At 44.2% G+C, this 56,487-nt stretch carries 55 protein-coding genes, 4 tRNA genes and 1 pseudogene (1 of these 60 only partly in view); 22 read left to right on the top strand and 38 right to left on the bottom strand.

Annotated features, from left to right (window positions below; all coding sequences use genetic code 11):
• Window positions 1-274 carry the 5' portion of a hypothetical protein gene (locus tag ACTQ16_RS05345; protein ID WP_295346215.1) on the bottom strand. Its footprint begins 251 nt before the window's first position, so the window shows 274 of its 525 coding nt (coding positions 1-274); the start codon lies at window positions 272-274; its stop codon lies off the left edge, out of view.
• A 339-nt stretch (window positions 275-613) separates the two neighbouring features.
• Between ACTQ16_RS05345 and ACTQ16_RS05340 the strand changes: the two genes are divergently transcribed.
• From ACTQ16_RS05340 to ACTQ16_RS05330, 3 genes are all read left to right on the top strand, one after another.
• Complete coding sequence (locus tag ACTQ16_RS05340) at window positions 614-1,687, top strand: metallophosphoesterase (protein WP_441936497.1); 1,074 nt, start codon at window positions 614-616, stop codon at window positions 1,685-1,687.
• Window positions 1,688-1,829: 142 nt separating this feature from the next.
• Window positions 1,830-4,661 carry a TonB-dependent receptor domain-containing protein gene (locus ACTQ16_RS05335; protein WP_441936495.1) on the top strand — a complete coding sequence of 944 codons (2,832 nt, stop codon included), beginning with the start codon at window positions 1,830-1,832 and terminating at the stop codon, window positions 4,659-4,661.
• Window positions 4,662-4,776: 115 nt separating this feature from the next.
• Complete coding sequence (locus ACTQ16_RS05330) at window positions 4,777-6,171, top strand: right-handed parallel beta-helix repeat-containing protein (RefSeq protein ID WP_441936493.1); 1,395 nt, start codon at window positions 4,777-4,779, stop codon at window positions 6,169-6,171.
• Window positions 6,172-6,473: 302 nt separating this feature from the next.
• Here the strand turns inward: ACTQ16_RS05330 and ACTQ16_RS05325 are convergent, their stop codons facing one another.
• Window positions 6,474-7,325, bottom strand: coding sequence for an SDR family NAD(P)-dependent oxidoreductase (locus ACTQ16_RS05325; protein ID WP_441936491.1), 852 nt, complete (start codon window positions 7,323-7,325; stop codon window positions 6,474-6,476).
• Between the two features lie 99 nt (window positions 7,326-7,424).
• The gene (locus ACTQ16_RS05320; protein ID WP_441936490.1) at window positions 7,425-7,646 is read right to left on the bottom strand and encodes a hypothetical protein; all 222 of its coding nucleotides are present in this window, start codon (window positions 7,644-7,646) and stop codon (window positions 7,425-7,427) included.
• Between ACTQ16_RS05320 and ACTQ16_RS05315 the strand changes: the two genes are divergently transcribed.
• Window positions 7,645-8,340 (top strand): hypothetical protein, encoded by a 696-nt coding sequence (locus ACTQ16_RS05315; protein WP_441936594.1) that lies wholly within the window; start codon window positions 7,645-7,647, stop codon window positions 8,338-8,340. The two genes, ACTQ16_RS05320 and ACTQ16_RS05315, sit on opposite strands and share 2 nt — an antisense overlap.
• Window positions 8,243-8,470: a helix-turn-helix domain-containing protein gene (locus ACTQ16_RS05310; RefSeq protein WP_441936587.1), complete on the top strand. Its 228-nt coding sequence runs from the start codon at window positions 8,243-8,245 to the stop codon at window positions 8,468-8,470. The genes ACTQ16_RS05315 and ACTQ16_RS05310 overlap by 98 nt, the downstream gene beginning before the upstream one ends.
• Before the next feature lie 15 nt (window positions 8,471-8,485).
• Here ACTQ16_RS05310 and ACTQ16_RS05305 read toward each other — a convergent pair whose 3' ends face one another.
• From ACTQ16_RS05305 to ACTQ16_RS05295, 3 genes are all read right to left on the bottom strand, one after another.
• A complete protein-coding gene (locus ACTQ16_RS05305; protein WP_441936488.1) occupies window positions 8,486-10,816 on the bottom strand; it encodes an ATP-binding response regulator in 2,331 nt (776 codons plus the stop codon).
• A gap of 261 nt (window positions 10,817-11,077) precedes the next feature.
• Complete coding sequence (locus ACTQ16_RS05300; RefSeq protein WP_441936486.1) at window positions 11,078-11,293, bottom strand: hypothetical protein; 216 nt, start codon at window positions 11,291-11,293, stop codon at window positions 11,078-11,080.
• A gap of 232 nt (window positions 11,294-11,525) precedes the next feature.
• A complete protein-coding gene (locus tag ACTQ16_RS05295; protein WP_441936484.1) occupies window positions 11,526-12,923 on the bottom strand; it encodes a sigma-54-dependent transcriptional regulator in 1,398 nt (465 codons plus the stop codon).
• Between the two features lie 375 nt (window positions 12,924-13,298).
• On the opposite strand from ACTQ16_RS05295, the gene ACTQ16_RS05290 reads away from it, so the two are divergent.
• Window positions 13,299-13,877, top strand: coding sequence for a GNAT family N-acetyltransferase (locus ACTQ16_RS05290; RefSeq protein WP_441936482.1), 579 nt, complete (start codon window positions 13,299-13,301; stop codon window positions 13,875-13,877).
• A gap of 242 nt (window positions 13,878-14,119) precedes the next feature.
• Here the strand turns inward: ACTQ16_RS05290 and ACTQ16_RS05285 are convergent, their stop codons facing one another.
• The 3 genes from ACTQ16_RS05285 to ACTQ16_RS05275 form a co-directional block, all read right to left on the bottom strand.
• Window positions 14,120-15,502: an alanine/glycine:cation symporter family protein gene (locus tag ACTQ16_RS05285; protein ID WP_441936480.1), complete on the bottom strand. Its 1,383-nt coding sequence runs from the start codon at window positions 15,500-15,502 to the stop codon at window positions 14,120-14,122.
• Between the two features lie 128 nt (window positions 15,503-15,630).
• A complete protein-coding gene (locus tag ACTQ16_RS05280) occupies window positions 15,631-16,209 on the bottom strand; it encodes a DUF4230 domain-containing protein (protein ID WP_441936479.1) in 579 nt (192 codons plus the stop codon).
• A gap of 3 nt (window positions 16,210-16,212) precedes the next feature.
• Window positions 16,213-16,935 carry a DUF4230 domain-containing protein gene (locus ACTQ16_RS05275; RefSeq protein WP_294970215.1) on the bottom strand — a complete coding sequence of 241 codons (723 nt, stop codon included), beginning with the start codon at window positions 16,933-16,935 and terminating at the stop codon, window positions 16,213-16,215.
• 371 nt (window positions 16,936-17,306) lie between these two features.
• On the opposite strand from ACTQ16_RS05275, the gene ACTQ16_RS05270 reads away from it, so the two are divergent.
• Window positions 17,307-17,903, top strand: a complete 597-nt coding sequence (locus tag ACTQ16_RS05270; protein WP_441936477.1) for a DUF4738 domain-containing protein — start codon at window positions 17,307-17,309, stop codon at window positions 17,901-17,903.
• A 63-nt stretch (window positions 17,904-17,966) separates the two neighbouring features.
• On the opposite strand, the gene ACTQ16_RS05265 is transcribed toward ACTQ16_RS05270, so the two are convergent.
• From ACTQ16_RS05265 to ACTQ16_RS05255, 3 genes are read right to left on the bottom strand one after another with little or no spacing between them, the layout of a single operon-like run.
• Entirely contained in the window at window positions 17,967-18,347 is a 381-nt protein-coding gene (locus ACTQ16_RS05265) for a hypothetical protein (protein ID WP_441936475.1), read from the bottom strand.
• Window positions 18,348-18,400: 53 nt separating this feature from the next.
• Window positions 18,401-18,877 carry a 6,7-dimethyl-8-ribityllumazine synthase gene (gene ribH / locus ACTQ16_RS05260; RefSeq protein ID WP_153122646.1) on the bottom strand — a complete coding sequence of 159 codons (477 nt, stop codon included), beginning with the start codon at window positions 18,875-18,877 and terminating at the stop codon, window positions 18,401-18,403.
• A gap of 45 nt (window positions 18,878-18,922) precedes the next feature.
• On the bottom strand, window positions 18,923-19,618 hold the full coding sequence (locus tag ACTQ16_RS05255; RefSeq protein WP_441936473.1) for a tetratricopeptide repeat protein: 696 nt from the start codon (window positions 19,616-19,618) through the stop codon (window positions 18,923-18,925).
• A gap of 147 nt (window positions 19,619-19,765) precedes the next feature.
• Here ACTQ16_RS05255 and recF point away from each other — a divergent pair, with 147 nt between their 5' ends.
• Together recF and ACTQ16_RS05245 are read left to right on the top strand one after the other, a co-directional pair.
• Window positions 19,766-20,869: a DNA replication/repair protein RecF gene (recF, locus tag ACTQ16_RS05250; protein ID WP_153122650.1), complete on the top strand. Its 1,104-nt coding sequence runs from the start codon at window positions 19,766-19,768 to the stop codon at window positions 20,867-20,869.
• A 67-nt stretch (window positions 20,870-20,936) separates the two neighbouring features.
• Window positions 20,937-21,227 (top strand): DUF721 domain-containing protein, encoded by a 291-nt coding sequence (locus tag ACTQ16_RS05245; RefSeq protein WP_153122652.1) that lies wholly within the window; start codon window positions 20,937-20,939, stop codon window positions 21,225-21,227.
• Between the two features lie 28 nt (window positions 21,228-21,255).
• Here the strand turns inward: ACTQ16_RS05245 and ACTQ16_RS05240 are convergent, their stop codons facing one another.
• The 19 genes from ACTQ16_RS05240 to ACTQ16_RS05150 all read right to left on the bottom strand — a co-directional run bounded on the left by ACTQ16_RS05240 (window position 21,256) and on the right by ACTQ16_RS05150 (window position 39,035).
• Window positions 21,256-21,792: a 5-formyltetrahydrofolate cyclo-ligase gene (locus tag ACTQ16_RS05240; protein WP_441936471.1), complete on the bottom strand. Its 537-nt coding sequence runs from the start codon at window positions 21,790-21,792 to the stop codon at window positions 21,256-21,258.
• A 1-nt stretch (window position 21,793) separates the two neighbouring features.
• Window positions 21,794-23,527, bottom strand: coding sequence for a S41 family peptidase (locus ACTQ16_RS05235; protein WP_441936469.1), 1,734 nt, complete (start codon window positions 23,525-23,527; stop codon window positions 21,794-21,796).
• 27 nt (window positions 23,528-23,554) lie between these two features.
• Window positions 23,555-24,001 carry a deoxycytidylate deaminase gene (locus ACTQ16_RS05230; RefSeq protein ID WP_153122659.1) on the bottom strand — a complete coding sequence of 149 codons (447 nt, stop codon included), beginning with the start codon at window positions 23,999-24,001 and terminating at the stop codon, window positions 23,555-23,557.
• 47 nt (window positions 24,002-24,048) lie between these two features.
• A complete protein-coding gene (locus ACTQ16_RS05225) occupies window positions 24,049-26,148 on the bottom strand; it encodes a M3 family metallopeptidase (protein WP_441936467.1) in 2,100 nt (699 codons plus the stop codon).
• Between the two features lie 47 nt (window positions 26,149-26,195).
• Window positions 26,196-26,873, bottom strand: coding sequence for a Crp/Fnr family transcriptional regulator (locus ACTQ16_RS05220; RefSeq protein ID WP_264950582.1), 678 nt, complete (start codon window positions 26,871-26,873; stop codon window positions 26,196-26,198).
• Window position 26,874: 1 nt separating this feature from the next.
• The gene (locus ACTQ16_RS05215; protein WP_441936465.1) at window positions 26,875-27,891 is read right to left on the bottom strand and encodes an FAD:protein FMN transferase; all 1,017 of its coding nucleotides are present in this window, start codon (window positions 27,889-27,891) and stop codon (window positions 26,875-26,877) included.
• A 3-nt stretch (window positions 27,892-27,894) separates the two neighbouring features.
• Window positions 27,895-28,614 carry a DUF6048 family protein gene (locus ACTQ16_RS05210; protein ID WP_441936463.1) on the bottom strand — a complete coding sequence of 240 codons (720 nt, stop codon included), beginning with the start codon at window positions 28,612-28,614 and terminating at the stop codon, window positions 27,895-27,897.
• The gene (locus ACTQ16_RS05205) at window positions 28,565-29,047 is read right to left on the bottom strand and encodes a DUF6452 family protein (protein WP_441936462.1); all 483 of its coding nucleotides are present in this window, start codon (window positions 29,045-29,047) and stop codon (window positions 28,565-28,567) included. Before ACTQ16_RS05205 ends, ACTQ16_RS05210 begins: the two co-directional genes overlap by 50 nt.
• The gene (locus tag ACTQ16_RS05200) at window positions 29,035-30,006 is read right to left on the bottom strand and encodes a glycosyltransferase (protein ID WP_441936460.1); all 972 of its coding nucleotides are present in this window, start codon (window positions 30,004-30,006) and stop codon (window positions 29,035-29,037) included. The genes ACTQ16_RS05205 and ACTQ16_RS05200 overlap by 13 nt, the downstream gene beginning before the upstream one ends.
• Window positions 30,007-30,045: 39 nt before the next feature.
• Complete coding sequence (locus ACTQ16_RS05195; RefSeq protein WP_441936458.1) at window positions 30,046-30,651, bottom strand: DUF4199 domain-containing protein; 606 nt, start codon at window positions 30,649-30,651, stop codon at window positions 30,046-30,048.
• A 240-nt stretch (window positions 30,652-30,891) separates the two neighbouring features.
• Window positions 30,892-30,965 (bottom strand) — tRNA-Thr (locus tag ACTQ16_RS05190).
• Between the two features lie 285 nt (window positions 30,966-31,250).
• Window positions 31,251-33,833: an endonuclease MutS2 gene (locus ACTQ16_RS05185; RefSeq protein WP_295347101.1), complete on the bottom strand. Its 2,583-nt coding sequence runs from the start codon at window positions 33,831-33,833 to the stop codon at window positions 31,251-31,253.
• A gap of 29 nt (window positions 33,834-33,862) precedes the next feature.
• Window positions 33,863-34,543, bottom strand: a complete 681-nt coding sequence (locus ACTQ16_RS05180; protein WP_441936456.1) for a thiamine phosphate synthase — start codon at window positions 34,541-34,543, stop codon at window positions 33,863-33,865.
• 16 nt (window positions 34,544-34,559) lie between these two features.
• Complete coding sequence (gene thiD, locus ACTQ16_RS05175; RefSeq protein WP_153122677.1) at window positions 34,560-35,381, bottom strand: bifunctional hydroxymethylpyrimidine kinase/phosphomethylpyrimidine kinase; 822 nt, start codon at window positions 35,379-35,381, stop codon at window positions 34,560-34,562.
• Between the two features lie 69 nt (window positions 35,382-35,450).
• The gene (locus tag ACTQ16_RS05170; RefSeq protein WP_441936454.1) at window positions 35,451-36,404 is read right to left on the bottom strand and encodes a glycoside hydrolase family 5 protein; all 954 of its coding nucleotides are present in this window, start codon (window positions 36,402-36,404) and stop codon (window positions 35,451-35,453) included.
• Between the two features lie 110 nt (window positions 36,405-36,514).
• On the bottom strand, window positions 36,515-37,390 hold the full coding sequence (locus ACTQ16_RS05165) for a radical SAM/SPASM domain-containing protein (protein ID WP_441936452.1): 876 nt from the start codon (window positions 37,388-37,390) through the stop codon (window positions 36,515-36,517).
• 77 nt (window positions 37,391-37,467) lie between these two features.
• Window positions 37,468-37,552, bottom strand: a tRNA-Ser gene (locus ACTQ16_RS05160).
• A 186-nt stretch (window positions 37,553-37,738) separates the two neighbouring features.
• Window positions 37,739-37,823: transfer RNA gene (locus ACTQ16_RS05155), tRNA-Ser, on the bottom strand.
• Window positions 37,824-38,156: 333 nt separating this feature from the next.
• Window positions 38,157-39,035 (bottom strand): FAD-dependent thymidylate synthase, encoded by an 879-nt coding sequence (locus tag ACTQ16_RS05150; protein ID WP_295347235.1) that lies wholly within the window; start codon window positions 39,033-39,035, stop codon window positions 38,157-38,159.
• A 109-nt stretch (window positions 39,036-39,144) separates the two neighbouring features.
• Between ACTQ16_RS05150 and tsaA the strand changes: the two genes are divergently transcribed.
• Complete coding sequence (gene tsaA / locus ACTQ16_RS05145) at window positions 39,145-39,825, top strand: tRNA (N6-threonylcarbamoyladenosine(37)-N6)-methyltransferase TrmO (protein WP_295347237.1); 681 nt, start codon at window positions 39,145-39,147, stop codon at window positions 39,823-39,825.
• Window positions 39,826-39,834: 9 nt separating this feature from the next.
• Here tsaA and ACTQ16_RS05140 read toward each other — a convergent pair whose 3' ends face one another.
• The 6 genes from ACTQ16_RS05140 to sppA form a co-directional block, all read right to left on the bottom strand.
• On the bottom strand, window positions 39,835-41,250 hold the full coding sequence (locus ACTQ16_RS05140; protein WP_441936450.1) for a glycoside hydrolase family 28 protein: 1,416 nt from the start codon (window positions 41,248-41,250) through the stop codon (window positions 39,835-39,837).
• A gap of 109 nt (window positions 41,251-41,359) precedes the next feature.
• Window positions 41,360-41,432: transfer RNA gene (locus ACTQ16_RS05135), tRNA-Phe, on the bottom strand.
• 92 nt (window positions 41,433-41,524) lie between these two features.
• Window positions 41,525-42,634 (bottom strand): thiamine-phosphate kinase, encoded by a 1,110-nt coding sequence (gene thiL, locus ACTQ16_RS05130; protein ID WP_153122689.1) that lies wholly within the window; start codon window positions 42,632-42,634, stop codon window positions 41,525-41,527.
• A 40-nt stretch (window positions 42,635-42,674) separates the two neighbouring features.
• Entirely contained in the window at window positions 42,675-43,484 is an 810-nt protein-coding gene (locus ACTQ16_RS05125) for a purine-nucleoside phosphorylase (protein WP_295347242.1), read from the bottom strand.
• Entirely contained in the window at window positions 43,369-44,592 is a 1,224-nt protein-coding gene (gene lpxK / locus ACTQ16_RS05120; RefSeq protein WP_441936448.1) for a tetraacyldisaccharide 4'-kinase, read from the bottom strand. Before lpxK ends, ACTQ16_RS05125 begins: the two co-directional genes overlap by 116 nt.
• Before the next feature lie 35 nt (window positions 44,593-44,627).
• Window positions 44,628-46,412 carry a signal peptide peptidase SppA gene (gene sppA, locus ACTQ16_RS05115; protein ID WP_441934258.1) on the bottom strand — a complete coding sequence of 595 codons (1,785 nt, stop codon included), beginning with the start codon at window positions 46,410-46,412 and terminating at the stop codon, window positions 44,628-44,630.
• 162 nt (window positions 46,413-46,574) lie between these two features.
• Between sppA and axeA1 the strand changes: the two genes are divergently transcribed.
• The 11 genes and pseudogenes from axeA1 (at window position 46,575) to ACTQ16_RS05060 (ending at window position 55,306) form a co-directional block, all read left to right on the top strand.
• Window positions 46,575-47,984, top strand: coding sequence for an acetylxylan esterase AxeA1 (gene axeA1 / locus ACTQ16_RS05110; protein WP_441936446.1), 1,410 nt, complete (start codon window positions 46,575-46,577; stop codon window positions 47,982-47,984).
• 827 nt (window positions 47,985-48,811) lie between these two features.
• The gene (locus ACTQ16_RS05105) at window positions 48,812-50,389 is read left to right on the top strand and encodes a hypothetical protein (RefSeq protein WP_441936444.1); all 1,578 of its coding nucleotides are present in this window, start codon (window positions 48,812-48,814) and stop codon (window positions 50,387-50,389) included.
• Between the two features lie 685 nt (window positions 50,390-51,074).
• The gene (locus ACTQ16_RS05100) at window positions 51,075-51,314 is read left to right on the top strand and encodes a hypothetical protein (protein ID WP_441934264.1); all 240 of its coding nucleotides are present in this window, start codon (window positions 51,075-51,077) and stop codon (window positions 51,312-51,314) included.
• Between the two features lie 5 nt (window positions 51,315-51,319).
• Window positions 51,320-51,607, top strand: a complete 288-nt coding sequence (locus tag ACTQ16_RS05095; protein WP_441936443.1) for a type II toxin-antitoxin system YafQ family toxin — start codon at window positions 51,320-51,322, stop codon at window positions 51,605-51,607.
• A gap of 399 nt (window positions 51,608-52,006) precedes the next feature.
• Window positions 52,007-52,081, top strand: a pseudogene (locus ACTQ16_RS05090) (ORF6N domain-containing protein); the annotation flags it as partial.
• Window positions 52,082-52,084: 3 nt separating this feature from the next.
• Window positions 52,085-52,210, top strand: a complete 126-nt coding sequence (locus ACTQ16_RS05085) for a hypothetical protein (RefSeq protein ID WP_441936441.1) — start codon at window positions 52,085-52,087, stop codon at window positions 52,208-52,210.
• Window positions 52,211-52,396: 186 nt separating this feature from the next.
• On the top strand, window positions 52,397-52,888 hold the full coding sequence (locus ACTQ16_RS05080; RefSeq protein WP_441936439.1) for a hypothetical protein: 492 nt from the start codon (window positions 52,397-52,399) through the stop codon (window positions 52,886-52,888).
• Entirely contained in the window at window positions 52,851-53,012 is a 162-nt protein-coding gene (locus ACTQ16_RS05075; protein ID WP_441936438.1) for a hypothetical protein, read from the top strand. Before ACTQ16_RS05080 ends, ACTQ16_RS05075 begins: the two co-directional genes overlap by 38 nt.
• A 362-nt stretch (window positions 53,013-53,374) precedes the next feature.
• Window positions 53,375-54,055 carry a hypothetical protein gene (locus ACTQ16_RS05070; protein WP_441936436.1) on the top strand — a complete coding sequence of 227 codons (681 nt, stop codon included), beginning with the start codon at window positions 53,375-53,377 and terminating at the stop codon, window positions 54,053-54,055.
• Between the two features lie 11 nt (window positions 54,056-54,066).
• Window positions 54,067-54,600, top strand: coding sequence for a hypothetical protein (locus ACTQ16_RS05065; protein WP_441936435.1), 534 nt, complete (start codon window positions 54,067-54,069; stop codon window positions 54,598-54,600).
• A complete protein-coding gene (locus ACTQ16_RS05060; RefSeq protein WP_441936434.1) occupies window positions 54,593-55,306 on the top strand; it encodes a hypothetical protein in 714 nt (237 codons plus the stop codon). The genes ACTQ16_RS05065 and ACTQ16_RS05060 overlap by 8 nt, the downstream gene beginning before the upstream one ends.
• Before the next feature lie 117 nt (window positions 55,307-55,423).
• Here ACTQ16_RS05060 and ACTQ16_RS05055 read toward each other — a convergent pair whose 3' ends face one another.
• Window positions 55,424-55,858, bottom strand: coding sequence for an N-acetylmuramoyl-L-alanine amidase (locus ACTQ16_RS05055; protein WP_441936432.1), 435 nt, complete (start codon window positions 55,856-55,858; stop codon window positions 55,424-55,426).
• 103 nt (window positions 55,859-55,961) lie between these two features.
• On the opposite strand from ACTQ16_RS05055, the gene ACTQ16_RS05050 reads away from it, so the two are divergent.
• Window positions 55,962-56,336 (top strand): GxxExxY protein, encoded by a 375-nt coding sequence (locus ACTQ16_RS05050; RefSeq protein ID WP_441936431.1) that lies wholly within the window; start codon window positions 55,962-55,964, stop codon window positions 56,334-56,336.
• The last annotated feature ends 151 nt before the right edge of the window (window positions 56,337-56,487 follow it).

Here is a 56,487-nt window from a genome sequence, read left to right as displayed (position 1 = left end):
ATCTCTTCCATTGTCTGGCGGTCATTATGCGCTTGAGCTGCTTGTTGCGGTAATGCCAGCCGTAGGCATCAATGTCGCGATAGCTTCGGATGCCATTGAGATAATTGAGATTGATGTTCAGGATGCTGTTGCGCTGGGCGCTGCTCAATCCCAGTTCCACCACCATCTTATCTGTGATAAAACGGGCTTCTGCTTGAATATTTGTCAGTCTCTGAGCATTCATAGATGTAATCATCATCCATACTGCTACCAATGTCATAATCATTCTTTTCATAACGATCTTCTCTTTAAAGGGTTATTACTGCATTTCTTTTTGTTTTCTTGATAGAAGAGGCTACTTGGTGCCGCTATCAACTTTTTGATGGTGCAAAGATAGGGAGAATAGCTGAAAACAACAAGGGGAAAACCATAATCTGATGTATGATTTTCCCTAAAAGCATCGGGGAGATTCCTGTAATAAAATTGTAGTATCTTTTATCTGCTAATTCAAATCCTTGTAACCTCATTGACACATAATACCCCTACCTTTGCACCCGAAATTTAACAGATACAACCCCGGAAGGGGAAAGGTATCATCAATATTTAATAATGTATTATAGTCAGATAAAGAAAAATGGAAAAGAAAGTATCGGGTAAGCATAGCAGCATGAATGGCTTTGCTATGATGAAAGGTAGAGTAGCTACTGTAGTTTTGGCTTCGGCTTTATTGTTGGGTGGAGGCTTGACGGCACAGGCTCAAAACGCAGCATTAACCACCTGCTCTCAGAGTGCAGCAACCGCCATTCCGCAGAATCCTAACTGGAAGGCGAATGCTGCCGAATGGCAGAAACTGAAGGGTGAAATCACCCTCTACATGACCAATGATATGGGCCGAAACGGCTACTACGACCAGAAGCCTATCGCCGAACTGATGGGCGAGATGGCGGGCACGGTAGATCCTGAATGCGTACTTGCCGTGGGCGACATCCACCATTTCAATGGCGTGGCTTCTACCCAGGACCCTCTGTGGCTTACCAATTATGAATGGGTTTATTCTCATCCCGACCTGATGCTCAACTGGTTCCCGGTTTGTGGAAACCATGAGTATCGTGGTAATACTCAGGCTTTTATGGACTACGGCAAGGTAAGCCGCCGCTGGATGATGCCTGCCAAATATTACACCAAGGTGTTCAATCACAAGGGAACCACCGTGCGCGTCATCTTCCTCGACACCACGCCCCTCATCGATTCTTACCGCAAGAATCCGGAAATCTATCCTGATGCCTGCAAGCAGGATGCAGAGGCTCAGCTCTCCTGGCTCGATGAAACCCTGAAGAATGCCAAGGAAGACTGGGTCATCGTGGTAGGCCATCATCCGATCTACGCCTACACCACGAAGAAGGAGAATGAGCGCCTCGACATGCAGAAGTGCCTTCTGCCTATCCTCCATAAATATAATAATGTAGCGATTTATGCCTGCGGTCACATCCACAACTTCCAGCACATCCAGAAGAAGGGTGACAACATCGACTACGTAGTCAATTCCTCTTCGTCTCTGGCTCGTCCAGTGAAGCCTATCGATGGCACCGTGTTCTGCAGTCCAGCCGATGGTTTCTCTGTATTTACAGCAGATAAGAAGCAGCTCAGAATGTCGATGATTGACAAGGATGGAAAAATCATCCACACGGTTTTAAAGGTAAAAAAGTAAAAAGGTAAAAAAGTAAAAAAAGCTTTAACTCCTTTGCACCCCCGTTCCCAGCGATTCCATCGCTGGTCTCCAAGCTTTTATATTAAAGGTAAAAGAAGCTTTTTTGCGAAAAGAAACGAATGAAGAATCAATAGCGATATCGATGAAAAGATTTTTACTGAGTGCGGCGCTTCTTGCCGCTGCGACTACCGCCATCCAGACACACACGCTGGATGGTATAGTCAAGGATAACAAAACGGGCGAGCCCCTCATCGGAACCGTAATCCGGGTAAAGGAGCTGCCCAACGTGAGTACCACCACCGGACTTGATGGTACTTTCACCCTGCATGAATTGCCTGATAAAGGCAAGGTGACCATCATCGTTTCCTACATGTCGTACAAGACCAGGGAGATGGTGGTGGATGTGGCTAAAGACTTTTCCAAAGATGGAAAAGTGGGAAAGGATGGACAGTTGACCATCGCCATGGAAGAAGACCTGAAGCAGTTGGGCGAAGTGGTGGTTACCGGCCATCGTGAATACCGTAGCGACCGCAGCGCCATAGAATCCGTGAAGAATGCCGGCAACGTGCTCAACGTGATGAGCCAGCAGAGCATCCAGCTTTCGCCTGACGTCAACGTGGCGAGCGTTCTGCAGCGTGTATCGGGTGTAACCATGGAGCGTGATGCATCGGGCGAGGCTTCCTACGCCATCCTCCGAGGTATGGACAAGCGCTACAACTACACCCTGGTGAACGGCGTGAAGATTCCTAGTCCGGATGATAAAAACCGTTACATCCCATTGAATATCTTCCCTTCAGATCTGATGGACCGCCTCGTGGTTTCCAAGTCTCTTACTGCTGATATGGAAGGTGATGCAGCTGGCGGCGTAGTGGATATGGTGATGAAGGATGCCCCATCCCGCTTCCAGATTCAGGCGAATGCAGCCATCGGAGCAAGTGATTATTTCTGGAAGGATGGCAGAGATTATCTTACCAGCAACCGCTCTGATTATACAAAGAAATCTCCTTACGAGGCTTTCGGAAAAGACTACAAGGCGCAGATGAGCGATTTCAAGAACGGTCCTGTTCAGTTGAAGAGCCATTCTCTTCCTGCTCCTAACTTCATAGGAGGTCTGAGCATCGGCAACCGCTTCTGGAACGACCGCCTGGGCGTGATGCTTGCCGGAAGCGTGCAGAATGTTTTCCGTGGCACCGAGCGCACCTATAATTCCGTAAAGATGGCATCGGGCGAGCAGGCCATGTACATTTCCAATCTGCAGCATCGCTACTACAGCATCCACGACCTTACTGCGGGTGCTCATGCCAAGATAGATTTAACCCTGCCTGGCCACAAGCTGGAATGGTACAACATGTATGTGCGCACCAATTCCAAGGGTACCAGATACAACAATAGCGTCAATACCGAATACATCGGAGCCGACAGCTACACGCAGGACGATGAAGTGCGCTCTCTTTCAACCACCCAGAGCATCTTCGCCACCAACCTGAAGGGTACGCATCATCTTGCCAAGGATTTTACCATAGACTGGTCGGGCGTATTCTCTCAGGCTAAGGAGGAAGATCCGGATAGAACTTACGTTACCCTGACGAATACCGTGAGCAGAAAAGCCGAGAATGGCGGCGATGCCGTTTCGGGTTCCATCTGGGAAGGCGACAAGAACATCACCAAGACCCTGCCTAAGAGTGCCGAACGCCGATTCCAGCACAACAAGGATACCGACTGGGCGGGTTACATCAACCTCTCTTACGATACCCATTTCGCCAACTCTGTGGAGGCACTCTGGAAGGCAGGCGCACAGTATCGCAGAAAGGAGCGCAGCAACAGATATTATTCTTACATCTTCAATCCTGCCGACATCTCGCAGCGATTGGATGGCAACGGAATAGACCAGTTTGCTCACATCGATTGGGTTTGCAAGACTCCTTATTCTCAGGCTTCTCAGCTCAACTACGATTCCAAGGAACACATCGGCGGAGCCTACGCCATGGTAACCCTGAAGAGCGAGGTGGGCGAACTGAATGCCGGTTTCCGTGCTGAGCACACCAACCAGATTTACACCATGCTCCAGCACTTCCGCAACATGGGACAGGTGGGCGAGCAGAGCTACTGGGATTATCTGCCATCGGCATCCATTAAGTGGACGCCAACCAAGAAGATGAACGTGCGTCTCTCTTACTATCGCTCCATTAACCGTCCGGGCTTCTACGAGATAGTGCCTTATCAGATTCTGGGCGAGGAGTATCAGGAAAAAGGTAATCCAAACCTGAAGCGTGCCCGCATCGACAACATCGACCTGCGCTGGGAGTGGTTCCCAAGCAAGACCGAACAAATTCTTGCCGGCGTATTCTATAAGTATCTGAAAGACCCTATAGAACAGGTGTTCGTAACATCGGATGGCAAGATTGGAGCCGGTACCGATGCCTATTACATGCCTGACAACCTGGGTAATGCCAAGAACATGGGCTTCGAAATCGACGTGATCAAGTACATCCGCCACTTCGGAGTGAAGGCGAATTATACTTACACCCATTCTGAAATCACCACTTCGAAGCGTGAGTACCAGGAGGGTAGTGCTGAGTATAAGACGGGCGTAACCCAGACCCGTCCGCTGGTTAACCAAGCTCCTCATACCGCCAACATCTCCTTATTATATAAGGATACGGAGCATGGCTGGAATGCGCAGCTTGCCTCTTCCTTCACGGGCACCAAGCTCGCCCTGGTTTCTCCCTTCAAGGATGCCGATCAGTGGGATAAGGCGATGTTCGGTCTCGACCTGAGTGCCGAGAAGCAATTCAAGAACGGCATCTCCATCTTCTTCAAGGCAAACAATCTGCTCGATGCCAAGCGCGAGAGATACTTGAAGACCGTGAACAAGAGCAACCTGGAGTATGAGGGCCAGAAGAGCGATAAGACCATCGTGGGAACTTATCAGTATGGCAGAACCTTCCTGCTGGGAGTAAGATACAAACTTTAAAAGGTAAAAAAGTAAAAAGGTAAAAGAGCCTTTTCCCCCCTGCGCCCCCGTTCCCAACGATTCCATCGCAGGTTCCCAAGTCTTTATATTAAAGTTAAAAAAGAAAAAAGAAGAAATGAAAAAGATAAGTACTTTTGCTGCTTTGCTGTTGATGGCAGCAGCTGCAATGTTCTCCACATCTTGCGAGAACGATAATATCAATCCATACGATTACGTGAATAACGGCGGTAATGGAAGTGATGGCAATGAGAACCAGGGTTCTAAGGATGTCATCACAACGAAGGTGGCAGAATATCCCGTAGGTTCTGTGGTTTGGACCAAGGATACTACCCTGAGCGAGAGTGTAGAGATTCCTGTAGGAGCATCGCTCTACATCGAGCCGGGCGTAACTGTTACCTGCAAATCAGAGGTTCAGGTGCCGGTAGAAATCGTGGTGTTGGGCAATCTCTATTGTATGGGAACCGCCGAAAAACCGGTAGTCTTTACTTCTGATACCAGGAAGCCTGCTGATTGGGGCGGCATCATCTGCGGATACAATTCTGAGGAGGTGGTACTCAACCACGTGGATGTGGCCTATGCCGGTGCTACTCCTACCGAGAGTTCAGCTTCTTTCCAGAACAAGCTTTTCAAGACCACCATCGATGGCGGTGTGCCAGCCTTTCACTTCTGTAATGTAAACGGCAAGTTTGTGATGACCAACAGTTTCTTCCATGACAACTACAACGACCAGACTTACTTTACCGGTGGTAACGGCGTGATTATCAACAATATCTTTGCCGATAGCGGAAATGCAGCCGATGGTGGCGAGGCCATCAACGTAAAGGCAGGTTGCAAGCTCGATGTAGCCAACAACATCATCTACAACGCCTGCACCAACGCCTTCAAGCTTTCTAATGCCGGAAATAGCGAGGTAATCCCTCTCTCTGAGATGACCGTCTATAACAACACCATCATCAATTGCGGTTGGCGCCGTTCCAAAAACAAGAAGGGTGGTTCTGTCTGGGTAGAGAAGGCAGCGAAGCCAGTCTTCGTAAACAACCTCATCTACGATTCCCGTTTCGGACTGAAGCAGCCAAAGAAGGATGGTGCTGATATGGAGCACAGTCGTCTTACACCAAACTACTACTTTGCATCTACAGAGACAGGCGTAGCGCAGATGGCGAAGGATGCAGAGCTCGGCATCTGGTTTGATACCGATATCAAGAGCAGCGTGGCTGGTCAGCTCAATCCTCTCTTCAAGAGTTTCAAGCAGAGCGAGAAGATGAATATCAATTGCGAGATTGATGATGTAGCCCAAGGTGCTCCATTGGCATTCGACAAGGGTTGGAATTTCGATTATCAGGCAGGCAGTCCTGCCCTCTCAGGAGGTGTAACCGATTTTGTCCGTCTCTTCCCTGAGGGGCTGCCATTCTTCGGCATGAAGCAGGTGAATTTCCTGGATAAGAATAATGACCAGAACTATTACTTCGCCGCCCCATTGCCAAGCGCAAGATTCGGAGCAAGATTGTAAACTGTAATTATAAAAAAGAAAAGCATGCAGGCTATAGAAATGTAGCTTGCACGCTTTTCTTTTCTTCATGTTTCTACTCTCCTTTTAATGTTGATCTTGGGAAAAGTTTAGGTTGTTACAGAAAAAGTATTGATTGTAACAGGAAAAGATTTTCTTTAATCCTTTTGAAATCTTCGTTCATAGACGTTGAATGTCGGTTCAGCGTCCTTGAACGGCGGTTCAATGTCTTTGAACGGACATTCAACGTCTATGAACGGAGATTTTATCTAGGTATAAAATCAAATGCAAGTATAGTTTCTATATTATTTAATGGTAAGTCTTGTCCAAATCCATCTGGGAATCATTCGCCAGAGCGAAACGAGGATGCTGTATTTCCAGTCAATGGTTTTGACTGTTTTTCCCCGTTCTATAGCATTTACAATCTGCTGAGCCACTTCCTGAGGAGTTAATTGCAGGGGATAGTTGCTGCCAGCTATCAGGTCAGTCTTTACGAAACCCGGGCGGATATCTGTGATGGCGATAGGAAGATGGCGCATGTGAGCCTGCTGGGTAAGGCACTCCAGATAATGATTCTGGAAACGCTTGGTGGCAGAATAGGCAGGAGCAGCACCGAGCCCTTTCGTTCCGGCAATAGAGGTAATGCAGGCGATGCGGTAAGTATCATTGCCCTTGCCTTTATCTGATTTTTGCTCTAGTCTTAGCTCTTGCCCTTGACTCTGTTGGGCAAACCAGTTGAAAGCCGTATCCACCATTCTTACAAATCCCAGCCCATTGGTCTCAACGGTCTTCATTTCCTTTTCAAAATCAAGTGAATAGTTTTGCCATCCGATTCCTGAACTATGGAAATATAAATCCATCCCACCGAGTTTTTCGATGAGTTTCTGAAGAAGAGTAGGGGCGTCAGCCGAAGTTACATCTATCTGCTGATAGCAGATGATTTCTCCCCTGGATGCTTTCACGCCTTCTGAAATGTTCCCCTTCTGAGATACTTTTGTTTTCTCAGAAATAATCTGGTTTGTATTTCTTTTTACTTCTTCAAGTCGCTCTACTCTTCTTCCGGCTATTCCCACCTGCCAACCTCTCTGCGCTAAGAGGCTGGCTACTTCCATTCCTATTCCTGAGGTTGCCCCCATCACAATCGCTTTCTTTGCCATAGTTTTTTCTTTGATGTTTTTCCTTATTCCTTTAAAAAAAGGAATATTTCATTTTGTTAAACTAAATGCAAAGATAATGTTTTTCTTTGAATGTGCGCATTATCTGCTTGCTTTTTTCATCTTTCTGCCTACAAAATTCCATGCTGGCATTTTCTTCAGGGTACTTCTTACCGGCTGAACATCCCATAGCAGGAAGATGAGCAATACGGCAAGACCGATGATACAAGTAATGCCATAGAGGTTCCGGATACTGAGCATCAGAAGATTGGTGGCATCGTAAGGCAAGCCGCGCGACATCTTGCCTGCCATCGTCAATTCCATGAAGAGCAGTTATCAGGAAGCAAGCCTTTCCTGCTCTGGTTTGGAGGAATGGCAGGAGGGTCCGCAAGTATTGACTTACGGAGCAATATTGATTTGCCGGAAAGGAAAGGCGAGGCTACAGGTGAATTATAAGGATTGGGAACTTTATGAGGGGGCGGTGATTACGCTGTTCCCGAATGATGTAGTAGAATTGAAGATTGACGGGGATTTCAAATCCCCTCAAACAGAAAATGGGGATTGCAAATCCCCTGAAACTGAAAATGAGGATTGCAAATCCCCTGAAACTGAAAACGGGGATTGCAAATCTCTTCAAACAGCGAACTGCTTCCAAGCCGAAATCCTGAAATATAATCCTTCCTTGCTTCGTGAAGCAAGTCTGCAACTGGAACAGACGGTTTATTCTTCCTTACGGGAAGACAGATGCAGACAGGATATCCCCGTGGTGACAAACATCATCAATGGTATGTTTGCCCTATTAAAAGTTTATTTCGACCAATCGGAGTGTACTTGTATCTCCCAATTGGTATTGTGCCAGTTGAAGGCGTTCTTCATCGGTTTTCATGAGTATCTTCAGCGCAATCCGCAATACCGACCAGATGAATATCTCCTCGAAATATCTCACCAACATCGTGAACCAGGTAACGGGGCATACCCCCAAGACCATCATCGACCAATACGTGATTCTGCAGATTAAGATGCATCTTAAGCGAACTACGCAAAGCATCAAGGAGATGGCTTGGGAGTTTCATTTTGCCGATGTCAGTTTCTTCTGTCGTTATTTCAAGAAGCATACAGGGCTGACGCCGCAGCAAATCAGGGAATAAAAGGGAAGGCGCGTGCTAGAAACTCTGTTCCAGCACGTGCTGCAAGCAATCTGCAACAACCTTCAATTTCTTCCTAATCTCTTCTTCTCCATTCTCTTGAATATGTTCAGGCGATAGTGCCTTCAGTTCTTCTAGACAACTCATCTGCATCATACTGGCAATCGGCTGAAGTTTGTGAGCAGCTTTTCCTATTTTATCTATAGATAAGGAATCCTCCTCCATGGCTTCTTTCAAATTCTTTAGATGTTCGGCAAGTTCCTGCTTCACGGTGTTTAGTATCTCTTTTGCAGCCTCTTCATCGCCCTCTGCAAAAGCGAGAAGAGCGTCAAAGTGGGATTGAGGTTCAGAATCTATTCCCAGGATAGCAGATAACTTCTCCATGCTGAATGGCTTGAACAGGCAATCGTCGAAGCCGGCTTTTATAAGTTGTTCCCGGATACTCGTATCATGCGCTGTCATAGCAATGACAGTCATATTGGTATGGTTGATATGGGTAATCATCTCTGTACCATTCATTTCTGGCATTTCTATGTCCATCAGCATGAGGGCTGGCTGCTCATTGTGCAGGATGGTGAGTGCATCAATCACATGATTGCAGGCGAATACTTGCCAGGAATCGCCTGCTATGCGTCGCAGCATTTCCTGGAGAAGTTGAAGCTGAAGCTTGTCGTCATCGAGAATCAGAACCTTATGGTTTACAAATTCTTGTGGAACTTTCTTTTGGTTGGCTGAGTTCTCTTCTTTTTGATAATCAGATGTTTGCTCTCTGCTCTCCATCGAATCATCCTTTGGAGCTGGTTCAATAGGCAGCGTAACGATGAAACTGGAACCTTTGCCCAAGGTAGAACGAAGTAGAATTTCTCCACCGAGAAGCGACACCAGTTCTTGAGTGATAGACAAGCCCAGGCCTGTTCCCTCGATGCCTTGTGCACTCTTTAATCTGGTGAATGCCTGGAATACTTTCTGCTTTTCCTCATCAGTCATTCCCTTGCCGGTATCTTGCACGCTCAGGGTGAGTGTCAGCTTACCCATGATTTTGGAAACTCGTGCCTCAATGTTGACACTTCCGTGATCGGTATATTTGATGGCATTGCTCACCAGATTATCCAGAATCTGACGAATACGGAAAGCATCGGCTAGGAATAATTCCTTGTCTGTTTCATTCTCCTGATTTGCTTCCTTTTTCATTCCCATCGTCATCTCATACGAAATGGATAAGCCTTTCTCTTTGGCTCGTAATCGCATTCCCTCTACCGATTCTTTCACCAGTTGGGCTGGAGAGAAAGAAACAGGCTGAACCTTCATCAATCCATTTTCCAACTGATGATAATCAAGAAGAGAAGCTACGAGTCTGGAAAGATGAGCTGCTGAGTTCTTGATATTTTGAAGACATTCCATACCTTGTGCTTCGGTGACGTATTCTTTCATCAGGTCGATGAAGCCGGAAATGGAGGCTGCGGGAGCCTTGATATCGTGGGTAATGGTGAGAAGAAGTCGTTCACGTTGGTTCATGATGCGTTGGATTTCTTCGTTGGCTGCCTCAAGATTCTCCCGGTAGATGCGCTCTTTTCTAGCATCGCGCCAGATGAACCAAATCATGACGATAATTGCAAAGAGTGTTATTAGTGTGAGTAAACCTATTTGCCACAACAGTTGTCTGCGGGCTGCCATCGCTTTGTTGATGGCTTTCTGCATAGAGTCACGTTCCCTTTGGTGTACATCACTCAGTTGCTTGGCAGAACGTAAGGCAAGTTTTGTACTGACTATTTTCAAGTCTTCCATCTCTTTGTTGATACTTTCCTTATGATCTTGCGTAGCCACCTTCTCCTTCTTGTCTATCTGGTCCAGAATGTTGGCTACATTTTCTGCCACATTCACAGGAGTTGTGATAGAATCAATGATGGCTCTGTTGCTGTCTTGCTTGATGCTTAGCGTCTCTGCATGCTCTTTCTTGAAAGCATCGGCTAGTCGCCGGAAGAATCCTCGGCGAGTCTTCATTACTTCCACCGTAGTTTTCTTTGCCTCGTGGGTTTGTGGGGCTTTGGAATGAACAACGATAGACTCCTTGCCGGTATTGAGACTTTTTACCTTATCTTGCAGATAATTGGACGTAGATTTCCCTGCCATTGCATCAGAGAGTTGCTTCAAGTTCTTCTGCTCTTCTTTGAGCAGAGAAGTCATGGTACTGTCTGCTGCATCCTTTTTCTTGATGTACTCACGAGATGCTTCGTTGATGGCGATGATGCTCTTGGTGTTGCTATATACGAGACTGATTGCCAGAATCATGATAATGGCAATAATGCAATAGCCGAGGGCTACCTTGAGTGGAATATTGTTTTTGTGCATGTGAAATCTACTTACTTAATTATCTTTTGCAAAGATAATGCAAACGAGCGCAATGAAAGCTTGCTTTCAGATTGCCGAGTGCAGCTTATCTTCTGCAAAGATAATGCAAAAAACTGATTTAAAGAAAAGAAAGGGCTAAAAACAAGTCAGGAGACCAATGAATTTTATCATTAGTCTCCTGCCTAATTGAAAGCGAAGCGTAATTACTGATATTTAATGTCTTTCTATTTCTTCTGTTTATTACTGTTTTTGAAGGTGATATTACTTTGCTACAGTTGAATCTGTTGTTGCTGTTGTAGAATCAGCTGGAGTCTCTGCTGGAGTGGTCTTCTCTACTGTTGTGTCTGCTGGTTCTGCAGGAGCAACTGTGTCTACTGGAGCTACTGATGAAATACTTGCCATCTTGTTGTTGGCGAATACATTACTAACTGATACCATTACCATGGCAGCGATAGCTGCGAATACTAACTTTTTCATAATCTTTTTATTTTTTATTGTGAATATTATTTTTACTTTAATGAACCGTCTTACTTGCATTGTTGCTTGTTTGCGAGTTCACAATCTAATATCACAATCTGCGTGCCAAAAGATTCCTCCTTTTAGTAAATGGTTGATAATCAGTTAATATGCATTTTTGTGCCAAATCTTAACTTTGTGGAAGTTGTGGAACAAGTGTGGAATTTTTCCCCAAAATATTGGGGAAAGTTCCTCAGATGCCGTACTTCTTCATCTTGTTATACAGCGTCTTTCTATCCACAGCAAGCAATTGTGCAGCTTTACTCTTGTTACCTCCTGCCGCTTTTAGTGCTGCTTCTATACGCTGCAGTTCTGTTTCCTCATCATGCAGGGTGGTAGGAGCTTGTGGTTGAATATGAGCCATACTCTGTTCCAGTTCTGTTACTCCAATATATCTGCCTGTGGCAAGAAGAGTGGCACGTTTCATCACATTGTTCAATTCGCGCAGGTTTCCCGGCCAGTTGTAGGCGGCAATTCGCTCCTTCGCCTTGCTGTCGAGTCCTTCCACGTTTCTATTGAGTTCTTTGTTGGCATGTTTGATAAAGAGATCAGCAAAGAGGAAGAGATCGGCACCACGGTCTTTCAACTCCGGCATGTAGATGGTAAACTCGTTGATGCGATGGTATAGGTCTTCGCGGAAGTTTCCCTCTGCTACACGCTGTGCCAGATTTTCGTTGGTGGCGCAAACCAGTCGGATGTCGATGTCGATTTCCTTGTTGCTGCCCAATGGACGAATTTTTCGCTCCTGAAGGGCACGAAGCAGTTGCACTTGCACTTCATAGTTCAGGTTCCCCATTTCGTCCAGGAAGAGTGTACCGCCATTTGCTATTTCGAAAGCTCCCTTTTTGTCTTGGTCTGCTCCCGTAAAGGCTCCCTTGCTGTGACCGAAGAATTCTGATGCTGCCACATCCTTAGGAATGGCTCCACAGTCGAGTGCAAAGAAAGGTTTCCCTGCCCGCTGACTTAATTCATGAATGCGACGAGCCACATATTCCTTACCCGTTCCGCTTGCACCTAGAATGAGAACCGACATAGGAGTAGGAGCAACCAGAGATACAAAACTATAGAGTTTTCTTGAAGCCTCGCTTTCTCCTTCAAGATATTTAGGAACATCTACATTTCCTTTAGATTCCGTATTTCCTGATACTTTTTTATTATCTATAGGCTCCTGATTTCCTGTAGTCTCCCTCTGCTCTATATTTTTCTCTGATAGAGAGCTTGTATTGTGATTTTTTATGGCTTCCTTAATCTTTTCCAGGAGGATGTCCGGATGAAAAGGTTTGGCAACGTAATCTGTTGCACCCGATTTCATGGCGAGTACTACGTTCTGAATCTCTGCATAGCTGGTCATGACGATGAAAGGTACTTGCACGCCGTGCTTTCTCATCCATTGCAATAAGAAAATACCATCATGGTCTGGAAGACGAAGGTCGGATAGCACCAGATCAAATCCACTTTCCAACTTCTCCCACGCCTGTATAGCTGCTTTCACCGAAGTCGTTTTTTCAACTTCGAATCCTTTCTTCCTGAGCCATGTCTGAATCATGGTTCCAAATGCGATGTCGTCTTCAACTATTAGTATTTTTTCCATATCATTACAATCTTTCTGTCTCTTTGTCTTCTCAAGATAAAACAAATTCGTGCGCAAAGTTAGCATTATTATTTGGAATCAGCAAAGAAAAAGTCTTTAATTGTCAGTTTTTACAAAAGATTATAATAATAATGAAGGTCTCTACCCAAACATGAAGGATAGAGATCTTATATTATCAATTGATTTTTGATAGCTTTTCACTCTGGGAAATTGATGTTGTGACAATCTGCCAGCCTCTATCTTAACATTTGTTATTGAATTATGGGGCAAAGATATAAAATCTTTGTGAAACAAAAGTAAAGAAAAAGAAAAAGTTTTGTTTATCTCGTTAATTATTATTATCTTTGCATTCGTAATTGTAAAAACTAAACGAAAATGAAGATACATATCGAACAAGCAACCCCAGATAAAGCTTCGCATATAGCATCGCTCATTATGGAAGCGATGAATACGGAATGTTGTCAGAATTTTGCCGGACCTCGTCATACATTGGCTGATTTTCATCAGTTGATGGAACGTCTGGTAAAGATGGAGGATAGCCAGTATAGTTACCGAAATGTGTTGATGGCTATGACTGCTGATGGTGTGGTTGCTGGCATCTTGGTGGCTTATGATGGAGCTCAACTTAAGACTTTGCGCAAAAGATTTGTAGATGAGGCTCTTGATACCTTTGGAATTGATTATTCGAGTATGGATGCTGAGACTCAAGAAGGTGAATACTATCTAGACAGTTTGGCTGTTTCCAGTAGCTATAGAGGTAAGGGGATTGCAAAGCTTTTGTTGAATGCTGCCATACAACGTGGTAAGGAACTTGGTATTCCGAAGGTTGGATTATTGGTTGATAAAGGCAATCCAAGAGCTGAAAGCCTTTATACTCGTATGGGATTCCAATTCGTCAATTATACAACGTGGGGTGGACACGGAATGAAGCATTTGCAGATAAATGCTGAATAAGAAGTGAAAATTCTTGTTGATGATTACAGAATATAAGTGAATAGAGCATATAAAACAAAAAGCCCAGGATAGCATCACTGCTGCCTGGGCATTTTTTTAATCAACAAAAACTAATAAAATCTCTTTTAACCTATGTTTTCTATAAATTTACCTTTTCTGCTGCAAAGGTACAAAAGAAAATGGTAGGATGAATCAAAAATATATAGTTTTCTGCTATTTCTTCAGGACAATCGTTTGCACGGTTATTTGTCTTCTACTTCCTGTAATTCGCTTTCCTCCATATCCTGATCTAGACGGTGGCGCCAAAGATACTTTCTTGTTTCATGCACAATAATTCCACTAAGACATAGTAAAGAGACGAGATTTGGAATAGCCATAAGAGCATTCATGCAATCAGCTATGTTCCATACCAGACCGAGACTGATGACACTTCCTGCAAATATACTGGCAATGTAGAGAATGCGATAGCAAAGCATCCATTTCTTTCCCTTCAGGTATTCTACGCAACGTTCGCCATAATAACTCCAACCTAGTGTAGTACTAAAAGCAAAGGTGGTCAGACCAAATGTTAGTAATGGAGCTCCAATATATGGTATTTTACTAAAAGCTGCTTTGGTAAGTGCTGCTCCATCATGATAGTCTATATCTGGATAGGCTATGATACTGCTGGTGATTACCAGTCCTGTTAGAGCGCAGATGATGACCGTATCCCAGAATGTTCCTGTTGATGAAACTAATGCCTGTCGAACGGGATTGCGGGTTTGAGCAGCTGCGGCAACGATTGGCGCAGAACCAAGTCCACTCTCATTAGAGAAAAGACCACGGGCAATACCATAACGGGCTGCAAGCATCAGTGTGCTACCTGCAAAACCACCACCAGCAGCTTTTGTTGTAAAAGCTGATTCGCAGATAATCTGTAGGGCAGGGAGAATGTAGGCATGATTTACAATGAGAATATAAATACAGCCCAATACATAGAATAGGGCCATGAAAGGTACAAGCATTCCACAAACCTTAGAGATTGTCTTTACACCACCAATGATTACGGCAGCTCCTAAAATGGTAACTATCGAGCCTGTAATGAAAGGAGAAATGCCATATTGATTCTCTACAAGGGTTGAGATGGCATTAGCTTGAACTGTGCTGCCAATACCAAAAGAAGCAAGGGCGGCAAAGATTGCGAAGAGGATGGCAAGCCATTTCCAGCCCAATCCCTTTTCTAGAGCATACATCGGACCTCCCAGCATCTTTCCTCGTGTTGTCTTAACTCGATATTTTACGGCAAGAAGTCCCTCTGCATACTTGGTAGAAATACCGAAAACACCGGTGAGCCAGCACCAAAGGACAGCACCTGGTCCACCTAATGCTATGGCTGTAGCCACACCGATGATGTTACCCGTACCGATGGTAGCTGCCAAGGCAGTGGCTAGTGCTCCGAATTGAGAAACATCCCCCGTTGCCTTCTTGTCTTTCTTGACAGACAATTTGATAGCCTGGAATATCTTGCGCTGTGGAAAGCGCAGGCGGATGGTTAGAAAAATATGAGTTCCCAACAATAAAATAATCATAGGCCATCCCCAAAGGAATGAACTAAAGGCTGTGAAAAAATCATTGATAGCATCCATCTCTCTTATGTTTTAATTTAAAAATGATAATTAATAATTAGGCTTGCGCCCTGATAACTCTCTTGTCTTTTTATGAACGGAATATGTTTAGTTACTTCCGTTTTGGGAGACTGAAGGTAATTCTACCCTCAGTCTTCGAATTCTATTCTAACGTTAGTGAATCCCATTGTCTTGAACATGTCTTTGAATTGCTGCTTGGCATTTCTTCTTGCCGTCTGATAATTCACAGGTGTCAAGCAACGCTTTTTCATCATGACATAAGCTCTGTCGTACATAGCCTGTCGGTCAGCGCCAGTCCATTTTCCTTCTTCAAAGAAACTTTTAGTCTTTGCCTCGTCTATGAAATTGTTGTCGAGGAGTCGTATTGGGGGAAGGGTGCAGACTATGGAATCTTTCTTTTCATCCGTCTGTATCCATCCTTCCTTTACGTCTTTCATGTCAATGCCGAGACGCAGGGTACCATAATAGATACGTACCAATTGATCGTCACCAAAGAAGCCATGTCGGGTTGTATCAACGAGTTCCTCATCGTTGATGGCAAGAAATTCCCATTGCCCGATAGCCTCAATACTTTCTACTTGGGTTGGTGAAAGGGTGGTCTTTTCTTCCATTGCCACGTTCATTGTATTGTCTTTATTAAGCCAATAGAGTGCTCCACCTATTATTATAATAAGGAATAAAATGATAATGATTCCATATTTCTTCATATCTTAGTCCTCTTTATTTGATGCCTGGCTAGAGGCTGTTCTCTTTTCTATTGTTTTATTGTCATTCAATCCATTTGAAATGAATTCCTTCAAGTCGTGGATTGTGAATTTCTTACGGAAGCTAATCTTGATGTTTTCTTCCTTGAATCCCATGTCCTTGAGCATCGGAATCAGAGTATTTGCGGCACTGAGCCTAGCTTGTTCCATGAGGTCAAGATTCGGAATATCATTGATGATGCTTTGTCTGCCTTGCTGCTCTAATTGGGTGAGTTCTGCATCACTGAAATTGCTGCGGGCAATGGAAACGTATTGTTTTACCGCATTGTGGTCTATCTTACTGCTCGTGAGTGTCAGCTTTGGGTCTGGCAGAATGATTTCTATCTTGTCGCCTTTGCGTAACACATTTTGATTGGAAAACCCTTGGAAGTCTACGGAAGCCTTGATGGTTGCATTCATAGGGATTGCAACTTTCCTGTTTGAACCAGGTACATGAATGTTGAAGTTCTTTCTGAAAAAAGAACCTTTCAGATTCAGTTGATCATCGTGGGTGATAATTTTGTGAACATGGGCTTCTGCCGTATATAGTCGGTTGCATTTTTGTATTTGCATCACCATCATTGGAATAGTGTCGATGACTTGCTCCTTTTCTTGCGTTTGCTCTTTCTGAAAGCAAGAAGAAAAGGTGAAAATGCTGGCAGTTATTATGAATAATAGAATCTTTTTCATACAAAATGTTTCTTTTTGTTTGCAAAGATACGACAAAATGTTTAAATCTCAAAATAAAAAGGGTAAATTTGCTTTAAAAAGAAGAAAAGAAGCAGTTTTAAGAGAGAAAAAACATTTAATGAAGAAAAAATGCATTTTTTTTAGACTTGCATTAAACCTTTTCTTCGTGATGACGTCAAACTACTGATTAGAATTCATAAACTGAACTTTTATTATATCGTGTAAGATTCAATAGGAAATTTATTAGTTAGTATTTAGGTAGATTCGGAGCATCGGCTTGTGAAAGTCGATGCTTTTTTTCTTTTTTAACGGGTAACCCGTGTTTATTTCGTTTTTTTTTACTACTTTTGTAGCATTAAAATAAAAAAGCAATGAAACGAATCAATTACTTATTTTTCATGGCTCTGGCTATAGGTATAATGGCTTCGTGTGCTGAGAAAAAGAAAAGCAACATCATTATAGCTCCTAAACCTGTTGTCAAAGTTAAAAAGCAAACACTCAAGATGAGTGAGTATGAGCAGTCTAGAAGCATTGAATGGTTGGGCGCTACATACAAAGTGGTGGTAAAACGAGAACCAGATGACAGTTTGCCGCTCGTTAAGGTAGATGAAAATACTAAGTATCACGATAATATGATTACTGTTCGGATTATAAGAAGCGACGGTTCTGAATTCTTCAAACGTAGTTTTACCAAAGCTGCCTTTGAAAAATACTTGGATTCTCATACCAAGGCCTCTGGTGGATTACTGGGTATTGTCTATGTAAAAACTGAAGGTAACAATCTTTGTTTTGCAGCCAGTGTTGGTTCACCTGATGTGATGAGTGATGAATATTTGCCTTTGGTGGTAAAAATCTCTAAGATGGGGGAGGTGAGTATCAGTAAAGATCAATTACTGGATACTGAAGGAAATGACAGTTCTCCATCGGGCAGTTCTTCTGTTGATGAAGACGATGATGAAGGTGTATAAATAAAGGACGGACCTCTTGAAATACTCAGATTTCAAGAGGTCCTTTTTTTGTAAATCCTATGATTATTTGAAGAGTTTCTTATAATCTTTTTCGAAACTTTGAGGATGACGACCTATGAAGAGGATATTAAGCAGACAATTGGCTACCATTTCCACATCGTTAAGGTCGGCGCCTTTCCCTTTCTTTATTTCTTTGCCGAGACATACATCCCAAGTTGTTTGAAAACAGCTGTCGTTGGCTCCAACAAACATATCGCTAGAGTTTGGATCCTCCATCAGTTCGAAACGAATTACTTTCTTGGAACTGATAGGTTGAATGTTGCAAAGCATGTTGAATGCTTTTTCAAAGACGTCTCTATGCAACTGTGCGTTGGGAAACATCACGTTGACTGTAGGGAAAATCTCCTCAAATTCGTATGACTGTAATAATTGGTAGAGCTTCATTTTATTTACCTTATTATATAGTAATTGTTTTGAAAGACTCAATGTCTGTGCTTTTAGAATTTAGCCATTTTGATGGCATCAATAGCACATTCATCGCCCTTGTTTCCCAATTTGCCGCCGCTACGGTCCTTTGCCTGTTGCAGGTCGTTTGTAGTCAAGAGTCCATAAATGACAGGAATCTCTTGTGTGGCATTGAGACGGGCAATACCATAGGTTACTCCCTCGCAGATATAATCGAAGTGAGGAGTTTCACCACGAATTACGCTTCCCAAGATAATAACAGCGTCATAGCCGCCATTAAGTACCATCTGATGTGCGCCATAGATGAGTTCGAAACTGCCAGGAACAGTCTTAACATGTATGTTCTCTGTTAAGGCTCCATGTTTTTCGAGCGTCTTGACAGCACCGTCCAGCAGGGCACCTGTTATTTCTGGGTTCCATTCAGCTACAACGATACCAAAGCACATGTTGCTGGCATCAGGTACTTTGCTAAGGTCATATTCTGATAAATTATGAAGAGCTGTTGCCATAATTATCTATTAAACTTGTTCTAAGATGTTACTCGTAAGATGTTATTAATTGGATGCGCGCTCAATGTACTTGTCAATCTCACCGCTCTGAACAAGCATAGAGTTAACATACTTCTTCTTGATATCCTGATAGATATTCAATGCATCCTGCTTCTTGTTCTGGCTCTCGAGAACTTCACCAGCCTTAATCAGGAATGCAGGAGAGAGACTGTTGTTAGTGTCATCTTCTGCTTTGCTGTCAGCCATGGAAGCAGCCTTCTTGAATGCTTCGACAGCCTTGTCCAACTGGTTCAAGTGAGCGTAAACATCACCGAGCGCAGCTTCAGCTGCTGGGCTGATCATCTGGTCATCCTTTGAAGAGAATGCATCCAAACTCTTTTCTGCTTCTGCCCATTTGCCAAGGTTAGCATAGCAAAGACCTGCATAGAGGTTTGCTAAGTTACCTGCGTCAGTGCTGCTATATTCGTCTGCAATTTTCTTGAAGCCAACGTAACCAGCACCGTCTCCGTTAAGTGCTTGTTCGAACATCTCGTTGTTGAAGTAAGTCTGACCCTTGCCAAGCATTGTGCTAGCCTTGTCCTCACGTGGACCAGAGATCTGAGATACATAACCGAATACACCAGCAATGATAACTACAATAGCTACCACAGCGATAATAATAGCCTTCTTGTTCTTCATGAAGAAGGCCTCATGAATGTTGAGGCTCTCTATTTCCTGAGCCTGTACTTTGTTGTTTGCCATTTTGTATTTTTGTTTTTTATTATTCTAATATTGCTAAACTTCTGCAAAAATACGGAATTTTATTCAGATATTGAAATTTCTAGCCTACTTTTTTCGTTTTTTGGGCTTTTTCTGTTAACTTTGCACTCAATAATCAGTAAAGAGTCTATGATTTTAAAGAATATTTCCATTATTAACTATAAAAATATCAAGAGCGCCAATATTGAATTGTCGCCCAAAATTAACTGTCTTATCGGTCATAACGGCATGGGTAAGACCAACTTTTTGGATGCAATTTATTACCTCTCGTTTTGCAGAAGTGCCAATAATCCGATTGATTCGCAAATCATTTTGCACGATGAGGCCTTTTTTATGTTGGAAGGTAATTATGAGAATGATAATGGGGATTTGGAGAACATTTATTGCGGGATGAAGCGTGGAACCAAAAAACATTTTAAGCGAAATAAGAAAGAATATAAGCGCTTGTCTCAACATATTGGACTCATTCCGCTTGTCTTTGTTTCTCCTTCTGATGTTTCCCTCATTGAGGGGGGAAGTGATGAGCGTAGAAAACTGATGGATGTTGTTATCTCTCAGTATGATAATACATATATCGAGGCTCTTTCTAACTACAACAAAGCCTTGCAGCAGCGTAATGCTCTCCTGAAGATGGAGGCGGAACCGGATGTAACTCTTATGGAGCTTTGGGAACAGCAGATGGCTATGAATGGAGAACTGCTCTTTGCTAAGCGCCAGGCTTTTGTAAACGAATTAATACCTTTGTTTCAGCAGATTTATCAGCATATTTCCGGTGATAAGGAACGGGTAGGCTTGCATTATATTTCGCACTGTCAAAGGGGACCGTTATTGGAGGTTATCCAGCGTGATAGATTCAAGGATCGTGCCGTTGGTTATTCGCTTCATGGAGTTCATCGTGACGACTTGGAGTTTACGATTGGTGACTATCAGATGAAGCGTGAGGGAAGTCAGGGACAGAACAAGAGTTATGTCATTGCCTTGAAGTTGGCGCAGTTTAGTTTCTTGAAGCGAACCTGCTCTAATACCACTCCTTTACTCTTGTTGGATGATATTTTTGATAAGCTTGATGCTCAGCGGGTTGAAGCGATAGTTCAGTTAGTCTCGAATGATAATTTTGGACAGATTTTTATCACGGATACCAATCGTGATCATCTTGACCAAATCCTTCATCGTTTACGTGGCGACTATAAGATTTTCTCTGTCGAAAATGGAGAACTGCATGTAAGAGATTAGATACTGAATGTCAGGGGTGGGAAATCAAGTCTGACGATTTGTAGTACATTATTTATTGGGTATAATTATGTTTAGAAAAAAGGTTCGTTCTATAGCAGAACTTTTGCCGGAGTTTTTGAGAAACGAGGGATTGGAGACGCCTTTGCAGCAAAAGCGTCTCTTGGATAGTTGGGACACCGTTGTTGGTGCCTCTATTTCTGTTTATTGTGCTGATAAATTTATCAAGAATCAAACCCTTTATGTTAAGATTCTAAATCCTGCTCTCAGGGCAGATCTTACCATGCATCGTTCAATCTTGGTAAGAAGATTGAACGAGCAGGTAGGGGCATTGGTGATTTCAGATATCCGTTTCTATTGATAGAATTTGCCTCTATTTCCAGAACTCTTTATATGATGCAATCCATTCTGATATCCGTTTCTTCTGTTGGGATGGTATCTGTCTTTTGAAAGTCGAAACAGATGCCAATCTTGAACAGGGTTGGTACTTTTTTCAGAAATCTGTCATAATATCCTTTTCCTCGTCCCAGACGGTTGCCTTTTTCATCAAAACTCATACCTGGAATGACACCGACTTCTATTTCCCCATATCTTTCTGGTGGAAAGAGCTTGCCGATAGGCTCCATAATATGAAAGGAACCTTCTGTGAGATCTTTTCTGCCAGAGTATTCTCTGATTTCCATATTTTCTGAATCCTTTACTACAGGTAAAAGAACAGTTTTCCCTAAAGCTGTCATCTCATCAATAAAGGTATGAGTGTTGACTTCATCAGGGAGAGAATAATACATTAAAATGATTTTAGCCTTGCGGAAAGATTCTTGACCTGCAAGTCGGGATAAGACAGAAAGCGACAGTTCCTCAAGTTGGCTTGAGGAATACTGTCGCTTTCTGTCTTTTATGATTTTTCTAAGTTCTTTCTTATTCATCTTATGCGTTTGCCATCATCATATTTCTGCAATGTAGTGAACTGTAATTGTATGGTATGCCAACCATTGCTACTTTCTGCTTCTTGCTTTTGAATTTGGCTGTTGGCTCAGGTTTCTTTGGGAACGCCTCGTGCTTTTCGAAGACTTCGAGGGTCTTCTTAATCACTGGGTCGTCCTGGTTGATATACTGAGTCCAGGCTTGTTCATCAAGCATGTTATAGATGATACGGCTGTCGATGACTCTATCCAGCAACTTATGTGACTTCTTGATAAGAAGGTTACGGCGCTTCAATCCATGCTTGTCTGCATAGTTGACAAACTGTTCCACCATGTTCTGACTGTCAAGATAATCGGCAAGTTCCATCATCTCCTTGAAGTTGTTCAACTTAGGACGATTATCATCAGTATAGGTAAATGCAAACTGTAGAATCAAGCCGCTCAAACTAGCCTCTTTGAAGTAGGAAGTCATACCGAGCGTATCTTCTGGAACAAAGATGTCTGGCGTGATACCACCTCCACCATAAACTACACGTCCAATGCCTGTGTGGTATGCAGGCCCCGTATGCTTGATGCTGTCTTGTGAGAAAAATTCTCCATGCTGGTAGCGATCCAGAAGATCCTGTTCATAATCCTTGTCATCACCCATCGTATAAGGTTTTTGGATACATCTTCCAGAAGGAGTATAGTATCTGGCAATGGTGAGACGGATAAGGCTATGGTCTGGGAATTCTATTTGCTGTTGTACCAATCCCTTTCCGAATGAACGGCGACCGATGATGGTTGCACGGTCATTATCCTGCATGGCACCTGCAAAGATTTCAGCAGAAGAAGCCGAACCCTCATTGATGAGTACAACCATAGGTATCTTTTGATAAGAACCCTTGCCGTCGCTCGGATAATCTTGGCGAGGAGACTTTCGTCCTTGTGTATAGAGGATCAGTTTCTTTTCTGGTAAGAACTCGTTTGCCATATTTACTGCAGCTGTGAGATAGCCTCCAGAGTTGTCGCGTAAGTCAATGCAGAGATTAGAGAATCCCTGTTGAGACAGTTTGGCTAAGGCGATAAGCATCTCTGGATAAGTGTTCTCACCGAAGTTCTTGATGCGGATGTAGCCTGTATTGTCATTGAGCATGTAGGCTGCAGTTATACTCTTGGTTGGGATTTCTCCTCGTGTTACCGTGAAGCTCTGTACCTTGTTGCTGCCATAGCGGATTACGCCGATTTTTACTTTCGTGTCTTTAGGACCCTTTAAGCGGTGCATGGCTTCCTGATTGGTCACGATTTTGCCCACGAAAGGTTTGCCATCCACAGCAACAATCTTATCTCCTGCTAGAAGACCTGCTTTTTCGGCAGGACCGTTTTGGATTACATTTTGCACATGAATGGTGTCCTGGCGGATCACGAACTCAATACCTACACCCGAGAATGAACCTTTGAGGTCGTCATTAGCCTGAGCTGCATCTTTGGCACTGATGTAGACCGAGTGGGGATCCAGTTCCGCAAGAATTTGTGGAATGGCTTTATCTACTAGCGAATCTATGTTGACAGAATCTACATATTGGTCATCAATGAGATGGAGCAAGTTGTTTAAGCGGTTGCTTCCACTATTGATGACGTTGAGTCGGTTTCCGGCAAAATGATTCGAAAAGAATGTGCCGATGACAATGCCTAGCACTACGCAGAGTGCCATGATGAACGGCATAAACCTGTTGGTCTTATTCTTGTTCTTATTCATAACTTACTAATTTACATTATACTAACGTTATTCTAAACTGATATTTTCATCAGGATTCATATATTCTACTTTTACTCCGGCTCTTTCCAATAGTTCCACACCATCAGTAAGTCTGTATTTCTCGGCATATACAACTCGTTTGATGCCTGCTTGAATGATGAGCTTGGAGCATTCGATGCAAGGAGAAGCAGTGACATAAAGTGTGCTTCCCTCGCTGTTGTTGCTGCTGCGGGCCAACTTGGTTATGGCGTTGGCTTCTGCATGGAGGACATAGGGCTTGGTTACATTGTTATCCTCGCAGATATTTTCAAATCCGCTTGGTGTACCATTGTAACCATCGCTGATAATCATCTTGTCTTTTACTACTAAAGCACCTACCTGTCGGCGTTTGCAATAGCTGTTTTCTGCCCAGATGCGAGCCATGCGAAGGTATCGCAAATCAAGCTTTTTCTGTTTTAAAAGGTTGTCCCCCATTGATCTGTTATTTATATTGTGTCATTTATAATTACTTGCCTAAACTGTTAACTCTTCTTGATGTCGTTGCGTTCCAGTAGGGCGTCTATGGTTGGCTCTTGTCCACGGAATCGTTTATAGAGTGTCATCGGATGTTCGGTGCCTCCCTTTGAGAGTATGTTGTCACGGAAGCTCTGGGCGGTAGTTCGGTCGAAAATACCGTTTTTCTTGAATACGCTGAATGCATCAGCGTCCAGAACTTCAGCCCATTTGTAACTGTAGTAGCCGGCTGCGTAACCTCCTGCCATAATGTGCGAGAACTGTACGGTCATGCAAGTGTCAGGCAACTGTGGCAGAATCATGGCTTCTTTCCATGCTTCTTTCTCGAATGGGATGATGTCTGCATTAAAGGCATCCTTCTTGGTGTAATATGCCATATCCAGAAGTCCGAAACTTACTTGGCGCAGGCAGGCGTATGCTGCCATGAAGTTGCGACTTTTTACGATACGTTCGATGAGCTCGTCCGGCAATGGCTCGCCTGTCTCATAATGGAAAGCGAAGGTGCGCAGGAATTCCTTTTCTATGGCATAGTTCTCCATAAATTGGGATGGCAACTCTACGAAATCCCACCATACATTGGTACCCGAAAGACTTTCGAACCGGGTGTTGGCGAACATTCCGTGAAGGCTGTGACCAAACTCATGCAGGAAGGTCTCTACCTCTCCCAAGGTCAGGAGGGCAGGTTTTTCTTCTGTAGGCTTGGTGAAGTTCATCACTACGCTCACGTGTGGACGAATGTTGTTGCCTTTATGGTCTATCCATTGTCCTTGGAATTCTGTCATCCAGGCACCTCCCTGTTTGCCCTTGCGTGGGAAGAAGTCTGCATAGAACACAGCCAGATAACTGCCGTCTTTATCGAATACTTCGTATGCCTTCACGTCAGGATGGTATACTGGAATCTCTTTGTTTTCCTTGAAGGTAATACCATACAGTTTGTTGGCTAATCCGAAGACGCCCTTTATCACCTTGTCAAGTTGGAAGTATGGACGGAGCATCTCTGCATCCAGATTGTATTTTTCCATCTGGAGCTTGTGGGAATAGAATCCGAAGTCCCATGGCTCCATTTTGAAGTCTTCGCCTTCCAGTTTTTTGGCTAGGGCTTCTACTTCTTTCACTTCTTTTTCTGCTGTTGGCTTATAAGCCTCAATCAGATCATTGAGAAGTTTATAGACATTCTCTACATTACTTGCCATTCGATGACGTAATACATAGTCTGCATAGGTCTCGAAGCCAAGAAGTTGAGCGAGTTCTCTACGTAAATTGACCAATCGCTTGCAGATTTCAATGTTGTTCTGCTCGTTCTCATGGGTACAGACCGTATTGCGTGCCATATACATCTGTTTGCGGAGTTCACGCTGAGTAGAGTAGGTCATGAATGGAGAGTAACTTGGATAGTCGAGTGTGAAAATCCAGCCTTCTTCATTCTTCTCTTTGGCAGTATGAGCTGCTGCAGCCTTTGCTGTTTCTGGAAGTCCGTCAAGTTGAGTCTCGTCTGTGATATGGAGGGTAAATGCCTTGTCTTCCTTCAGGAGATTCTGTGAGAACTGGAGGGTGAGAATACTTGCTTCCTCTGTAAGTTTGCGAAGCTTGTCTTTTCCTTCCTCATCAAGAAGAGCACCACTACGTACAAAACCATCATAACTGGTTTCCAAAAGCATCTGTTCTTCTGGGGTTAACTCTCTGTTAGGGTGGTCATGAACATATTTAATACGCTCAAAGAGTTTCTTGTTGAGTGTAATGTCGTTGGCATGTTTGGTGAGGATAGGACTCATCTTTTGTGCCAGTTCCTCCATCTCGTCGCATGTCTCTGCACTCATCATGCATGAGAATACATTGGAAACACGACTTAAAAGGTCGTAATAATGTTCGCCTTTTTCTGTATCCACACGGGCGATAGTATTCTCGAATGTAGGCTCAGCCGGGTCGTTGATGACCTTGTCTGTCGCTTCTTTGTCACGGCGAATACCCTCCATGAAGGCAGGCTCGTAGTCTTCCAGCAGGATACGGTTGAAAGGCACAGTATCGTGCGGTGTGTGATAGGGAACAAAGAATGGATTCTCTCGATTCTCTGTATTTCTGATATGATTCTGATCTTTTATATCTTGCATGATAGTGATTTTTTATTTGTTTGCTTTACTCTATGACAGTTCTCTTTTTATTTATTCACAATCAGCTTTTCTAATTGTGGAATATAGATTCTTCCTCTTTCCAGATGCATGAGCTTTTGCTTCTGCAGTTCATTCAGCACGTTGGAGACATAGATTCTCTTGACATTCATTTCTGCGGCAAGTCTTTCCATCTTGATGTGGAATAATTTTTCGCCGGCAGGTTTGAGACATCGGCTTTCAAAGAACTGGATGATACGTTCTGAGAGTGTTTTGGGAGGAACCCGATACAGGCGCCGGTTGTTCTTTTGGGTTTGAGTAGAAATGAGATTGAACATGTTGATTCTGAAAATCTCGTATCTATCAGATAGTTTCTGCATCTCCTGCTTGCTGATACTCATCACGCTACATTCTTTCTTTGCGATATAGGTGTGAGTGAAGTATTGGTTATATCCGTAGATGCATTCCATTTGAAACGCTTCTGGGGCTTTGATGCCTTCTTCGATGCGGTAGCCATGATCGTCTGCCTCTGTGACAACGTTGAGTTCGCCGGTAAGAAGAAAGTACAGACGTTTGCAGGGCTCTCCTTCCTTGACGATGGTGAGTCCCTTTTCTGCCTTTTGGAAATCGAACTTTGTATGACCGGCTACTTCCAGCAAATCGTTACGGCTCATTCCCAGGAATAGAGGCAGATTTAAAAGATTGTCATATACTCTGTCTTCTTGCATTCTATTTCAATATTTTCTTCTTGAGCTCTGGCGAATACCATATCCTGTTATTTCCCTGTTCATCGGAATAGATGAGATAGGCGTCAAGTTCAGGATGTTTTTCCAGTACTTTCCTTGCTCCATCCAGTCCCATTACCATGAAGGATGTGGCATAGGCATCGGCTGTGGCACAATTCTTGGCTAGAACGGTGGCTGACAGAATATTGTGCTGCACGGGATAGCCTGTCTTCGGGTCTATTGTGTGAGCGTATTTCTTGCCGTTCTTATAGTAGAAATTCCGATAGTTTCCACTTGTTGCCATTGCTATGTCTGTCACATTGATTACGTCTTGTAATTCCTGATTCGTATTGAGAGAATCGTCTGTTGGCTTGTTGATGCCTACCCGCCAAGGCACTTGCTTGTCGTTGTTTCCATTCACCACAATTTCGCCACCAATCTCTACCATAAAGTTTTGGATGCCTTTTTTCTTTAGAAACCTTGCCACGATATCGCTTCCGTATCCTTTGGCAATGGCTGAGCAGTCGAGCATGATATGAGGATTCTGTTTCTTGACGTGCTCTTCCTTTAATGTTACTTTCTGGAATCCGACGATAGCGCGAAGACTGTCTACTGTTTGTTGGGTAGGAGGGTTCCCGGTCTTGAAGCCGAATCCCCAGGCATTTACCATAGGGGCTACAGTGATGTCAAATGCTCCTTCTGTTTCTTTGGATATTTTTTCTGCGAGTTGGAAAACCTCAGCAAACATGTTGTCTACCTTCACGTCTTCATTACGGTTGATACGCGAAATGACGGATGTCTTGTTGAATGGAGAAAGAGAATTGTCTACTTTCTGCAGTTCAGCCTCGATTTCTTTTTGGTAATTGACGTCACTTTGGTAAGTGATGTGATAGATAGTACCAAAGATGAAACCTTCATCCCTCTGGTAAGGAGTATTTTGCTGTTGGCGAATGACATAAATACTGCCAAAAATCAAGAGAAGCAGAAACGGTATCTGCCAAATGAGTCTTTTATTCTTCATTGTTTATATTTCAAATGTTACATTGAACGTACCGCCAAGTCGGGAACCACCTTGCTTGCCGAAGCCTGGTACATAATAGGTGTTGCCCATGTCGCCATCATTATGGGCAACACGACGCTTGTATCTGAAACTCCATCCCATGCGGATTGGTCCCCATATCTTTGCATCTATTCCTATTACACCTTCCAGCCAGTGATAGTTGGCGGATACGCCTTCTGCTCCGTAAGGTGCATCACCTCCCCAGACTGGATCTTTGATGGGTGGTGAAGAGATGTCGTATTTATAGTAGGTGAAACCGTAACGGAATCCGCCAAACAGGCGGTAGTCATCGTGCTTGTTTTTGAGCAGGTTCCAGTCTACACCCAGACGGGCGTATGGTGCACTTGTCTTATAAGTAATCTGGGTACTCTCATCGAAGGCATCTGCTTTGCCGTAACCCAATTCAAAGACAGGGTAATACTTGTCTTTTAAGTTCACTCGCAGAGAAGCTTCATATTGTCCGTAATCACTTACCATCAATTGGGCTGGTCCTATTAAATCCACACTCACCGCCATTCCGTTAAACCATGGAATCGTATCTTTTTCTACCGTTGCTACCTTTTTTAGACGGTTTTGTGCGTTCGCCCATCCTCCACCTAAGAGTAGGAGAAGGCTCAGGACGGTTACCGCTTTTTTAGTAACGGGTACCGAAATATATGTAGAAATGCGCTTTAGATGCATCATAATTAACCTCTTTATTGTTGATAACTATTGAGTCGATATAGTTGTGGGTTGTCTTCACTTCTGTTATTTTGTGGAAGTAGGCTGCACCGCAATCTACAGACTCGAAATGTGGATAGTCCTCTTTCTTGACGGTTACTGTATCTTTCCATACCTGATTGTCTGCATTCTGAATTTCAAAAAAGAACACATCCTCAGGCTGGTGGTAACTCATCGGAAGGATGAAGCTATCCACGTTCTCATCCTTATTGATAAGTACGCTGTCTTCTCCTTCCTGTTTGGTGGTCGAGATGGTTAAGGTGGCGTTGAGTGTCTTTACGTTGCCCATCAACTTATACTTGGTGTAAGTGGTGTTGTTGAGCGGGCAGTTGAGACTAGTGCAGCTAGCCACCATGAGTACCAGCATCATGAAAACCAATGGTATTATTTTTTGCATCTTATTTCCTTTTCTATTTGATAATCGTTACGATTAGGGTTCTGACGACTGATAAGGTCACCCAGGAATCCGGCTAGGAAGAACTGACTGCCCAATACCATCGCAATGAGAGCGATGAAGAAGTATGGGGAATCGGTGATGAGGTGTCCGTAGATGCCACGATGTAAGTCTATGGCTTTATCGATGCCAAGTCCGATAAGCGAGAGAAAGGCAATGAAGAACACCACACTTCCTAAGAATCCAAAAACATGCATTGGCTTCTTGCCGAAGTTGCTCAGGAACCAGAGTGTCATCAGGTCCAGATAGCCGTTCACGAAACGGTTCCAGCCCATGAACTTGGAAGTACCAAACTTTCTTGCCTGATGGTGAACAGGTTTTTCGCCAATATTTACGAAGCCTGCATTCTTGGCAAGGTATGGAATGTAGCGATGCATCTCACCGTATACTTCGATGTTCTTCACTACGTCGCGGCGGTAAGCCTTGAGTCCGCAGTTAAAGTCATGCAGATTGTGGATGCCGCTCACCTTGCGGGCTGTGGCATTGAAAAGTTTGGTTGGAATCGTTTTGCTCAGAGGGTCTCCCTGCTTGCGGTTCTGCTTATAACCCGATACAAGATCGAAACCATCTTTCTTTATCATTTCGTAGAGACCTGGTATCTCGTCTGGTGAATCCTGCAAGTCGGCATCCATAGTGATGACTACATCACCTTGTGCCTCTTTGAATCCACAGTAGAGGGCAGGACTCTTTCCGTAGTTGCGGCGGAATTTGATTCCTTTTACCTGCTCGTTTTTCTCGGCAAGTTCTTCTATGACGTTCCATGAACGGTCGGTAGAACCGTCGTTCACAAAGATAACTTCGTAAGTGAAATCGTTGGCATCCATCACCCGTTTGATCCAGGCGAAGAGTTCTGGCAGCGACTCTTCCTCATTGAACAGAGGAACGATAACTGAAATATCCATTTTTTCTGATGTTTTGAGAATTTATTTTTTATCTGAAACCTAATTGGCTATTTTCTTTTTGGCGAATATGGCAGCAAGTATCGGACTGAGTATTGCTCCAGCAACCAGGTCGGTAATCATAAACATGGATGCCCATGCTATTGGTTTCATCATAGAGATGGCATCGAAGAGAGCTTTTGTTTCCTCTGCTGTCAACTGATAAGCCTGTGCTATCATCTGGTAGTTGGTTTGAAGCTGAGTCATAAACATGCCTGTATCCATGAATCGGAACCAGAGATACTGCACGATGGTGAGCAGTAGGGTAGCATAGAAGAATGTCTGGATGCAATAGTATAATCCGTGTCTGAAAGAAATATGTCCCTCTCTTACGAAGTCACGGAAATACTTCAATCTCTTTGCTACCACGAATGGGGTAGAGATAATCAGAATGTTGGATAGTAACCCCAGCATCTGGTACTTGGGTTCTACTGCCATCATGGTGCAGACGAAGCTGGCTATCCATACGATGCCAAGAATTGCTCCATCTTGTCGGGCAAACGCTTTGGTTTGTTTGATCTTACCCGTATCGATGATGTAGATCTTAACCTTTTGCGTCTGCTCGTCTGTCTTCTTCTCTTCTTGATTTTCGTTATTTTCTGTATTCATTGTTATAATGTATTTCTGCGAATGTAATATATCAATTTGCAAAAATACAACTTTTTTATTATATAAGGTGTAAAGGGTGAAAATATTTATATATAATTAAAGATAAAACGCCTTGAAAGATAGAAAAATATATGTTTCTGTTTGTTTTGTACACTTCAAAGCGTCGGGAAACTTTTGTTTCGGTTGTGCCAAACTTAGATAAAATAAAAAAGGAACCTTCTGAAAGAAGATTCCTTTTTGAGCCTCTTGTCGGATTCGAACCAACGACCCCGAGATTACAAATCACGTGCTCTGGCCAACTGAGCTAAAGAGGCGGGTGGACAAGCGATTCATATCGCACCGCTACAACCAAGTACCCTTGCTATGTTCCCATCCTGGGGGATTCCGAGGGAGCTGGTCGTATGAGACTTGTCCGTCTCATAAACTTGAAAGCGGTTATTGCTTTTAAGCGAGTGCAAAGGTACTGCTTTTTTCTTATCCTGCCAAATGTTTTGCAGAAAAAGTTTTGCTTGTTAACGTTTATTTAGAAAAAGGAGGCAAATCTTGCCTCCTTTTCCATACTTCACCTTATTATATTAAGAGGAAGAAGCATTCTTCACTTAAAAGTCTACCACCGTGATTCCTGCACCGCCAAACTGTACATGTTCATCTGCATAATGGGTCACATTAGGGACGCTGCTCAAATATTGGCGGATGAGTTGTCTGAGGATGCCGTTGCCCTTTCCATGAAGGATGCGGACACGTGGCATACCTACCAGGATGGCATCATCTATAAAATACTGTACAGCATTCAATGCTTCATCACCACGCATGCCTCTTACATCCAAATCCTGATGGAAGTTGGTCTTGTGGGCATCAATGGTTTTTCTGGTTTCCTTGCTGATACCATAAGAGGCAAGGTTTTCCTTGCGTTCCTCGGTCTTGTCCACATTCTCTACTGTAGCCGTAGCATGCTCCAGTCTGTTCAGACGCATTTTGGTTCTCATACCTCCGAATACGGCAGTAGCGGTATCACCGTTGATGCTTTCCACTTTTCCGATAGTTGTCAATCCTTTGATACGAACCGTATCACCGGCTTTTATCTCCCGTTTGCTTTCAGCCTGAGCCTTGTGCTGTGCATTACGCAGGGCTGCCGCGGCCTTCTCCTGGGTCTCCTTCTTTTCAGCCTGTCGCTTGGCATGCCGCTCCTTGCGCTGCTGAATCTGGGCTATCTTGCGGGCTATCTTGTCATCCGATTCCTTGGTGTCAATCTCCTGAACCTCCTGTTTGAAGGCATCGAGTTCCTGACGGATGCGGCGGGTTTCCTCCTTCTCTGCCTGACTCTCTCGAATCTCTCTGATGGCATTCTCAATCTTCTTGTTACTTTCCTTCAGGAGTTCTGCAGCTTCTTCCTTGGCTTTCTTGAGAATGGCTTTTCTGCTTCGTTCGATATCCTCAATATCACTTTCATACTTGGAGATGGTTTTTTCCATATCCTTCTCTCGCTGGTGGATATTCTGGCGTTTGTTCTCCCAGTATCGCTTGTCGCGTACAATGTCCTGGAGGTACTTGTCGCTCTGGATATATTCTGAACCTACGATGTCTGAAGCTTCTTTGATAACCTCTTCTGGCAATCCGATCTTTCTTGCTATTTCGATGGCAAAAGAAGAGCCTGGACGGCCAATGGCTAACTGGAAGAGTGCTTTCATCTCATGACGGTCGTAGAGCATGGCACCATTAACCACACCTTCATGACTGTCTGCAAAATGTTTCAGGTTCTGATAGTGGGTCGTGATGACTCCATAAGCCTGTTGCTTGCAGAATTTATCGAGTACTGCTTCTGCGATGGCTCCTCCGATACCCGGTTCTGTACCGGTACCAAACTCATCTATCAATATGATGGTGTCGCTATTGGCGGCTTTCATCATATTTTTCATGTTCAGGAGGTGGGATGAATACGTACTGAGGTCGTTCTCCAGGCTCTGTTCGTCACCAATATCAATCATGATGTTTTTGAATACACCTGTCTTTGATCTCTCACTTACGGGGATACTCAGTCCGCATTGCAGCATATATTGGAGCAGTCCCACTGTCTTTAAGCATACGGATTTACCTCCGGCATTCGGACCGGAAATGATCAGGATACGCTTTTCCTTGGTCAGTGTGATGTCTAAAGGTACTACTTTTTCATTTTTCTTCTGTAATGACTGCTGGAGCAGAGGGTGGATAGCTCGGATCCAGTCTACGTGCGGATGGTCTTCTACCTCAGGCTCGATAGCTTTGAAGGTATCTGCCAGCTTTTGTTTCGCCTGAATCAGGTCGATGATGGCAAGGAAGCGGTAACTGTCAAGAATCTCTTTTGAGAAAGGACGAACCTTGTTGGTGAAATCGGTAAGGATGCGGATAATCTCCTTTCTTTCTTCACCTTCCAGTTCACGCACACGGTTGTTGGCTTCTACCACTTCGGTCGGTTCGATGAAGACGGTTTTACCCGTAGCACTCTCGTCGTGTACGATACCTTTGATCTTTCTTTTCAAGGTTGGGATGACCGGTATTACCAGTCTGCCGTCACGGAGGGTAGGAGTCACGTCTTTCTCAACAACACCTTCACTTTGGGCTGTTCGTAATATACTATATAATGTACGGGAGATACTACCTTCAGTCTTTGCCAGTTCTCTTCTGATCTGGAGGAGTTCCGGGGTCGCATTATCTCGTATCTTTCCAAATTTGTCAAGGATTTGGTCTATTCTCTGAATCAGCTGAGGAAAGGTCATCACGTTTTGTGACAGTCGGTGTAGGGCAGGGTAAGGGTATTTCTTTTCTCTGCGCCAGCCGTCTTCCGGTTCTGCGTGCCCGTCGTCTTCATCACTATGATTCAGAATCTTCACCATGCCTGCGATGGTTGCAAGCGAACGTCTCAAATCGAAAAGCTCGTCTTCTTCCAAGTGGGTGTTTTCTACTCGGATGCGGAGGATACTTTCCCTGACGTCATAGAAATACTGCAGGGGAAAGTCTTCTACTTCCTCCATCAGTCTGCGGAACTCACGCACCTGCATGAGCCATTCGTTTACTTCTTCAGCTTCATCGCTGAATGCCATCTTGTCCACTTGTTCTTTACCAAGTGGAGAGAGGCATCTTTCGCGTAACATCTTGCGGATTTCGTTGAATCCTATCTTGTTTTCAAAATTATCTGGATAAATCATGGGTGCAAAAGTACAATTATTTTGGCTAACTACCAAATATTTGAACCATTAAGTGTGTTCTTTGCCTTTGAAGGTGTAAGCCTTTTTTGGATGTTGTTCAGATAATCGGGCCAATTGTATTTGTGCCGCTCGTTCCATACTGCCCCCAGGAATGCCGCTCCACCAAAGTTCCAGGCTCTCAATTGCGGGATAAACTCGGGGATGACTCCTCCTAATGCTACAACTTTTTCGTTGATGATGCCATAGTAGGCTGCGTCTTCCAGATCCTTGTTGGTAAAGGAGTGGCGGTAGTCTTTCTTCGAGATGCTGTCAAAGATTGGACTTAGGAACACATAGTCGTAGATAGACTTGGATGCAGGAGCGTTTCCTTCGGGATTTTCCTTGTTGGGTATGTTTAGTGCAGCCGTTACTTCCTGGAAGTTATGGCATGAACGGGAAATGTGTCCTTTATAATCTTTGGGAATCCCGGAATTGCGCTTGTTGAGATGTATTCCATGAAGCTGATATTTCTCGCAGAGTTCAAAATGTTCATGTATGACTATCTGCGGATACCATTTGGCATCGATCTTCTGTATCAGATTCTCATAATCCTCCAGGCTGGCTTCGGGTTTACGGAGATGTAGAAGATCGATACCGCTTTCAAATAACTGTTCTATGTAGCCTGCTTCGTTTCTGATGAATTCAGGCAAGGTGATAACTATCCATTTCATGTCATTTGCTTTTTATCTATTTAGTAGAAAGTGTCTTGGGTTCGTAGAAATGGTTTACCGGACCGTGTCCATCTCCTATTTTTACGTCTTTTCCGGCGAGAATGGCTCCAGACAGGTAAGTCTTAGCCATGGCAATGGCGGTATTCATGTCCATTTCCTTTGCCAGATAAGATGTGATGGCAGATGACAGGGTGCAGCCGGTACCGTGGGTATTGCGGGTGTTGATGCTGAGCCCCCGATAGCTGGTGATGAGTTTTCCTTCTTCGAAGAGATAGTCTATCTTTTCTTTTCCGTCGAAGTGACCACCTTTGATAAGTACGAATTTGCATCCCAGTTTGCTGATGGCTGAGGCTGCGGTCTTGATGTCTTCTGCATTCTGGATTTTCATTTCTGCCAGAATCTCTGCTTCGGGAATGTTGGGTGTCAGTAATGTGGCAAGAGGCAGAAGCTCTGAGATGAAGATATCCAGGGCATCCTCCTGCATGAGTCGGCATCCGCTGGTAGATACCATTACCGGGTCAATAACGAGATGCTGGTATTTTCCCTGATACTTCTTGAGGGTATTGGCAATGGCTTTGATGGTGTCACGGTCATTGACCATTCCTATCTTGATGGCATCCGGTTGGATGTCGTCCATCACGGCTTCTATCTGTCCTTTCACGATTTCCGGCTCTACGTTCTGTATGCCATATACACCCTTGGTGTTCTGTACGGTGATGGCTGTAATGGCAGAAGCTGCGTATACGCCTAAGGCTGACATGGTCTTGATGTCTGCCTGGATGCCAGCTCCTCCACAACTGTCAGAACCGGCTATTGTTAATGCTGTGTAGTATTTCATTTCTTACTCCTGTTGGTTGAATATAAAAAAACTTGGTACACTCTTGCTTGACAGGAGTGTACCAAGTGGCTAATTATTGTATTTTGTCAATGCTTCCTTTACCATTTTTCCCCATGGCTTGATAAGGTCTGGAGTCCAGTTGCCTGTAGCCTTGGCACGAGGTAGGAGCATGGAGCAGGTTTCGTCTTTGTCGCTTACCGACCAGTTTACCCAACTCACCTTGTTCTTCTCCATGACATCGAGCCATTTCTGGTATTCCTCTGGAGCCAGAGGACCGTTGCCGGATGCTTCCATGCCGGCGCATTCTGATACGAATACAGGAAGTCCGCTCTTTACGGCTGCTTCTAGCTTGTCGCGCAGATAGTCCTTGTGTGTTGCTGCATAGAAATGCAGGGTATACATCACATTGCTTACACCCTCGATAGGACTTTTAGCAACAAGATCGATGTCCTGATCCCAATGTGGGCAACCCATCAGTATGATGTTGTCTGGATCATATTTCCTGATTTCGGTAATGATGGTCTTGGCGTAGACCTTCAGGTCTTCCCATTTGTCCTCTACGGGTTCGTTGTAGAGTTCATAGAGTACGTTTGGATACTTACCGTATTTCTGTGCCATCTTGCCGAAGAAGGCTTTGGCTTCCTCTGTGTGCATTTTGTGTGCGTGCCAGTCGATGATTACGTATGTGCCGTTCTTGATGGCGGCATCTACTACCTGCGTGATGCATTTCATGGCAAAGTCAGGGTTCTCCAGATAGTTGTCTTCTATCTGAATGCCCATCGCTGCACGGATGATGTTGGCATGCCAGTCAGTGGTGAGCCATTTTACGGCTTGCTTGTTGTAGAATCGGGGCCAGATGTTGTGCCATCCCAGGCTCACGCCTCTCAATACTACAGGGTTTCCACTCTGGTCGCATAGTTGCGCTCCCTTTACTTGCAGTTGTCCCCATTGTTTTACTGGACTGACTGCATACAATTGTGCCATACAGAAGATGGCAACAATAATGGTCATTAGTTTTTTCATTATGTTCTATTATTGTTAAAAATATACTGTCGTTTCTTGCGGCATAAAATCGTTGCAAATGTACGATTTATATTTGAAATAACCAAATATTTTTGCGATAAAGTTTCATGTCAGCTTCTTGCCTTGCCTCGAAAACTGTTTTTTACCAATGCCGACTCGCAGTTTTCGCAGAGGGCTTCGGTTGCCGTATGGTGCTTGAACCCCTCTATCATAGCTTGGGCTCTTTCTGAAGAAAGAATCTCTTCCAGGGATTGATGCAGGAGATTTCCCAGTGCAACATCTCCGTTATGGTCCAGACAGCAAGGCACCAGGGTGCCGTCTGCAAGTACGCCAATCTGTTTGATTAAAGCCTTGCAGAAAACTTCCCGTTTCTTTTCTTCTTCGTTCTTGCTGTTCCTGATATCGTTTTCGAAGTTGGGCCATTCGAATTTTCTGTCGAATTCCAGATAAAGGTTGTCGCAGAGGCGGTAACCGTCTGGGCGTTCCTTCCAGGGTTTAGGAGCATATTTTTCGATGAGTCTCATTATTTCTTCGTTTTCCTTGTCTCTTCCGCCCTGGTTCCAAAGTCTTAGTACGATGCAGGTTCCCTTTGCTGCAGCTTGTGTAGAGAAGGTCATCACCTCGTCCATATAGCTGGACAGTTCCCCCTTGGCGTTGCTTTCGTGCGAATGTAGCGAGAGTTGTATTTTGTGGGGAAGTGTATCGAGAAGTTCCATGGCACGATGCAGCAGGGTTCCGTTCGATGTCAGTACAGTTTTGAATCCCTTTTCTCTTGCCGTCGTGATAAACTGTGGCAGGAGAGGGTGGAGCAGTGGTTCTCCCATCAGGTGGAAATAAAGGAAGCATACCTTGCCTTTGAGCTTGTCTGTGAGCTGGTTGAATTCCTCTGCGGTCAACTGTCTCTTTTCCCTGGTATGTTTAGGGCAGAAGTGGCAGTTGAGATTGCATGTATTGGTTATTTCTATGTAACAGCGATCTATCATCATTTCTTTTTATATGGTATTCTGTATTGTATAGCTAAATACTAAAAAAGCCTTCTGAAATTTCTTTCAGAAGGCTCTTGCGGAGAGAGAGGGATTCGAACCCCCGGTACCTCTCGGTACGACGGTTTTCAAGACCGTTGTAATCGACCACTCTACCATCTCTCCAAATTCGGTCGGATGACTATAGCTTGGTTTTCTTAAGCGGGTGCAAAGGTACGATATTTTTTTGATTCCACCAAATATTTCGGCAACTTTTTTTGATTCTTAATGCTAAAAGTGAAAAGTAGGGGAGAATGATAAGGGGGTATAGAAAAGAAAAAGCCTTCTGAATTTTTTTTCAGAAGGCTCTTGCGGAGAGAGAGGGATTCGAACCCCCGGTACCTCTCGGTACGACGGTTTTCAAGACCGTTGTAATCGACCACTCTACCATCTCTCCAGATTCGGTCGGATGACTATAGCTTGGTTTTCTTAAGCGGGTGCAAAGGTACAATGTTTTTTTGATTCCACCAAATATTTTGGAAACTTTTTGAGAAAAAACATCAAAAAACTTAAAATGATACCTCTGAACCTATACTGTATCTACCTTTCAGATACGAAAAAGGGCTACCGCTGTAGCCCCAACCTTGATAACCTTAAATCTAATACTATGAAAAACACGTTGCAAATATAGTAAATTATTCTATTCGTTATGTACGAAAAATAGAAAATCTACTTCATTGCCGTGCTTTTTTGTATTTTTTAACCAAATTTCCGTATAAGGGGAAGTTCTTTATTTCAGATATCCCTTTTTCTTGAATTCCTCCATCAGTGGCAAGGCGAGAACCTTGGCATCTGGGTGAGGAGCACCTGTTGTGCCTAGGGCACGAAGGTCGAAGAAATGCTTCCAGTCACTGATGAAAGCGGTGTGAACCAACTCGGTGTTGCAATCCAATGGTAAGATGGCACGTGCCTCTTGTGGCTTGCAACCGGCCTTTATCAGTTGCATGTAGGCAAACTCGGCTGCTTCATTGGCAAAAATCCATGTGGTCAGCTTGTTCCATTCTGCTGAACGGTTTTCTGCAATGTCCAGACAGAGGTCGGACAACTGGTAGTCACTGGGATCTTCTGAGCCGTCGAAACCTTCTTCCGCTACCCATGTAGGGAGGTTGATGGTTATTTCGTTGTCGAATTTGTTCTTCGAATAGTTGCAGTATCTCGTGCTCTGCTCTGCCATGGAGTTGGCACGGTGACGGTTGTATTCACGGGTAATACTGATTTGGGTAGTGAAATGAACCGTGATGCGCAACTCGTGTTTGCCTTCCTCATAGTCGGTGAGGTATTTCAAGTCGTCCATCGCCTTGTTTTCTGCCAACACTCTCAGGTTGGTGGTGATATAATCCTTGCCATCGATGGTGTTGCAGCGGGAGAACTTGTTGTTGAGATAAAGAGGAAGCTCCCCGTGGTTGCATACAAGATAGATGGTGCCATGTTCCAGCATGGCATAATGTTCACTCTCTATCATGCGACCGACAAAAGGCTTTGCCGAATCATCGGTTGTGTTGTTCTCACTTTTGTAGCAAACTCTTCCTGCGCGTTCTATCTGTTGATAGACGCCGGGCTCTCCTGGTTTCTGCAACCAGATTTCATACGATGGTCTTTGTATTTTCATTGTTTCTGTTATTTATTCTGATTGCAAAGGTACATTTTTTTATGCATACTGCAAAATAAATATCTCCTTTTTTCGTACTTATTATTATAATGTATAATAATGAGAAGATATGGAGATAAAACCGATAGCACATTTTCGCTCACCGTTCAGCAGTAAGTTTGGTATTCCTAAGCAGGCTGGACTGGTGGCTGAACTCGAAGGTCAGATAGTTTTTGAACCGGAGTATCGCAATCCTGATGCCCTTCGTGGCATGGAGGGTTTCGACTACCTTTGGCTGATTTGGGAATTTTCTGCCAATAAGCACAAAGCCAATAGTCCGGTGGTTCGTCCTCCGGTATTGGGGGGCAATGAGAAGGTGGGAGTCTTTGCTACCCGCAGTCCCTTTCGTCCCAATAATATAGGATTGTCGTCTGTCAGAATTTCGGGAATTGAGTGGGAGACCTGTAAAGGACCTGTTATCCATGTAAAAGGGGCCGACCTCATGGACATGACTCCGATATATGATATCAAGCCTTATGTGGTATATGCCGATTGTCATCCGGATGCCCGAAGCGGGTTTGTTGATGAACGCAGGTGGGATAAGTTGCAGGTTGAAATATCTGATACGGTAAAAAACTTTCTGCTGTCTCAGGGAATGACGGAAGAAAAGATCGGGATTCTGAAAGAGGTACTGGCGCAAGATCCTCGTCCGCATTATCAAAAAGACCCTCATAAGGTATATGGAATGCCTTATGAGGGTATGGATATTCACTTCACGGTCTGCAATCAGATACTTACCGTAGTGAAGTAGTCGTTTGCTTTACTTTGCGAAAGTAGCAAAGTGTACGTTGTCCAGCTTGATCTTGCAGGCATCGTCTATGTCCTGTCCCTGGTTGTTGTAGAAGATGTATGCGTTCTTGACAGTGATGTCGTGAACCATACCTTCTGCTCCGTGGGCAACGATACCGTTCTTGCAGCCACGCACATAGATGTCGCTCATGTGGATGTCCTGGAAGTTTGGCAGGTACTCCTGTTTTACTGGGGCTGCCTGCTTCTTTGCTCCCACGTGGTTGTCCCAGTAGGTGGTCTCGAAGGTGATGGCATCTCCTGTAATATCGGTCATATAGATATGGTCGATGAAGATGTTCTCTGATGTACCGCCCCTCTTCACGGAACTCTTGAAACGCAGGCCGGCGTCGGTTCCCTGGAAGGTGTTGTTGCGTACTACGATGTTCTTCATGCCGCCACTGAACTCACTGCCGATGACAAAACCGCCATGGGCATGATAAACGGTGTTGTCCTGGATGTTGATGTTTTCACAAGGACCGGCTGCAACACCGGCAGCACCTGCGCCACCCTTCATGCAGATACCGTCATCACCTGCATCTACCATGTTGTTGACGATGAGTACGTCCTTGCAGCTTGAGATGTCGATGGCATCACCATTCTGTGCATTCCAAGGACATTTTACGGTAATACCGTCGATAATCACGTTCTTGCATCGGGTAGGGATGAGGTGGAAGCGGGGACTGTTCAGGAGCGTGACGCCCTGGACCAGCACGTTTTCGCAACTGGTGAATCGGATCATGTGGTTGCGTACCTTTTCCTGGTCATCAATGTTGTCAACAACATTTGGAGTATGTTTCAGATGGAGCGGATACCAGATGTCGCCTTTCTCGTTGAGGGTACCACCCATCTGCTTGAACTGGTTCCATTCCACATCGCTCACCTTGCTTCTCTTCACCGGTCTCCACCATTCACCGTTTCCGTCGATGGTTCCTTCTCCGGTGATGGAAATGTTCTTGCGCTTGCTGGCATTGATGGCTGGTGTGGCGCGGTTCTCCTTCTTTCCGGTTTCTTCGTCTATCTTGATGAGGTCGTTCTTGTCTTCAGAGAAAACGATGATGGCATTCTTCTCCAGATGCAGGTCGATGTTGTCTTTCAGAGAGATGAGTCCTGTGAGATAGATACCTGCAGGCACGTTCAGATGACCACCGCCCATTTTGCTCAGTTTGCTGATAGCCTTGGCAAAGGCTTGGGTGTTCATCGCCTGTCCGTCTCCATTGCCGCCACATTCCAGAATACTTACGTGGTTGTCAGGAATAGAAGGAAGAGTAGGCTGTTGCATTTGTACTGGCAAGTTTTGATAATACTTGCTGTAGTCTTTGGCTTCGATGGCAGATACCGTAGCTGCCATTCCGAAGATTGCCAATAAAGAAATCAAAATCTTCTTCATAAGTCTTTAAGTATTGCTTATATTGTTTGTAATATCTGTTTCGTTAGTTCCTTTATGCGAAAAAGGCGGCTCTAACCGAAGTTAGAAACCGCCTAAATGAAAGGAGGAGTGGTACCACCAGGAATCGAACCGGGGACACAAGGATTTTCAGTCCTTTGCTCTACCAACTGAGCTATGGCACCATTTCTTTTGCGGTTGCAAAGGTACAATAAAAATTTAAATTGAGCAAGAGAAAACGAAATATTTTCTCTTGCTTAATGTTTATTAACTAAATCTAGTCTTTCAAAGGATTCCAACCCTGAGCTTTGAGCTCGAATTCCTGACCATCTCGTGTGATGAGGAATTTGCCCAGGCTCTCCTTGGTGATGTAGCCTATCTGCTTCACGCCTTCCATCTCCTCGATTTTGGCATGGTCACCAATAGGTACTGTGAAGAGAAGTTCATAGTCTTCACCACCGTTCATGGCACAGGTGGTGAGGTTCATGTTGAATTCCTCTGCCTGTACGGCTGTCTGGTAGTCGATAGGGATGTTCTTCTCGTACACTCTGCATCCGCAATGACTCTGTTCGCAGATATGCATCAGTTCACTGCTCAGTCCGTCGCTGATGTCCATCATGGCCGTAGGACGGATTCCTGCTTCTCTCAGTTGGGCAATGATGTCGCCACGTCCTTCCGGTTGAAGCTGTCTTTGCAGTAAGTATTCCTTGCCGGCAAAGTCGGGCTGGAAGTTGCGCATCTCTGCCAGGTCTCGGTTGAGGGCAGCCAACTTCTGGTCGTCTCCCTTTGCCTTGGCTTCTGCCATCTTCTTGCGGATGTCTTCCACCTGTCCGTAGTATACAGCTTTTTCCCGCTCCAGCAGCTGAAGTCCCATATAGGCTGCACCTAAGTCGCCCGAAACGCAGATGAGGTCGGTCTCCTTCGCACCACTGCGGTAAACGATGTCTTCCTTGTTGGCCTCACCGATGCAGGTAATGCTGATGGCAAGACCTGTAAGCGAAGAGGTGGTATCTCCACCCACGATGTCAATGCCCCATTTGTCGCAAGCCATGCGCAGACCCTTGTAGAAATCATCCAGGTCTTCAACCTTGAAACGCTTGCTCAATGCGATGCTTACTACCATCTGTCTAGGGGTTCCGTTCATGGCGAAGATGTCACTGATGTTCACCATCGCACTCTTGTAACCCAGGTGCTGCATGTCGATATAGGTGAGGTCGAAATGTACTCCCTCCATCAGCATGTCTGTAGTAATGAGCACTTCCTTGTCCGGATAGTGCATCACGGCACAGTCATCGCCTACACCGTAGACGGTAGAAGCGTTTTTGTTTTCATATCCTTTGGTGAGATGGTCGATGAGACCAAATTCACCCAACTTTGCTATATCCAAGATAATTAATAATTAATAATTTATAATTTATAATTGACAGTTAGCTTCTGCGAATCATTTCTCGCATAATCTCAGTCATCTTTGGCTGGGCGGCATTGGCTGCAACCTGTACCTCCTCATGGCTCACCTCTACAGGAACGTCGAAGCCACCGAGGTCGGTGATGATACTGATGCCGAACACCTTGATGCCGCTATGGCGAGCCACGATAACCTCCGGAACGGTACTCATACCTACAGCGTCACCGCCTAAGACGCGATACATGCGATATTCTGCAGGAGTCTCGAAGGTAGGACCCTGAACACCTACATATACACCATGCTTGATGTTGATGCCTTTCTCCTTGGCAATCTCGTCAGCCAAATCACGCAACTGCTTGTCGTAAGCCTCGTGCATGTCTGGGAATCGGGGACCGGTAGGGAAGTTCTTGCCCCGCAGCGGATGCTCTGGGAAGAAGTTGATATGGTCGTCGATAATCATCAGGTCACCGATTTCGAAGTCTGGATTCATACCTCCAGATGCATTGCTTACGAAGAGGGTCTCGATGCCCAGTTCATGCATGACGCGCTCAGGGAAAGTAACCTCCTTCATGTTATATCCTTCATAGTAATGGAATCTGCCTTCCATTGCCATGATGTCCTTGCCGCCCAGCTTACCGAAGATGAGTTTGCCGGCATGGCCTTCTACGGTAGAAACCGGGAAGTTGGGTATCTCGCTGTATGGAAATTCATAACTATCAGTTATTTCTGAAGCTAATTGTCCTAGACCGGTTCCCAGAATGATTGCCGTTTTCGGACTTGTGGTCATCCTTTCTTTTAGCCAGGATGCTGTTTCTTGAATTTTTTCGTACATAGCTAATGATTTTTTCGTTAAAATTATCTTGTTGCTCCAGCATGAAGCTTACCTTGATAGGCAGTTCATACATGCTTTCTTTTACTGTTTCGTAGAGTCCCTCTGTATCTCTCAGTCTCACGGCATCTTTTTCTGTCGTGATGATGATACGGGGTTCCGGCATGGCTTCGAAGGTGCTGTTGATGCGGTCGATATCCTTGCTCTTAAACTGATGGTGGTCACCGAAGGAGAGGGTCTGTACTCCCTTTGCCATTGGCTTGATGTCGTGTTCCATCTGTTTGGGCGATGCAATACCCGTCAGGAGCAGCACATGATAGTCGGTCATTCCCGTCAGGGCAGGGTCTTTCACTTCTTCCTCTTCATCGCTCTTGATTTCCTTTGGCTTCAGTTCCTTGCCGTTGAATACACCCTTTGGGGTATCATAGTCAATGCAGGTGAAGTAGAGCTTCTGGAAAGGGTAGAGGTTCATCGCCTTGGTCAGCACTCTGAACTCCATCGGTTTCAGGTCCTTCGGACATTTGGTGATGATCACGATGTCGGCACGGTTCTTTCCGCTCAGCGGTTCGCGGAGCCTTCCTGCCGGCATCATCTTGTCATAGATGATGAGACGGTGATAATCTACCAGCAGGATGTTGATGCCTGGCTTGACATAGCGGTGCTGGAAGGCATCGTCCAGCAATACCACATCCACGTCCTTGGTTTCCCCGTCGTTCTGCAGATGGTCAATACCTCTTACTCTTTTGGCATCTACTGCAACATAGATGTCCTTGAATTTCTGGTGCATCTGGAAGGGTTCATCGCCAATCTCTGTCATCTCGGTATTTTCATCGGCTAGCACATAGCCGTGACTCTTTCGTTTGTAGCCACGGGAGAGTACGGCAGTTTTCACTTTGTCGTGAAGCAATCGGATAAGATATTCCACATGGGGAGTCTTTCCCGAACCACCCACGGTAATATTGCCCACAGAGATAACCGGTATCGAGAATGCTCTGCTCTTCTTCAGTCCGATGTCGAAGAGCCAGTTGCGGAATCTCACGATAGAACCGTATATCCAACTCAGTGGTAATAACCAATCATTGACCTTGATAAGATCACCTTCTGTTCTCATGTCTCTCTCCTTTGTTTTTTACACCTTATTATATATTAATGTATATTGAGCACGAATGGCATGGCTGCCTGCACTGGCTCCTTCTCCTTGATGCTGCGAATCAGCATGAATGGTTTGTACAGGTCGCCTAATGTCAACTGCAGCTGTTCGTCGAGATAGCTGCCGCCATTGCCCGACAGTTCGCCCATCAGCTGGGTGAGCCAGTCGGCTGCCATAGGATACTCGGTAGTACCATAGTCTGAAATCTTTGCCAGTTGGGCTGCCTTGGCTACAGCATCGTCCAGACTGCCGAAACCGTCTATCAGCTTGATGTTCTTGGCGTCTGTTCCCAACCATACTCTTCCCTGTGCGATATTCTCTACCTGGTTCACGCTCATCTTTCTGCCGTCAGCTACACGCTTACGGAAGAGGGCATAACCGCGGTTCACGTATCCTTGCATGCTGGCAATCTCGTCGGCTGTCCATGGACGGCTGCTTCCTGCGGCTCCATAGCCGCTGTTCTTGTTGGTCTTCACCTCGTCATACTTGAATCCCAACTTCTTGGTCATCAGCTCGCTGAAGTCTGGCAGGGCACCGAAGATGCCGATACTGCCGGTCAGGGTAGTAGGCTGTGCCATGACATATCTGGCTCCCATACTCATATAGTATGCACCTGATGCAGCCATTCCTCCCATGGAAACCACCACAGGCTTCTTCTTGTTTAACTCACTGACGGCACGCCAGATCTGCTCTGAAGCGTAGGCGTCGCCACCGCCCGAATTGATGCGGAGTACAACAGCCTTGATGCTCTCGTCATCACCCAGGGCCTGCAAGTCTTTGATGACCGTGGTGCTGACAATCTGCTCTTCATTCCCGTAGAGGCTAGGAGTAGCTGTGCTGACAATGCTTCCGGAACAGTAATATACGGCAATCTGGTCGGCAAGGATATTGCTGTCGTCAATGGCAGCATTCACGTCAGCCATTGATACTTGCTTGATCTTGTCGTCAGCTTTCAGTCCGAGCTGCTTCTTGACCACGTCCCTGATTTCATCGTAATAGCAGAATCCGTCTACCATCTTGCGGGTCTTCAGGAGCTTGCTGTCTTCAAATACCATCAGTCCGTCAGCATAATGGTTCAGCGAATCCTTGTTGATGCCGCGGCTCTTGCTGACGTCGGTAAGCACCTTCTGCCAGAGTCCGGTTACGTATCGGGTAACCTGCTCGCGGTTGGCATCGCTCATCTTGTCCTCGGTATACATTTCTGTGAAGCTCTTGTACTTGCCCACCTTTACGATATTGAAATGAACGCCAAACTTAGCTGCCACATCTTTTATATATTGTGTCTGCGAGGCAATACCATGCCAGTCTACCATACCTTCTGGGTTGATGTAGACCTTGTTGGCAACAGATGCCAGGTAATAGCCTCCTTGAGTATATTGGTCACCGTATGCGATGATCCACTTGCCGCTCTTCTTGAAGTCAGCCAGTGCATCACGAATTTCCTGAAGTGTCGCATAGTCTGAAGTCAGGACACCGGTTTCCAGATAGATTCCCTTCACCTTGTCTTCATTCTTTGCCTTCTTGATGGCAGAGAGAATGTTGTTCATGCCAAGGTTGTTGAACTTGTCTCCTGTCAGTTCACCCAGCCAGTTGTCCTCAACTCTGTCGCTGATCTGCCCCTGCAACTTGAGTACCATCACCGAATTGTCTTTCAGTGAAGGTTTGCTGCTGCTTGCTGCTACCATACCAATGAGGCAGATGAATCCGAGTATCGCCATGATGATACTGAATCCGAAGATACCAACGATGGTGGCTGCTACATTTTTGAAAAATTGTTTCATAATAATGCCAATATTTAAATTATAGCTGCAAATATAATAAAAAAGCGACAAACGACAAAGAGATTTGGACAAAATAACCGAAAATTGTTGAAAATATAACATAGTATTAACAAAAAAATGCGTATCTTTGCCGGAGATTTAAGAAACTAATAAGATAAGACAATGAAAAAAATGGTTATTTCTTCTGTGCTGATGCTATGCGCTTTGTCTGCATTGGCACAATCTACAGCCCGCAAATTCGTACTGAAAAACAGTGCTGACGGTCAGAGCGAGCTGACTTGTTATTTACCTCAGAATCCTACAGGCCGTGCCGTGGTTGATTGTCCTGGTGGTGGCTATTCCCATCTGGCAATGGATCATGAGGGGCATCAGTGGGCGGAATATTTCAACAGGCAGGGTATTGCTTTCTTTGTGTTGAAGTATCGTATGCCTAAGGGCGACCGTAACATTCCTTTGAGTGATGCCTGTCAGGCTATGCGCACGGTTCGTGACAGTGCTGCTGTCTGGCATATCAATAAGGAGGATGTGGGCATCATGGGCTTCTCGGCTGGCGGTCATCTGGCTTCTTCTGTCAGTACGCATGCAGAATATGATGCCCGTCCTGATTTCTCCATTCTCTTCTATCCGGTCATTTCCATGGATGAGCGCATCACCCATAAGGGTTCCTGCGTCAATTTCCTGGGCGAGGATCGCAAGACCAATCCTCAGCTGGTGAAGGAATGGTCTAACGATAAGGCAGTTCGCCGCCATCTTACTCCCCGTGCCATCATCCTGATGTCGAGTGATGATGAGGTGGTTCCGCCGGTTACCAATGGTGTGGCTTATTATTCTGCCATGCGGAATGAGGGTAATGAATGTACGATGCATGTCTATCCTACCTGCGGTCATGGCTGGGGCTTCCGTGATGCAGCTCACGGTTTCCCTTATCACGAGCAGATGTTGAACGACCTTACTTCCTGGCTGAATCATTTCCAGGGTCCAAAGGAGGATGCGGTCCGTGTGGCTTGTATCGGTAATTCCATCACTGATGGCTTTGGAATTGGAATGGCACCTGTCAAGGGGTATCCTGCCGTTTTGCAGAAGAAGTTGGGGGATGGTTATCAGGTGAAGAACTTTGGCGTTTCTGCCCGTACCATGATGAATAAGGGTGACTTGCCTTACATGAACGAACTGGCATGGAGAGATGCGCAGGCTTTCAATCCTAACATTGTGATTGTCAAGTTGGGAACCAACGATAGCAAGACTCATAATTGGGCGCACGGAGCAGATGAATTTCGCCAGAGCATGCAGGCGATGATTGATACCTTGAAGGCATTGCCTAGTAAGCCGAAAATCTATCTCTGTTCGCCGATACCTGCCTTTAAGGATACTTGGACTATCAGCGATAGCGTGATTGTGAATGGCGAAATGCCAATCATCAAGAAACTCGCCAAGAAGAACAAGTGTCAGTTCATCGATCTCCATACTTCATATACCTATGGTGATATGATGCTGAATGATGGTATTCATCCGAATGCAAAGGGAGCAGCGAAGATGGCAGATATCATCTTTGATGCGATAGAGAAAAAATAAAAAGGTATATGAGCTGCTGACTCTGATACCTTAATAAATAGGGGCATCTTTGTTTCTTTGAAAGAGACAGAGGTGTCCCTATTATTTTTATGAGCCACAAAAAAAAGGATAAAAAGAGGGATTTTGTAAAATGAACCAAAATGAACCGATTTTTCGGAATCTCTACATGAGAAATACAGAAATTCAGAAAACCTTTTATCTATCAACGACTTAGGAGATTGTATATGAAAAGAATAGTAAAAAAATGTTGATTTTCGTAGAACGATATTAATTTTTTAACACGCATAATTTGCTAGTTTCCAACATTTTTCGTATTTTTGCAAGGAGATTCTATATCTCTTATGTAGAGATTCTTAAGAACGAAGATAATAATAATATAAGTGTGGCTTTCATATAAGCGAAGCGTATGATACACAATTTGCTAAACACGGGCTTACCTGCATCATGTATGCAGAAGGCTGAAAGACATAAAAGTATTGAAGATTAGTGGAAGTTAGTCTATTGATTTTTCAATGCTGTGATACATATCACAACCTTAATAATCCGGGGAGAGAAATCTTTTCAGGAGAAACCGAGGTATATTCTGCAGCCAACTAAAGATAATTCAAGTTTCGCAAGTTCAGAAGTTAATGAAGTTAAAGGAGTTATCGCTCCCTACGGTCGCTGAGGAGTTAAGACAATAGTCTTTTTGTCGTAGTTTTTAAGCAGCAAGACATACGTCTTAACTCCTTAACTTCCTTAACTCCTTTAACTTCCTGATATGCGAAAGTTCAGAAGATAACATCCACCTACTCTTCGCTCTTCACTCATCACTCTTCACTCAAATTATGTGGTTTATAGTCAATACAGACAAATTTCAAGAACAAAAAACGAAAGAGTTTCTTGAAAAAACATATCCAGGCATAGTGAAGTTTGTCTATCTGCCCAAATGCCGAACGAAGTATGTCAATGCCCAGGGAGAAGAACGCTTCCGTTTTCGCCCGTTGATATATGGTTTGCTGTTTATCAAGGCAGACAGCATCAAGGTTTTGAAGAAAATACTGACACCTTGGGGGTATTTCGTCTATGAAGATTTCATCCGTAGTCTGGAAACAGGCGAACTGCAGAAAGAAAAGCTAGTCTCAAGTGCACATCTTCTTTGTAAGGATGTCAAGAATTTATCCACGGATGACATTGTCAAAACTGCCACTATTCCAGATGAAGACATGGAGCATTTTATTTATTTCAGTGATAAAGTGGCAGATGGCATAGAGGGACTGAGTATAGTAGATAAGCGATATGATGACCTCATTCAGGAGAATGATACCGTCCGCATATTCAGTGGACCTTTGGCTGGTTGGGTTGGCGTGGTCAAGCAAGTCAAGAACAAGGGCAAGAAAGACCGCCATCTTTTTGTGCGATTTGGTAATAATCTCTGTCTCAGTTTTTCCAACGTTCGTCAATACGATATGCAGGTAGAGCATGAGGCAACAAAGGGACCGAAAGCAGAGGCTGTGGGCGTGTGGCGTGCCATCGACCAGATGGTTGGCTATCTTCAGGCAAAACAGCCTTCCGAGAATGCATATCAAACATTGCGCACTCTTTTCTTGGATTATCAAAAGAGATTGCCTGTCTATCGCAATAAGAGTATGTCGGATTTGGCATACGAAAACAAGAAAGAAAAGAGCACGGTTGCCCAGCAGCAAAAGGTTTTGGATCAGATAGACAAAAGAATGCGAAATAACTTCCGTGTTCTTTCCAATTACTTGAAGGCAGGTGAAATCACCCTGGAAAAGTGGTTGAAAGACCTGATTCCTGATGCCCCATTACGTCCATTTCTTACACCTACTTCTGGAGCAATCATCCCGGAAGGACATGATTATACGGTGTTGCATCATCAAGGAATCACGGAGCTTATCCTCCGCTGTAATCTTCGGGATGTCTTCCTGGATAAGGGGAGGGTAGAGACTGACAAAAATACCACGATCTTCGATGAGGACTATGAGTATTACGCTCATTTTGCCCTGGTGAATACAGATGGTGGAAAGGTAAAGGCTATTTGTTCATGGGGAGGATTCTATGATTATTATGCATCCCAAAGCAGCCAGGAGCAAGAAGCATTCCTCAGAGATTTAGAGTCGAAGAAATATCCCCGCTTACTCTATTTGCTGACACAAAGCGAATATAGATTTGAAAAGGTCAATGGGATAGGTGGATTTTCGATAGAAACAGACATCGACTATACGAATGATATAGATGCAATGTCAAAAGCAGTTGCCAAAGCATTCAACATTCAAGATTCAACATTCAACATTCTTGTATCAGCAGCCGTTGAGATATGGAAGGGAACCCGCCTTTTGGTTTGGCGTCAATTATTGCAGCGTTATGTACTGCTTCATAAGGTGCCAGTAATAGACCAGCTTTAGAAAGGTAACAGCAAGTTATAGCCATGCGGTCCCATCCCGCAAAACATGGCGAGAGCTTTGATCATAGATCTTCAAGCCGTCCCTAGCAACAGCCCTGCGGTCCCATAGCAAGCTATAGTAAGGCGGTCCCATCCCGCACAATATGGCGCAGGGCTTTGATGCCCCGCCAACCTTATAGCGTAGCGGTTCTGAGCACCGGAGGGCGGTTTTCCTCTTCTTCCCTGAGGTTTCTGTCCCCCGCTAACGGGGGAACCGAAGGGGGTGTAAAGACCATTGAAGAAGACCGAGATGAGAGGTGGAGCCTTCTTTAATGGTAAAGAAGGACGGGATGATTTTAGAAAAACAGCACAAAGGGCGGTTACATCCTTCCTTTCTGAGAAGGGTTTCTGTCCCCTGTGAGGGGAACCGAAAGGGTCGTAAAGCCTATTTTGGCTTAGTTAGGATGTGGAGCTCCCTTTGGCTAAAGGGAGACGGAGGGATTCGAAAAAACTCCTTTTTTAATGGGAAAAAGCGATGCCAATGAGCGCAATGAAAGCTGGCTTTCAAATTGCCGAGTGCAGCTCGCTATCACATACCTTTGGGAATAAAATCTGCGTGGGAATTGGACTTGAAGCAAAAACTCCTTTAAAAATTTGGTTGTTTCACAGAAAAACCTTATCTTTGCTACGAATTAAATATTGAAGTTATGGCACAGTTAACATTACAGGTAGATAGTCCATCTTTGTTGGAGCAATTAAAGAATGTCCTCTCTCTTATGAGAGGCGTTAAAATAGTTTCTGTCACCCCTATTTCAAGGAGTGCTGCTTTGGAGGATGTTCCAAACGCAGAAACTTTGGCAGCAATGAAAGAGGCAGAGAGTGGTCATGATGCGGGAGTAGTTCGAGTAGATAGCTTAGAAAGTTTCATGGCATCAATGGAGGAATAGAATTTATGAAAGAAATTCGAAAGACCTCGCAGTTCAAGAAAGATTATAAGCGTTTTAAGAATGATAAAGAATTTGTAGAAACGCTTATGGGGATAGTTAAGCTTTTGGCAGAAGGCAATCAGATACCGGAAGAATATAATCCTCATCCTTTGAAAGGTAACTGGAAGAACTATATGGAATGCCATATAGAGAATGATACACTTTTGATTTGGTTTGATAAGGAAAATGACGCAATAGAATTAGTTCGTTTAGGTTCGCATTCTGAGCTTTTTGGGAAAGGGCGTAAAAGATAAATATTTAGTTGTCCCTTCCCGCAAACTTGTCGAGTCTTTTGATGGAAGCAAGCAAACTGTCCCCATGCGGTCCCATCCCGCAAAACATGGCGAGGGCTTTGATGCCCCGCCAACCTTATAGCGTAGCGGTTCTGAGCACCGGAGGGCGGTTACATCCTCTCGTCCCTGAGGGAAGAGAGGCTTGGTGAGAAAGGTGGAGCTCCCTTTGGCTAAAGGGAGACGGAGGGATTCGAAAAAACTCCTTTTTTAATGGGAAAAAGTGATGCCAATGAGTGCAATGAAAACTCGTTTTCAAATTGCCGAGTGCAGCTCGCTTTATCAACAAAGAGGGACGGGGTGATTTTCGAAAAATTCCAAGTTTCCTTGTCTTCATGTTAAGGCTATGGGAATAAAAAGCGCTTTCCTGATTATTATATGTTTCGTTTGACAGAAGAGGAATGGAATAATTGGAAGTCACAATTTGTGACCTCCAATTATATGAGTGAAGATGAAATTCAGGCTATAAAGATGGGAGTCAGATCTCTAAAAGATTTAGGCAAGCGTTGGTTTTCTGTCGATATTGTAACAGAACATACAGCAGATGATTTTATTTCGCGCCTGTAAAAGGCAGAATGTTTAAAAAACATCCCCATTCGAGTGGCGACAAGCGCAGAGCGATACTGCAATGGGGAACAATACTACGGCGGGGTACCCGCCCATCTTAAGCAAAGAAAAATAAGCGTTTTACGATTGTCGCTTTACAATCCAACAATCGTACTGCTTCTACATTTTATAATACTCAATCAAGTTATGATTAATTTAAGAATCACTGGTCTTTACAACAGAGGCCAACAGGATGAGTACGTCGAATTGGAAGCAGCGGCACGTTGCGACCTCGAAGGACTCATGCTCGTACGTTACCTCTACAATGCGGAAGGCTTCCCAATTTATAGCCAGGTCCGCCTCTATGAGTTTCCCGATACGAATCTTCGCAAGGGAAACCGAGTTCGTCTTTATTCAGGTTTCACCAAAGAAAAGAAAGTCCGTACTCCAGAAGGAGTAACCTACAACTTCTCTTGGAACCTCGATACTCCAATATGGGACGACAACCATGTAGAGTGTTACATTATGAGTCCAGACGAGCGAATCGGTTATGCTCCATGCGATCCTATAGAAGACCATGAGTCTCCTGCCGAGCGTGGCTCTTTCCTACTATTAGAAGAGGAGTTTGGTATGTCATTAGCCAAAGCCATTGTCGAAGGCAATGCAGACGCTTCTGGATGCCAATATTGCCTTGGGTAATAAGCAGAAGGAGCAAAAGGCAGAGTCAGATCGTAAGATTGCCGGTTTGCAGGCTCAGGTTGACAAACTTACAGGAGAACTGCAAGCCAGTAGGCGTAAGATTCATGGCAAGAACAACGACTGAATTTTTTCAGGGGATTCTTTGCCATGATTGTAGCTGGAAGAAGGGATTATGCCTTGATGACAGAGGCACTTTTAGTTAAACCTGTTTAAAAATCAGAAAAGTCCAATTTCTTAAAATACCCTGCATCCCCAGTAAACACTGGGATGGAGTTGTATTGCTATAGGGGTTGGATGCTTACAAAGCATTGAATCAGGCATGTATATTCTCATTTTAAAATAACAGTCCACTTGAAAAAGTGGATTCATATTTTAAAATAAGTTAAAATAACAGTCGTATACATTAAAGAAGATGCAAGTTTATATCATAAACAAATAAAATTTGTACCTTTGCAACAAAATTATGGACTTTACACTATTTATCGCATGAAAGAGTTGATACATTATAGAGCTACTATCTTTGTAGAATTTGCTATAGGCTACACTAAAGATAATGTGGATAGATTTCCGTTGAAGGAATGGAAATGTATGCCATTGAACAATGGTGCCAATTCTCAGGCGATAAACCCCTTTGAAATAATAAGTTCTTCTAAAGATTTCGACGGGGCAGAATGGAAAGCTGTCAACTTGGAAAAGGGACTCGTCATTGTTTTCCTAGGACAAAAGATAGATATCTTGGGACAACCATTTGTTGATGGGCACTCTTTTGTTCAGATAAGTAAGCAAATCTTCGACCAGGTTTGTGCTGGCTATAATGTCAAGAAGATAGTAAGGTTTGCCTATAGTCCAACTTATGGTGAGAAGAATGGTGACTTTTCCGATATTTTAAGGCATCCTTCTTATAAGGATTCTGATGCAGAGAATGTAGCTGTCAGAAGCGTCTATAGAGTGGATGAGGATATTAATGATAAGAAAATAAAAATTAATTATTTGATAGAAATTTCATCGGGTGTGTTTGTTGATAAAGAAAAACAAATGCCTTCTGTCATCTACGATGTTGATATCAACACTACTGTAGTAGAAGGTCTTACATTCGATATCTCGGATATGGATGCTTTCTTTGATAAAGCAGATATTTTTGCAAACGAATTTATTCAACAATTTTAAATAACTGAGTTATGGCATATGCAACTTTACCACAAAAGAGTTTATCTGATTCTGCATCAGATAGATCTTCTGCTCTCATTGCGCGGGCAGAGATTAGGAAAGAGCGTGTCTTGGATGATAGCTCTGTTTCTTGTTGGAACATCCGAAAGATTGATGATGAGATAAAGACTTATTTCATTGATTCTGAGCAAAGAGATGCCTTTATGCTCTTGTTTAAAACTAGAGTGCGTAAGTATCTAGGTGTCAATCTTGATGCTTTGGGCAGTGCTGTAGCAGAGAATCTTACCAAGATAAGTGCTGCTATGGGTAGCATTGAGGTCAAGGATGTTTGGATGCGTCATCGCACGGATGAGCAGATGCAATATATCTTTAAGTTGACCGATCATCTCTCTTTGGAAATTATGTCTCCTTTGATGAAAGAGTCGGAAGGGGAATTCTACTCCGTTTATTATGATGGTGAATGCCAACACATGGGGGCTGCTACCATTAATAATATTGCGGATGAAATGAAAAAACTTAAAGATTATTTAAAAGCTGATGCCTGAATATCCTTTGGAAATTTTGCCCCATGAATCGTATAGGGCAAAGATGGATGTAGATTCTCTTGTTTATCATGAGAGTGATGCTTGCGTAGTAAGACGAGTGGCTGACAAACCTCAATTGAACAATGTGTTTGGTGTCACTGTGTTTGCCAACTATGGTATCCTTCAAGCTAAGGATGTCCTTGATATGTCAACTTTTCTGTTAGGTGCACAATATCAGAACATCCATCTTCCGTTTGTCGATACTAGCAAACGTGATTGGAAAGGTGAAAAAATGGAGGAAATAAGGGGAGTGTTGGCTGATACAAATAATTGGTCTTATATAGATAAGCCTTCTTTTCCTTTGATAATTCGCCTATCGCAGTTGCATCTGAAAACATTCGATTATCCTCGTACTTTTGAGTCACCTAAACAGAAGACGGATTATGAGGAAAAGTATAAGATCAACAGCTTTTATGCTATAGATGATAAAAATGCCATTTATTCATTCTCTATTCGTTTCGTTCACACACCGACCTTATTAAACTATTGGCATTTTGAAATGAAGTTGTATCCATCCCTGGATGAAGTGTTTCCTCGCAAAGAGGAGAAAAAGAAATGGATGAGGATGATGGTACAGGACTTTTTGCAAAAGCAATTTGTTCTAGCGTTAGTAGAAGATGAAGAAGATGTTGCTAAAATTGACGCTGTTTATTATTTGAAAGAATAACTTATATCATAAATGTGTCATGGCCGCAATTTTTTATCTTTGGCTTTGTACTAAAAAGGTAAGGCTTGGTTGAAGGAATAAAAAACTCCCCATCTATTTTCAGATGAGGAGCATTTTCTAGAGATGGAAGTCGATTTCCTTCAGCCATTCCTTGACATCGAAGCAAGGACAGCTCTTGCGAACCCAAGGGAGGTCGCGATGACCTAGAATCTCGGCACCGGGATAGTCTAGGGCGAGACTGTAGAGAAGGTCTTCCAGAGAATCCTTCTGGGCTGGAGAGCGAGTGTCGGCAGGCTTGCCTTTCTCGTCGAGACCACCCTCGTAGCAGATTCCGATGCTGTGGGCGTTGTAGTGGCGGGCGTGAGCCCCCACCTCGGTTTCTGGACGGCAGGGATAGACCACGCCATCCTTCGTAATGTAATAGTGGTAGCCGATGCTCTTGAAGCCTCTTGCCTTGTGGCAGGCTTCCAAAGCTTCTACAGGGAAGTCCTGGTTAACACGTGTGGCACTGCAATGTAGCACGATCAGATTGATTTTTCTTTGATTCTTCATAGGATTCTTTGGATTTTAAAGGATAAATGTTTAATTTTGCACACGGATCTCACAGATCTCACGGATTTTCCGTTTAGATTGATGTGAGTCTTTTTCAAGGCTTATGTTATTATATGGCGATTTGACTTATAAGATTCGCGGTGCAATCTTTGAAGTTTACAACTATTGGGGACCAGGTCTTTTTGAGCAGGTTTATGAGGAGTCTTTGGTTCATCAGCTTCGCAAGGCGGGCTTGAAGGTAGAACAGCAAGTTCCGCTTCCTGTCATCTATGACGGTGTAAGACTTCCGTGTGATTATCGGTTGGATCTTCTTGTCGAAGACAAGGTGATTATAGAACTGAAATCTGTAGAAGAATTACATCCTGTACATTATAAGCAGTTGATGACGTATCTTAAAATCGCACATAAGAAAGTTGGCTTACTGGTAAACTTTAATGTTGATGACATGGCAAAAGGTATTCATCGCCTAGTGATGTAAAGATCCGTGAGATCCGTGAGATCCGTGTGGGAAGATAAGAAGGAAGCGGGCAGGATGAGCAAGCATCCGTTCAGGGCGATGATTTGACAATGTTGAATTTCATTCCTGATGTGCCCTCGGATTACTCCGGACTGCATCCTGCCGATGCGCT

Source organism: Prevotella sp. LCP21S3_D2 (genome assembly GCF_052118345.1).
In the GTDB taxonomy this organism is placed as follows: Bacteria; Bacteroidota; Bacteroidia; order Bacteroidales; family Bacteroidaceae; genus Prevotella.
This window is presented reverse-complemented; position numbering and strand designations above follow the sequence as displayed.

Excerpts from the sequence above, each read along its gene's own strand:
- ACTQ16_RS05315 (WP_441936594.1), top strand. The coding sequence starts at position 7,645 with ATGAAGAGCAGTTATCAGGAAGCAAGCCTTTCCTGCTCTGGTTTGGAG.
- axeA1 (WP_441936446.1), top strand. The coding sequence starts at position 46,575 with ATGAAAAAAATGGTTATTTCTTCTGTGCTGATGCTATGCGCTTTGTCT.
- ACTQ16_RS05245 (WP_153122652.1), top strand. The coding sequence starts at position 20,937 with ATGTTTAGAAAAAAGGTTCGTTCTATAGCAGAACTTTTGCCGGAGTTT.
- ACTQ16_RS05240 (WP_441936471.1), bottom strand. The coding sequence starts at position 21,792 with ATGAATAAGAAAGAACTTAGAAAAATCATAAAAGACAGAAAGCGACAG.
- ACTQ16_RS05065 (WP_441936435.1), top strand. The coding sequence starts at position 54,067 with ATGGCATATGCAACTTTACCACAAAAGAGTTTATCTGATTCTGCATCA.
- ACTQ16_RS05340 (WP_441936497.1), top strand. The coding sequence starts at position 614 with ATGGAAAAGAAAGTATCGGGTAAGCATAGCAGCATGAATGGCTTTGCT.
- ACTQ16_RS05335 (WP_441936495.1), top strand. The coding sequence starts at position 1,830 with ATGAAAAGATTTTTACTGAGTGCGGCGCTTCTTGCCGCTGCGACTACC.
- ACTQ16_RS05265 (WP_441936475.1), bottom strand. The coding sequence starts at position 18,347 with ATGAAGCTCTACCAATTATTACAGTCATACGAATTTGAGGAGATTTTC.
- ACTQ16_RS05275 (WP_294970215.1), bottom strand. The coding sequence starts at position 16,935 with ATGAAAAAGATTCTATTATTCATAATAACTGCCAGCATTTTCACCTTT.
- ACTQ16_RS05140 (WP_441936450.1), bottom strand. The coding sequence starts at position 41,250 with ATGAAGAAGATTTTGATTTCTTTATTGGCAATCTTCGGAATGGCAGCT.
- ACTQ16_RS05180 (WP_441936456.1), bottom strand. The coding sequence starts at position 34,543 with ATGAAATGGATAGTTATCACCTTGCCTGAATTCATCAGAAACGAAGCA.
- ACTQ16_RS05220 (WP_264950582.1), bottom strand. The coding sequence starts at position 26,873 with ATGCAAGAAGACAGAGTATATGACAATCTTTTAAATCTGCCTCTATTC.
- ACTQ16_RS05060 (WP_441936434.1), top strand. The coding sequence starts at position 54,593 with ATGCCTGAATATCCTTTGGAAATTTTGCCCCATGAATCGTATAGGGCA.
- ACTQ16_RS05295 (WP_441936484.1), bottom strand. The coding sequence starts at position 12,923 with ATGGAAAAAATACTAATAGTTGAAGACGACATCGCATTTGGAACCATG.
- sppA (WP_441934258.1), bottom strand. The coding sequence starts at position 46,412 with ATGAAACAATTTTTCAAAAATGTAGCAGCCACCATCGTTGGTATCTTC.
- lpxK (WP_441936448.1), bottom strand. The coding sequence starts at position 44,592 with ATGAGAACAGAAGGTGATCTTATCAAGGTCAATGATTGGTTATTACCA.
- ACTQ16_RS05300 (WP_441936486.1), bottom strand. The coding sequence starts at position 11,293 with ATGAAAAAGTTAGTATTCGCAGCTATCGCTGCCATGGTAATGGTATCA.
- recF (WP_153122650.1), top strand. The coding sequence starts at position 19,766 with ATGATTTTAAAGAATATTTCCATTATTAACTATAAAAATATCAAGAGC.
- ACTQ16_RS05270 (WP_441936477.1), top strand. The coding sequence starts at position 17,307 with ATGAAACGAATCAATTACTTATTTTTCATGGCTCTGGCTATAGGTATA.
- ACTQ16_RS05325 (WP_441936491.1), bottom strand. The coding sequence starts at position 7,325 with ATGGCAAAGAAAGCGATTGTGATGGGGGCAACCTCAGGAATAGGAATG.
- ACTQ16_RS05055 (WP_441936432.1), bottom strand. The coding sequence starts at position 55,858 with ATGAAGAATCAAAGAAAAATCAATCTGATCGTGCTACATTGCAGTGCC.
- ACTQ16_RS05150 (WP_295347235.1), bottom strand. The coding sequence starts at position 39,035 with ATGAAAATACAAAGACCATCGTATGAAATCTGGTTGCAGAAACCAGGA.
- ACTQ16_RS05170 (WP_441936454.1), bottom strand. The coding sequence starts at position 36,404 with ATGAAAAAACTAATGACCATTATTGTTGCCATCTTCTGTATGGCACAA.
- ACTQ16_RS05255 (WP_441936473.1), bottom strand. The coding sequence starts at position 19,618 with ATGGCAAACAACAAAGTACAGGCTCAGGAAATAGAGAGCCTCAACATT.
- ACTQ16_RS05285 (WP_441936480.1), bottom strand. The coding sequence starts at position 15,502 with ATGGATGCTATCAATGATTTTTTCACAGCCTTTAGTTCATTCCTTTGG.
- ACTQ16_RS05320 (WP_441936490.1), bottom strand. The coding sequence starts at position 7,646 with ATGGAATTGACGATGGCAGGCAAGATGTCGCGCGGCTTGCCTTACGAT.
- ACTQ16_RS05100 (WP_441934264.1), top strand. The coding sequence starts at position 51,075 with ATGGCACAGTTAACATTACAGGTAGATAGTCCATCTTTGTTGGAGCAA.
- ACTQ16_RS05125 (WP_295347242.1), bottom strand. The coding sequence starts at position 43,484 with ATGTACGAAAAAATTCAAGAAACAGCATCCTGGCTAAAAGAAAGGATG.
- ACTQ16_RS05050 (WP_441936431.1), top strand. The coding sequence starts at position 55,962 with ATGTTATTATATGGCGATTTGACTTATAAGATTCGCGGTGCAATCTTT.
- ACTQ16_RS05195 (WP_441936458.1), bottom strand. The coding sequence starts at position 30,651 with ATGAATACAGAAAATAACGAAAATCAAGAAGAGAAGAAGACAGACGAG.
- ribH (WP_153122646.1), bottom strand. The coding sequence starts at position 18,877 with ATGGCAACAGCTCTTCATAATTTATCAGAATATGACCTTAGCAAAGTA.
- ACTQ16_RS05305 (WP_441936488.1), bottom strand. The coding sequence starts at position 10,816 with ATGCACAAAAACAATATTCCACTCAAGGTAGCCCTCGGCTATTGCATT.
- tsaA (WP_295347237.1), top strand. The coding sequence starts at position 39,145 with ATGGAGATAAAACCGATAGCACATTTTCGCTCACCGTTCAGCAGTAAG.
- ACTQ16_RS05225 (WP_441936467.1), bottom strand. The coding sequence starts at position 26,148 with ATGCAAGATATAAAAGATCAGAATCATATCAGAAATACAGAGAATCGA.
- ACTQ16_RS05085 (WP_441936441.1), top strand. The coding sequence starts at position 52,085 with ATGAGTGAAGATGAAATTCAGGCTATAAAGATGGGAGTCAGATCTCTA.
- ACTQ16_RS05080 (WP_441936439.1), top strand. The coding sequence starts at position 52,397 with ATGATTAATTTAAGAATCACTGGTCTTTACAACAGAGGCCAACAGGAT.
- thiD (WP_153122677.1), bottom strand. The coding sequence starts at position 35,381 with ATGAAATACTACACAGCATTAACAATAGCCGGTTCTGACAGTTGTGGA.
- ACTQ16_RS05230 (WP_153122659.1), bottom strand. The coding sequence starts at position 24,001 with ATGGGGGACAACCTTTTAAAACAGAAAAAGCTTGATTTGCGATACCTT.
- ACTQ16_RS05185 (WP_295347101.1), bottom strand. The coding sequence starts at position 33,833 with ATGATTTATCCAGATAATTTTGAAAACAAGATAGGATTCAACGAAATC.
- ACTQ16_RS05165 (WP_441936452.1), bottom strand. The coding sequence starts at position 37,390 with ATGATGATAGATCGCTGTTACATAGAAATAACCAATACATGCAATCTC.
- ACTQ16_RS05280 (WP_441936479.1), bottom strand. The coding sequence starts at position 16,209 with ATGAAGAAATATGGAATCATTATCATTTTATTCCTTATTATAATAATA.
- ACTQ16_RS05330 (WP_441936493.1), top strand. The coding sequence starts at position 4,777 with ATGAAAAAGATAAGTACTTTTGCTGCTTTGCTGTTGATGGCAGCAGCT.
- ACTQ16_RS05075 (WP_441936438.1), top strand. The coding sequence starts at position 52,851 with ATGCAGACGCTTCTGGATGCCAATATTGCCTTGGGTAATAAGCAGAAG.
- ACTQ16_RS05105 (WP_441936444.1), top strand. The coding sequence starts at position 48,812 with ATGTGGTTTATAGTCAATACAGACAAATTTCAAGAACAAAAAACGAAA.
- ACTQ16_RS05205 (WP_441936462.1), bottom strand. The coding sequence starts at position 29,047 with ATGCAAAAAATAATACCATTGGTTTTCATGATGCTGGTACTCATGGTG.
- ACTQ16_RS05070 (WP_441936436.1), top strand. The coding sequence starts at position 53,375 with ATGAAAGAGTTGATACATTATAGAGCTACTATCTTTGTAGAATTTGCT.
- ACTQ16_RS05235 (WP_441936469.1), bottom strand. The coding sequence starts at position 23,527 with ATGAATAAGAACAAGAATAAGACCAACAGGTTTATGCCGTTCATCATG.
- ACTQ16_RS05200 (WP_441936460.1), bottom strand. The coding sequence starts at position 30,006 with ATGGATATTTCAGTTATCGTTCCTCTGTTCAATGAGGAAGAGTCGCTG.
- ACTQ16_RS05290 (WP_441936482.1), top strand. The coding sequence starts at position 13,299 with ATGAAGATACATATCGAACAAGCAACCCCAGATAAAGCTTCGCATATA.
- ACTQ16_RS05095 (WP_441936443.1), top strand. The coding sequence starts at position 51,320 with ATGAAAGAAATTCGAAAGACCTCGCAGTTCAAGAAAGATTATAAGCGT.
- ACTQ16_RS05310 (WP_441936587.1), top strand. The coding sequence starts at position 8,243 with ATGAATATCTCCTCGAAATATCTCACCAACATCGTGAACCAGGTAACG.
- ACTQ16_RS05210 (WP_441936463.1), bottom strand. The coding sequence starts at position 28,614 with ATGATGCATCTAAAGCGCATTTCTACATATATTTCGGTACCCGTTACT.
- ACTQ16_RS05215 (WP_441936465.1), bottom strand. The coding sequence starts at position 27,891 with ATGAAGAATAAAAGACTCATTTGGCAGATACCGTTTCTGCTTCTCTTG.